38 protein-coding genes are annotated in these 57671 nt (G+C 45.7%); 19 read left to right on the forward strand and 19 right to left on the reverse strand.

Annotated elements, in window-relative coordinates; all coding sequences use genetic code 11:
• Nucleotides 1-1273: calcium-binding protein (locus QUA25_RS19320; protein ID WP_333040588.1), on the forward strand; the 1273-nt coding region annotated here is incomplete at its 5' end.
• Between the two features lie 241 nt (nt 1274-1514).
• Here the strand turns inward: QUA25_RS19320 and QUA25_RS19325 are convergent.
• The 5 genes from QUA25_RS19325 to QUA25_RS19345 all read right to left on the reverse strand — a co-directional run bounded on the left by QUA25_RS19325 (nt 1515) and on the right by QUA25_RS19345 (nt 17543).
• Nucleotides 1515-5096 (reverse strand): AAA-like domain-containing protein, encoded by a 3582-nt coding sequence (locus QUA25_RS19325; RefSeq protein WP_333040590.1) that lies wholly within the window; start codon nt 5094-5096, stop codon nt 1515-1517.
• Between the two features lie 27 nt (nt 5097-5123).
• Complete coding sequence (locus QUA25_RS19330; RefSeq protein WP_333040591.1) at nt 5124-8708, reverse strand: AAA-like domain-containing protein; 3585 nt, start codon at nt 8706-8708, stop codon at nt 5124-5126.
• 27 nt (nt 8709-8735) lie between these two features.
• Nucleotides 8736-12317 (reverse strand): WD40 domain-containing protein, encoded by a 3582-nt coding sequence (locus tag QUA25_RS19335; protein WP_333040593.1) that lies wholly within the window; start codon nt 12315-12317, stop codon nt 8736-8738.
• Nucleotides 12318-12344: 27 nt separating this feature from the next.
• Nucleotides 12345-15863 (reverse strand): WD40 domain-containing protein, encoded by a 3519-nt coding sequence (locus tag QUA25_RS19340; RefSeq protein WP_333040594.1) that lies wholly within the window; start codon nt 15861-15863, stop codon nt 12345-12347.
• 357 nt (nt 15864-16220) lie between these two features.
• The gene (locus tag QUA25_RS19345; protein WP_333040596.1) at nt 16221-17543 is read right to left on the reverse strand and encodes an AAA-like domain-containing protein; all 1323 of its coding nucleotides are present in this window, start codon (nt 17541-17543) and stop codon (nt 16221-16223) included.
• Between the two features lie 649 nt (nt 17544-18192).
• Here QUA25_RS19345 and QUA25_RS19350 point away from each other — a divergent pair.
• The 3 genes from QUA25_RS19350 (at nt 18193) to QUA25_RS19360 (ending at nt 24945) form a co-directional block, all read left to right on the forward strand.
• Nucleotides 18193-19746 (forward strand): ATP-binding protein, encoded by a 1554-nt coding sequence (locus QUA25_RS19350; protein WP_333040598.1) that lies wholly within the window; start codon nt 18193-18195, stop codon nt 19744-19746.
• Between the two features lie 105 nt (nt 19747-19851).
• Nucleotides 19852-23532, forward strand: coding sequence for a GAF domain-containing protein (locus QUA25_RS19355; protein ID WP_333040599.1), 3681 nt, complete (start codon nt 19852-19854; stop codon nt 23530-23532).
• Between the two features lie 195 nt (nt 23533-23727).
• A complete protein-coding gene (locus QUA25_RS19360; protein WP_333040649.1) occupies nt 23728-24945 on the forward strand; it encodes an adenylate/guanylate cyclase domain-containing protein in 1218 nt (405 codons plus the stop codon).
• Between the two features lie 49 nt (nt 24946-24994).
• Here the strand turns inward: QUA25_RS19360 and QUA25_RS19365 are convergent, their stop codons facing one another.
• Nucleotides 24995-26275: a recombinase family protein gene (locus QUA25_RS19365; protein ID WP_333040600.1), complete on the reverse strand. Its 1281-nt coding sequence runs from the start codon at nt 26273-26275 to the stop codon at nt 24995-24997.
• A gap of 3 nt (nt 26276-26278) precedes the next feature.
• Nucleotides 26279-26638, reverse strand: coding sequence for a VOC family protein (locus QUA25_RS19370; RefSeq protein WP_333040601.1), 360 nt, complete (start codon nt 26636-26638; stop codon nt 26279-26281).
• Nucleotides 26639-26813: 175 nt separating this feature from the next.
• On the opposite strand from QUA25_RS19370, the gene QUA25_RS19375 reads away from it, so the two are divergent.
• The 4 genes from QUA25_RS19375 (at nt 26814) to QUA25_RS19390 (ending at nt 31410) form a co-directional block, all read left to right on the forward strand.
• Complete coding sequence (locus tag QUA25_RS19375) at nt 26814-28958, forward strand: SpoIIE family protein phosphatase (RefSeq protein WP_333040602.1); 2145 nt, start codon at nt 26814-26816, stop codon at nt 28956-28958.
• A gap of 156 nt (nt 28959-29114) precedes the next feature.
• The gene (locus tag QUA25_RS19380) at nt 29115-30350 is read left to right on the forward strand and encodes an adenylate/guanylate cyclase domain-containing protein (protein WP_333040604.1); all 1236 of its coding nucleotides are present in this window, start codon (nt 29115-29117) and stop codon (nt 30348-30350) included.
• Nucleotides 30351-30381: 31 nt separating this feature from the next.
• The gene (locus tag QUA25_RS19385) at nt 30382-30990 is read left to right on the forward strand and encodes a DUF6272 family protein (protein ID WP_333040606.1); all 609 of its coding nucleotides are present in this window, start codon (nt 30382-30384) and stop codon (nt 30988-30990) included.
• 66 nt (nt 30991-31056) lie between these two features.
• Nucleotides 31057-31410, forward strand: a complete 354-nt coding sequence (locus QUA25_RS19390) for a slr1659 superfamily regulator (protein ID WP_333040608.1) — start codon at nt 31057-31059, stop codon at nt 31408-31410.
• A gap of 121 nt (nt 31411-31531) precedes the next feature.
• On the opposite strand, the gene QUA25_RS19395 is transcribed toward QUA25_RS19390, so the two are convergent.
• From QUA25_RS19395 to QUA25_RS19405, 3 genes are all read right to left on the reverse strand, one after another.
• Entirely contained in the window at nt 31532-33013 is a 1482-nt protein-coding gene (locus tag QUA25_RS19395; RefSeq protein ID WP_333040610.1) for an ATP-binding protein, read from the reverse strand.
• A gap of 129 nt (nt 33014-33142) precedes the next feature.
• Nucleotides 33143-33607, reverse strand: a complete 465-nt coding sequence (locus QUA25_RS19400) for an alpha/beta hydrolase (RefSeq protein ID WP_333040611.1) — start codon at nt 33605-33607, stop codon at nt 33143-33145.
• A 36-nt stretch (nt 33608-33643) separates the two neighbouring features.
• A complete protein-coding gene (locus QUA25_RS19405) occupies nt 33644-33973 on the reverse strand; it encodes an alpha/beta fold hydrolase (protein ID WP_333040612.1) in 330 nt (109 codons plus the stop codon).
• 158 nt (nt 33974-34131) lie between these two features.
• Between QUA25_RS19405 and QUA25_RS19410 the strand changes: the two genes are divergently transcribed.
• Nucleotides 34132-34332 (forward strand): hypothetical protein, encoded by a 201-nt coding sequence (locus QUA25_RS19410; RefSeq protein ID WP_006634481.1) that lies wholly within the window; start codon nt 34132-34134, stop codon nt 34330-34332.
• 151 nt (nt 34333-34483) lie between these two features.
• Entirely contained in the window at nt 34484-36523 is a 2040-nt protein-coding gene (locus tag QUA25_RS19415) for a BamA/TamA family outer membrane protein (RefSeq protein WP_333040615.1), read from the forward strand.
• Between the two features lie 15 nt (nt 36524-36538).
• On the opposite strand, the gene QUA25_RS19420 is transcribed toward QUA25_RS19415, so the two are convergent.
• From QUA25_RS19420 to QUA25_RS19430, 3 genes are all read right to left on the reverse strand, one after another.
• Nucleotides 36539-36775: a hypothetical protein gene (locus QUA25_RS19420; RefSeq protein WP_333040618.1), complete on the reverse strand. Its 237-nt coding sequence runs from the start codon at nt 36773-36775 to the stop codon at nt 36539-36541.
• A 64-nt stretch (nt 36776-36839) separates the two neighbouring features.
• Complete coding sequence (locus QUA25_RS19425; RefSeq protein WP_333040620.1) at nt 36840-38141, reverse strand: HEAT repeat domain-containing protein; 1302 nt, start codon at nt 38139-38141, stop codon at nt 36840-36842.
• 45 nt (nt 38142-38186) lie between these two features.
• A complete protein-coding gene (locus QUA25_RS19430) occupies nt 38187-38738 on the reverse strand; it encodes a CPBP family glutamic-type intramembrane protease (protein WP_333040622.1) in 552 nt (183 codons plus the stop codon).
• A 59-nt stretch (nt 38739-38797) separates the two neighbouring features.
• Here QUA25_RS19430 and QUA25_RS19435 point away from each other — a divergent pair, with 59 nt between their 5' ends.
• Nucleotides 38798-39112 carry an acylphosphatase gene (locus QUA25_RS19435; protein WP_333040625.1) on the forward strand — a complete coding sequence of 105 codons (315 nt, stop codon included), beginning with the start codon at nt 38798-38800 and terminating at the stop codon, nt 39110-39112.
• Between the two features lie 133 nt (nt 39113-39245).
• On the opposite strand, the gene QUA25_RS19440 is transcribed toward QUA25_RS19435, so the two are convergent.
• Nucleotides 39246-39893 carry a phosphoribosylanthranilate isomerase gene (locus tag QUA25_RS19440; protein ID WP_333040627.1) on the reverse strand — a complete coding sequence of 216 codons (648 nt, stop codon included), beginning with the start codon at nt 39891-39893 and terminating at the stop codon, nt 39246-39248.
• 133 nt (nt 39894-40026) lie between these two features.
• On the opposite strand from QUA25_RS19440, the gene psaK reads away from it, so the two are divergent.
• The 4 genes from psaK to QUA25_RS19460 all read left to right on the forward strand — a co-directional run bounded on the left by psaK (nt 40027) and on the right by QUA25_RS19460 (nt 44444).
• Nucleotides 40027-40311 (forward strand): photosystem I reaction center subunit PsaK, encoded by a 285-nt coding sequence (psaK, locus tag QUA25_RS19445; protein ID WP_333040629.1) that lies wholly within the window; start codon nt 40027-40029, stop codon nt 40309-40311.
• Between the two features lie 80 nt (nt 40312-40391).
• Nucleotides 40392-41588: a site-2 protease family protein gene (locus QUA25_RS19450; RefSeq protein ID WP_333040631.1), complete on the forward strand. Its 1197-nt coding sequence runs from the start codon at nt 40392-40394 to the stop codon at nt 41586-41588.
• Between the two features lie 81 nt (nt 41589-41669).
• Nucleotides 41670-43619, forward strand: coding sequence for an adenylate/guanylate cyclase domain-containing protein (locus tag QUA25_RS19455; RefSeq protein WP_333040632.1), 1950 nt, complete (start codon nt 41670-41672; stop codon nt 43617-43619).
• 27 nt (nt 43620-43646) lie between these two features.
• Complete coding sequence (locus QUA25_RS19460) at nt 43647-44444, forward strand: DUF928 domain-containing protein (protein WP_333040634.1); 798 nt, start codon at nt 43647-43649, stop codon at nt 44442-44444.
• Between the two features lie 202 nt (nt 44445-44646).
• Here the strand turns inward: QUA25_RS19460 and QUA25_RS19465 are convergent, their stop codons facing one another.
• Nucleotides 44647-45399: a biotin/lipoate A/B protein ligase family protein gene (locus QUA25_RS19465; protein WP_333040636.1), complete on the reverse strand. Its 753-nt coding sequence runs from the start codon at nt 45397-45399 to the stop codon at nt 44647-44649.
• Nucleotides 45400-45543: 144 nt separating this feature from the next.
• Between QUA25_RS19465 and QUA25_RS19470 the strand changes: the two genes are divergently transcribed.
• Together QUA25_RS19470 and QUA25_RS19475 are read left to right on the forward strand one after the other, a co-directional pair.
• Nucleotides 45544-45870, forward strand: a complete 327-nt coding sequence (locus tag QUA25_RS19470) for a thioredoxin domain-containing protein (protein WP_190738970.1) — start codon at nt 45544-45546, stop codon at nt 45868-45870.
• 227 nt (nt 45871-46097) lie between these two features.
• Nucleotides 46098-47315 carry an LL-diaminopimelate aminotransferase gene (locus QUA25_RS19475; RefSeq protein WP_333040639.1) on the forward strand — a complete coding sequence of 406 codons (1218 nt, stop codon included), beginning with the start codon at nt 46098-46100 and terminating at the stop codon, nt 47313-47315.
• Between the two features lie 252 nt (nt 47316-47567).
• Here QUA25_RS19475 and QUA25_RS19480 read toward each other — a convergent pair whose 3' ends face one another.
• Nucleotides 47568-47966, reverse strand: coding sequence for a hypothetical protein (locus tag QUA25_RS19480; protein WP_333040641.1), 399 nt, complete (start codon nt 47964-47966; stop codon nt 47568-47570).
• Between the two features lie 127 nt (nt 47967-48093).
• Entirely contained in the window at nt 48094-48900 is an 807-nt protein-coding gene (surE, locus tag QUA25_RS19485) for a 5'/3'-nucleotidase SurE (RefSeq protein ID WP_333040643.1), read from the reverse strand.
• A gap of 222 nt (nt 48901-49122) precedes the next feature.
• On the opposite strand from surE, the gene pheS reads away from it, so the two are divergent.
• Entirely contained in the window at nt 49123-50127 is a 1005-nt protein-coding gene (pheS, locus tag QUA25_RS19490) for a phenylalanine--tRNA ligase subunit alpha (protein ID WP_015177077.1), read from the forward strand.
• Between the two features lie 219 nt (nt 50128-50346).
• Here the strand turns inward: pheS and QUA25_RS19495 are convergent, their stop codons facing one another.
• Complete coding sequence (locus QUA25_RS19495; RefSeq protein WP_333040645.1) at nt 50347-50820, reverse strand: hypothetical protein; 474 nt, start codon at nt 50818-50820, stop codon at nt 50347-50349.
• Nucleotides 50821-51444: 624 nt separating this feature from the next.
• Nucleotides 51445-54966, reverse strand: a complete 3522-nt coding sequence (locus QUA25_RS19500) for a response regulator (RefSeq protein ID WP_333040647.1) — start codon at nt 54964-54966, stop codon at nt 51445-51447.
• A 1714-nt stretch (nt 54967-56680) separates the two neighbouring features.
• Here QUA25_RS19500 and QUA25_RS19505 point away from each other — a divergent pair.
• Nucleotides 56681-57304 carry a GNAT family N-acetyltransferase gene (locus QUA25_RS19505; protein WP_333040648.1) on the forward strand — a complete coding sequence of 208 codons (624 nt, stop codon included), beginning with the start codon at nt 56681-56683 and terminating at the stop codon, nt 57302-57304.
• Nucleotides 57305-57671: the final 367 nt, after the last annotated feature.

The following is a 57671-nucleotide window of genomic DNA, read 5'->3' on the forward strand; positions in this document are numbered from 1 at the left end:
TCAAGATGGTGATAATAACGGAAGTGCGATCGTTGATATTGGCGCTTATGAATTTAACCCTACAGTCACGCCGACTCCAACTCCCACGCCGACTCCGACTCCCACGCCGACTCCAACTCCCACTCCGACTCCCACTCCCACACCGGAACCAACTCCCACGCCCACACCGGAACCAACTCCCACGCCCACACCGGAACCGACTCCCACGCCCACACCGGAACCGACTCCCACTCCCACACCGGAACCGACTCCCACGCCCACACCGGAACCGACACCAACTCCCACGCCAACTCCAGCTTCGGATGATTGCCTACTCGATAGCCTCAACGCCCCGCAACTAGATCCTGCCACCATCACGCCCAACCCCGTCCAACAAACTATCAACGGCGGCGACACTACCGATTTCATCATGGGCGGTGTCATCAACGACTCAATTAACGGACAAGCCGGCAACGATACTCTATACGGTATGGGCGGCAATGACAACATTGACGGCGCAGCAGATAACGACTCAATCTTCGGCAATGAAGGCAGCGATTTCATCTCTGGCGACGCTGGCAACGATACCATCTACGCTGGCAAAGATAATGACACTGTTGTTGGTGGTGAGGGCGACGACTTGTTGAGGGGAGATCTCGGCAATGATACAGTTGCCGGCGGCGTTGGCAACGACAGCTTTTTCGGTGGTAAAGATGACGATATCTTGCTGGGTGAAGATGGTGACGACTACATTTTAGGCAACTTAGGAAATGACACAATTAATGCCGGAAACGGCAACGATATTGCCTTTGGCAATGAAGGTACAGACCTGATTTTTGGCGACATCGGTAACGATACGCTTTACGGCGGCAAAGAAAACGACAGTCTCGATGGCGGTGAGGGCAACGACTTACTGTTGGGCGGCAATGAAAACGATGTGCTTTGCGGCGACATCGGTAACGATACGCTTTACGGCGGCAAAGGTGATGATATTCTCAGTGGTGGCAGCGGTGCCGATTTCCTTTCCGGGGATGTTGGGGACGATACATTGACGGGAGGTTCGGGAAATGATGTGTTTTTCCTCAATCAAAGTTTGGGTAGCGACATCATTAATGATTTCCGCAGGGGAGAGGATTTAATTGGGTTGAATTCTGATTTGAGTTTTAATCAACTCAGTATTACTTCCAGCAACAATCAGACTTTGATTACTGTGACGGACACCAATCAATTGTTGGCGAAGCTTAACAATATTACCCCCGGTATTCTCACCGCTAGCGATTTCATTACTCTGTAGTTATTATACTAAATCCGGTTTGTCTCTACCCTCGATCGTTCTGCGTATCCTTCGGCGGTTGAAACCGCTACTAAACAAACGAAGTCCGCCTCCGCCGACTGAGATAAAAGGAGTATTTAAGCCGGATTTAGTATTATAGCATATTCCATAAAAAGTAGCCTAGCATGATAAATATTCTCTAATCTTCTGATGCTATAGCCACACATATTAATCTATTAATCCTAATAAAGCGAACTTGATATTATTGCGTTTTAATACGATCGCACAAATGTCTATCTTCCTCCTTCACCTCGGCATTTGTTCGCAGATAATCTCGCACGCGATCGCACGCATAAGCCAGTTCATCGAGTTTGAGAATTTGCTCAACATCCCACAAAATGACAGTGCGATCGTCTCCAACAGAAGCAATCTGTTTGCCATCGGGACTAAACGCCACCGCCCAAACATTCCCCTCATGTCGGGTTAGCGTCGTTATTTCCGTGCCGTCAATTTTCCAGAGTTTGACTGCGCCAGATGCGCCTCCCGCCACCAGCATTTGACCGTCTGAACTGAAATCAACCGCCATCATGCCTCTAGTATTTCCCTTGATGGTTTTGAGCAACGTGCCATCGATCGTCCAAAGTTTAATCGTGTCATCCATGCTCGCACTTGCCAAAGTCCGACCGTCTGGACTGACAGCCACTTCCCAAATTCCACTGCGATGACCTTTCAAAGTCTTGTTCAAGCGACCGTCCAAACTCCACAACCGAACTGTGCCATCTGCACTGACAGAAACCAGCGTGTTTCCGTCGGGGGTAAAGTCCACATCGTAAACCCTAGCCTGATGTCCTGTGAACGTTTTCAGCAAAGTGCCGTCTGACTTCCACAGTTTCACGGTTTTGTCGTCGCTGGCAGAAGCGAGGAACTGACCGTCTGGACTGACGGAGACATCCCAAACGCTCGCCCCATGTCCTGTTATGGTTTTCAGCAGCGTCCCGTCGAACTGCCAGAGTTTAATAGTTTTATCTGTACCAGCAAAAGCGAGTACAGGCGAGATATCTTCTTTGGCAAAGCTAGCAGGAGAGACGAAAGCAACCGAGTAAACGGGAGCCTTGTCTTCCGCCCAAGACTTCAGCAACGTACCGTCTTTTGCCCACACTTTGAAGCTGCCATCCGAACCGGCTGAAGCTAACATCTGACCGTCCTGGCTGAAGTCCACATCCCAAATGATGCCGCTATGTCCGTACAGGACTTTCGAGAAAGGGTTTGTCGGGTTCCACACCCGGACGGTATTGTCGTCGCTGGCGGAGACAGCGATTTGAGTGTTGGGAATAAAGATAACGCCGCGAATTCCAGATTGATGCCCTTTGAGGACTTTCAAAAGCGTCCCGTCCGGCTTCCAGAGGTTGATGGTTCCGTCTGCGCTGGCAGAAGCAATGACATCGCCTGTATCGCTGACGGCAATTTCCAACACTTCCGAACTGTGATCCCTGAGAGTAAGTAGGGGCAGTGCCCCCGTGCCTGCCCCTCCGTCGAGTTGCCAGATTTTAACCGTGTTGTCAGCGCTGGCAGAGAGAATAGCGAGACGTTTTGTGCCGTCAGTGTCTGCGAGGAAGGCGAACTTAACGTCCCAAACAGCAGCCGCGTGCCCTTCCAGAGTTCTCACCAGTTTGCCGTCCTTCGTCCATACCTTGACCGTACCGTCGGTGCTGCTAGATGCGAGCAGGTTTCCATCCGAACTGAAGGCAAGACCCCAAACCCCACCTTGATGTCCGCTTAGTGTCTCCAGCAGTTTGCCATTAAAGTCCCACAGGCGAATCGTGCTGTCTTCGCTGCCAGTGGCAATGCGATCGCCGCCCGGACTGACGGCAATGTCCCATATCGCAGCGCTGTGTCCCTGAAAGGTTTTGAGGAGCTTGCCGTGTCGATCCCACAGATAAATGTTGCCGTCCACACTGGATGTGACCAGGCGCTGGCTGTCGGGACTGAATTTGAGCCCGAAGACAGCAGCCGAGTGTTGCAGGTTGTGCAGCAGCGCACCGTCCCGCTGCCACAGCTTGACTGTTCGATCGCCGCCGCCGGTGGCGATGAGTTGGGCGTCTGGGCTGACATCAAGGCCCAGAACCACGCTGGAATGCCCCGTCAGGCGATTGACTTCTGCCGTTCCGTAGATAGCCTGTTGCAGCACTTGTCGAACTTGCGATCGCAACTGGGGGTTGGAATTAGGGAGGCCATCCAGCCTGCGTCTGGCTCTGATGGCAGTGACGAGGGCGTCTAATCGCTGTTGGGAGGCGAATTGCCCTGTGGAGGAGATGCTGAGGGCTTGAACTTCGCTGGTGGCGGCGCGGTAATATTGCCAGAGGGCGAAAATGGCGGATGCGATCGCAACTATCAGCAACCCACTCAACGCTGCAATAAACTTGCGCTGTCGCTGTGCTGTCTTTCTTTCATAAGCTACGCGCTTGCGTTCTTCTACCAGTCGTGCTTCGACTTCTTTTAATCGTTCTGCTTCCAGTGCTTGCTGCATTTCCAACTTATCTAATTCACCAGAAGCGGCTAAAAATTGATAGTCCAAATCGCTCAAACTTTTACCGGGCGCCCAGGATTGAGCGTCTTTCAGCGCTTGTCCGCGCAACAGTCGCGATTCGTCTTGTTGTTTGGCAGCGATCCAAGCATCAAATAGTTGGGAGTAAGGGCGCAGTTGCCCTAAGTGTTTTTCTACCCATTCGAGATTAAATACTTCTTGATAAATTCTGTTTTTTACCTGCAAATACCCATGTTTTTTTACCACTAAACCGGATAGCAATAGTTCGATTTGATCTCGGCTGTCATCGGTTGGGACGGGCGGGCACGGCGGCACCGCCCCTACGCCTTGTAAAACTTGCTGATAAATACCTAGCAATCGGCCAGCACGTTGTTCGTTGCGAAGGATGCGATCGCGGATTGTCTTTAAATGCTCTGGCTCATCTTGCGATTCCCATTGATTGATGATGTTTTTTCTCACCACCGATTCCACAAAAAATTCCTCGCTTCCCGGTGGTATTTTTAAATCACCCCTGTGGGCTGACCCCGCCATTTTTACTACTAATTCACATATTTTTTGCGTTAAAAATGGCTGTCCTCCAGTCCAATCTAAGATTTCTTTGAGAACTGCTTGCGAATTGGCTATGACCTTTTCTAACCCTTTCGCTAATGGTGGCGCTTCTTCTAAGCTAAATCCTGACAAATCGATCGCTTGTCCTATATTAAAAGGTGTCCGATTTTTATCGGAGATTAAATCGCTGGGTGTAGCTACGCCGAAAATCGCGAATGTAATCCGATTGTATGAGGGATTGATGGCTCTTTGGTTGTAACAATAACGAATCAAGGCGAAAAAATCATCTACCGGAAAACCTAAACTTAAAATACTATCAATCTCATCGACAAATATAATAATTCGATTCTCCGCAAATCCGGTTAATAAAATATCTTCAATAAACTGACTCAATCTTTGCAGCAGAGAAACTTCTTCTTGTTCTTGCCACCAAGTTTTTAAATTAACTTGTCCTAATAAATTAAAGCTGCGCCACAAATCGCCAACGATTCCTTTGTACCATTGTAAAGGAGTAATGTTTTCGCTACCGATGCGAGTCATGTCGAGCGTACTGCATTGAAACCCTTCTGCTTGCAATCGATGGAAGGTGCGAACGAGAAGGGAAGATTTGCCCATTTGTCGGGAGTTGAGGACGTAGCAAAACTCGCCTCGTTTTAAGGCTTCATAAAGTTCGAGATCTGCTTGTCGTTCGACGTATGTAGGCGCATCAGTTGTGAGACTGCCACCAATTTGGTAAGAGTAATCTTTCATAATTGATAGTTCATGGTTTCGGATAATTTAGCGATCGCCCACGGCATCGCACAAATGTCTATCTTCCTCCTTCACATCGGCATTAGTTTGCAGGTAATCCCGGACGCGATCGCACGCATAAGCGAGTTCATCTAGTTTGAGAATTCGCTCCACATCCCATAAAATCACAGTGCGATCGTCCCCAACAGAAGCAATCTGTTTGCCATCGGGGCTAAACGCCACCCCCCAAACGTTCCCTTCATGTCCAGTTAGCGTCGTGATTTCTGTCCCGTCGGTTTTCCAGAGTTTGAGTGCGCCAGTTGAGCCTCCCCCCACCAGCATTTGACCGTCTGGACTGAAATCAACCGCCATCATGCCTCTAGTATTTCCCTTGATGGTTTTGAGCAACGTACCATCGATCGTCCAGAGTTTAATCGTGTCATCCCTGCTGGCAGTTGCCAAAGTGCGACCGTCGGGACTGATGGCAACTTCCCAAATCGGGCTGCGATGACCTTTTAGAGTCTTGGAAAACCTACCGTCAAGATTCCACAACCGAGCAGTGCTGTCGCTACTGCCTGAAACCAGCCTCTGTCCGTCAGGGGTAAAGTCCACATCGTAAACCCTAGCTTGATGCCCTGTGAAAGTTTTCAGCAAAGTGCCGTCTTTGTTCCACAGTTTCACGGTTTTATCGTTGCTAGCAGAAGCCATTAGCCGACCATCTGGACTTGGAGAGATATCCCAAAGTCCAGCTTCATGACCTGTTATGGTTTTTAGTAGCGTCCCGTCTAACTGCCAGAATTTAATTGTTTTATCTTCACTAGCGGTAGCAAGGAAAGGTGCGATCGCCGGATTGGCAAAGTTAGTACCAGAGAGGAAAGCAACCGAGTGAACGGCAGTCTCGTTTCCGGCAAAAGACTTCAGCAACGTGCCGTCTCGCGCCCACAGTTTGAAGCTGCCATCCGAACCGGCTGAGACTAGCATTTGACCGTCCGGACTGAAATCCACATCCCAAATCGTGCCGCCATGTCCGTACAGGACTTTCGAGAAGGGGTTTGTCGGGTTCCACAGTCGGGCGGTATTGTCGTCGCTAGCAGAGACAACCATTTGACTGTTGGGAATAAAGGTCACGCCTCGAATTCCAGATTGATGACCTTTGAGGACTTTTAACAGCGTCCCGTCCGGCTTCCAGAGATTGATGGTTCCGTCGGCGCTGGCGGAAGCAATGACATCACCTGCTGTGCTGACGGCGACTTCAAACACTTCCGCACTGTGACCGCTAAGAGTAAGTAGGGGCAGTGCCCCCGTGCCTGCCCCTCCGTCGGGTTGCCAGAGTTTGACAGTGTTGTCAGCGCTGGCAGAGACAATGGTGGGACGTTTGGTGCCGCTATTGTCGGCAAGTAAAACGAACTCAACGTCCCAAACGATCGCGCTGTGACCTTCCAGGGTTCTCACCAGTTCGCCGTCTAGAGTCCAAACCTTGACTGTATTATCTGTGCTGCTAGAGGCGAGGAGGTTTCCATCCGGGCTAAAGGCAACACCCCAAACTGCACCTTGATGTCCGCTAAGGGTTTTGAGCGGTTTGCCATCGGCACTCCACAGGCGAATGGTGCTGTCTTCACTGGCGGAGGCGATGCGCTGACCGTCTGGACTCACGGCGATCGCCCAGATCGCAGCCTTGTGTCCCTGAAAGGTTTTGAGCAGTTTGCCTTCCCGACTCCACAGATAAATGTTGCCGTCCACGCTGGATGTTACCAGGCGCTGACTGTCGGGACTAAAACGAAGGGCGTAAACGCTGCTGATCGTGTGTTGGAGAGTGTGCAGCAAGGTGCCATCCCGTTGCCAGATCTTGGCTGTTTGGTCGCCGCCTCCGGTGGCGATGAGTTGACCGTCTGGGCTGGCATCAACTGCCAGAACCGGGCTGGAATGCCCCAACAGGCGATTGAATTCTGCCGTTCCATAGATGGCTTGTTGCAGGACTTGTCGAACTTGAGATGGCAACTGGGGGCTGGAATTAGCTAGGCTATCGATCCTGCGTCTGGCTTTGATGGCGCTCACGAGGGCATCTAATCGCTGTTGGGAGGCGAATTGCCCTGCAGATGAGGAGGATAGAGCTTGAATTTCGCTGATGCGGGCTTGCTGCTCGCTGGTGATGGCGTAATGATATTGCCAAAGGGCGAGAATGCCAAAGGCGATCGCAACTATTAGCGCTCCGCTGAGCGCCCCAAGAAATCTTCGCTGTCGCTTTGCCGTCTCTCGCTCTAAAACTAACCGCTTGTGTTCTTCTGTAAGTCTGGCTTCAACTTCTCTGAGCCTCGCTGCTTCGAGTGCTTGCTGCACTTCCAGCCTGTCTAATTCACCAGAAGCGGCTAAAAAGTGATAATCCAAATCGCTCAAACTTTTTCCCTGGGCCCAGTAGGAAGCGTCTTTTAACGATTGTCCGCGCAACAATCGCGATTCATCGGTTTGTTTTGAAGCGATCCAAGCGTTGAAAGCTTGGGAGTAAGGACGCAGTTGCTCTAACTGTTTTTCTACCCATTGTAGGTGAAACACTGCTTGATAAATCGGGTTGCTGACCTTTAAAAAACCTTGTTGCTTTACTACTAAGCCTGATAGCAGCAGTTCGATCTGCTCTCGACTATCATCCGCTTCAATTTCACCAGATTGTAAGAGGTTTTGATAGATACCTAAGCTACGTGCAGTGAGTTGTTCGTTGCGGAGAAGGCGATCGCGAATTGTCTTTAAATGCTCAGGCTCATCTTGCGATTCCCAGTTATTGATGATGTTTTCTCTCACCACCGATTCCACAAAAAATCCCTCGGTTCCCGGTGGTATTTTTAAATCACCACTGTGGGCTTTCCCCGCCCTTTTTACTACTAATTCACATATCTTTTGCGTTAAAAATGGCTGTCCTCCAGTCCAATCTAAGATTTCTTTGATAACTGCCTGCGGATTGGCTATGACATTTTCTAACCCTTTCGTTAATGGTTGCGCTTCTCCTAAGCTAAATCCTGACAAATCGATCGCCTGTCCGATATTAAAAGGTGTCCGATTTTTATCGGCGATTAAATCGCTGGGTGTAGCTACTCCGAAAATCGCGAAGGTAATTCGATTGTATTCTGGATTAATAGCTCGTTGATTGTAGCAGAAACGAATCAAGGCGAAAAAATCATCTACCGGAAAATCTAAACTTAAAATACTATCAATCTCATCCACAAATATAAAAATTCGCTCATCGGGAAATTTTACCAATAATATCTCTTCAATAAATTGACTCAATCTTTGCAGGAGAGAAACTTCTTCTTGTTCTTGCCACCAGGTTTTTAAATTGACTTTTCCTACAAGATGGAAACTGCGCCACAAATCCCCAACGATTCCTTTGTACCACTGTAAGGGAGTAATGTTTTCGCTACCGATGCGAGTCATGTCGATCGTACTGCACTGAAACCCTTCGGCTTGCAGTCGGTGCAGGGTGCGAACGAGAAGGGAAGATTTGCCCATTTGCCGGGAATTGAGAACGTAGCAAAACTCGCCGAGTTTTAAGGCTTGATAAAGTTCGATATCTGCTTGTCGTTCGACATAGGTAGGCGCATCAGTTGTGAGACTGCCACCAATTTGGTAAGAGTAATCTTTCATAATTGATATTTAATTGTTTCGGATAATTTAGCGATCGCCCACTCCATCGCACAAATGTCTGTCCTCCTCCTTCACATCGGCATTTTTTCGCAAATAATTTTCGACCCAATCGCATCCATACTGGAGAAAATCGAGCTGGGAAATTCGCTCTAAATTCCACACAATTGCCGTGGTATCCTGACTGGCTGAGGCGATTAACTTCCCATCAGGGCTAAATGCCACTCCGAACACTCCATCGCTATGTCTTTTTAAGGTTTCAATCTCTTGACCATCGTACCTCCAAAGTTTGACAGTGCCGTCAAAACTTGCTGAAGCGAGAGTCTTGCCATCGGGGCTAAATGCCACTCCGAATACCCCATTTTTGTGTCCCTTTAAGGCTCTAATTTCTGTACCATCCAACCGCCAAAGTCTCACCATGCTATCCATACCTGCTGAAGCGAGAGTCTTGCCGTCAGGGCTAAATGCCACTCCAGCTACCTGACGGCGATGGCTTGTTAAAGTGTGTAGAAGCTTGTAGCTGGGCTTTCCAGAAAGTAGTAAACTATCCCACTGCCAAAGTTTAACAGTGCCATCCACGCTAGCTGAGGCAATGAGCTTTCCATCAGGACTAAAGGCAACTCCGTTAATGTGATCGGTATGCCCTTTGAGAGTTGCTAATTCAGTGCCATCAATCTTCCACACTTTAACTGTTTTGTCCTCACCCACCGAGGCAAGTAATTGCCCATCTGGATGGAAATCAACGGCGAAGACTCTGCCTTGATGTCCCGTGAAAGTCTTGATTAAGGTTCCGTCGAGTCGCCACAACCGGACAGTGCTGTCATAACCACCTGTAGCAATGGTGTCGCCGTTTGGGCTGAAATCTACTCCGAAAACTTTATCAGATTGTTTTGGAAAAGTGCGAATTAAGCTACCATCAAGCCGCCAAAGTTTAACGGTATTGTCACGACTGGCGGTGGCAATTGTCTTACCATCAGGACTAAATTTTATGGTGTAAATCGATGCTTGATGTCCGTTAAGAGTCTTAAGCAAACTGTCATCAAGCTTCCAGAGTGCGATCGGGCCATCCCAACTGGATGAGGCAAAGATTTTCCCGTCAGGACTCCAAGCCAATCCAGAGACGACATCCTTGGCGACTAGCAGGGTTTTTACCAGAGTCCCGTCAAGTTTCCAAAGTTTGACTGTTCTGTCTAGACTTGCCGAGGCAAGCAAACCAGCTTGAGGGTTAAAAGCGATTTTGGTCACGGCATCGCTGTGTCCAGTTAAGGTTTTGACTAAAGTTCCATCAATGTGCCAAAGTTTGACTGTTTTATCCGCACTCGCCGAGGCAATGAGATATTCTGAAGGGCTGTTGGCGTAGCCTGCGCTGGGCGCATAGGCAACATTCATAACTCTATCCGTATGTCCGGTGAGGGTTCGGATCAGTTTACCGTCTGCATTCCAGAGTTTGATGGTTTGATCTTTAGAAGCAGATGCAATAGTTTGACTGTCCGGGCTAAAGGCAACGCTGTTAACTTCATCTGTATGTCCGGTGAGAGTTCTCAGCAGTTTACCGTCTGTACTCCAGAGTTTAATTGTTTTATCTTTAGAAGCGGAAGCAATAGTTTGACCGTCAGGAGCGATCGCGACTTGTGAAATATTATTGGTATGTCCTTTTAAGGTTTGCCATAAGGTATAATTGGGCTTGACCTTGGTTGATTTTGTACTGTTTTTACGCCAAAGTTTGACTGTTTTATCCCCAGAACCAGAAGCAATTAGATCCCCTGTGGGGTTAAATACGACTCCCCAAACTGCATTGTTGTGCCCTTGAAGCATTCCTAGTTTTGTACCGTCTTTTTCCCAAATATCGATCGTTTTATCGGCAGAAGCTGAGGCTATGAGTTCCCCATCAGGACTGAATGTTACATCATTAACCACATTGTCATGCCCCGATAAATGATTATAGTCAACTGCTCCATAAACAGCTTGATGGAGAGCTTCTTTAACTGAACGTTCGATCTCTGGGTCTACAGCACCTAACTTTTGCAGTTGTCGCTTTCCTCTGATTGCTTCTATTAATGCGTCTAATTTTTGATTTGAGGCGAATAGTGCTTCGGAAGATTTGGCGATCGCTTTGATTTCGCTGACAGCAGTTTGCCGATACTGAAAATACACCGCTACCCCCAATGCACAGGCGATCATTAATGCTATAGTTACTACAAAAAGCAAAAATCTTTGCCGCCTAGAACTTTTTTTCTCTACAGCTAACCTTTTTTGTTCTTCTGTTAGTCTGGCTTCAATTTCTTTAGCCCGTTCTGCTTCCAATCCTACCTGCATTTCTCTTCGGTCTAATTCTTCAGAAGCGCTTAAAAACTGATAATCTAAGTCACTCAAACTTTTACCCTGGGCCCAAGATTGAGCATTTTTCAAGGCCTGTCCGCGCAACAGTCGGGATTTATCGGTCTGCTTGGAAGTTATCCAAGCATCAAAGGCTTGAGAGTATGGACGCAAGGAAGCGAGATTTTTTTCTACCCATTTTTTGTTAAATACTTCTTGATAAATCTGGTTTCTTACTTGTAAAAAACCATGGTATTTTACTACCAAACCAGAAAGCAATAGTTCTACCTGTTCTCGCGAGTCATCGGTGGGTACTTCCACTCCTTGTAAGATTTTTTGATAGATGCCTAGTAGTCTTCCAGCACGTTGCTCATTTCTCAGGATGCGATCGCGGATCGTCTTTAAATGCTCTGGTTCGTCTTGAGATTCCCAATTCTGGATGATGTGCGATCGCACGACAGATTCCACAAAAAATCCTTCTGTTCCCGCTGGAATTGTCAGCACGTCACTGTGAGATTCTCGCGCCGCTATTACTATCAATTGACACAGCTTTTGGCTCAGGAATGGTTGCCCCGAAGTCCAAGCTAATATTGATTTGATAATTGCCTCGGCATTACTAACTACACTCTCTAGCCCTTGACTTAAAGGAGAGGCTTCTTCCCAGGAAAAACCGGGCAAATCTACTGCTTGTCCGATATTAAAAGGTGTCCGATTTTTATCGGCGATTAAATCGCTGGGTGTAGCCACTCCGAAAATCGCGAATGTAATCCGATTGTAGGCGGGATTAATGGCTCGTTGGTTGTAACAATAACGAATCAAGGCAAAAAAGTCATCGACGGGAAAATCTAAGCTTAAAATACTATCAATCTCATCCACAAATATAAAAATTTGATCGTTAGGGAATTTCGCTAATAATACATCTTCAATAAATTGACTCAATCTTTGCAGGAGAGAAACTTCTTCTTGTTCTTTCCACCAGGTTTTTAAGTTAAATTGCCCTAAAAGATGGAAACCACGCCATAAATCCCCAACGATTCCTTTGTACCACTGTAAAGGAGTAATGTTTTCGCTACCGATGCGAGTCATATCGATCGTGCTGCATAGAAATCCTTCGGCTTGCAGTCGGTGCAGGGTGCGAACGAGAAGGGAAGATTTTCCCATTTGCCGGGAGTTGAGGACGTAGCAAAACTCGCCTCGTTTTAAGGCTTGATAAAGTTCGATATCTGCTTGTCGTTCGACGTATGTAGGCGCATCAGTTGTGAGACTGCCACCAATGTGGTAAGAGTAATCTTTCATAATTGATATTTAATTGTTTCGGATAATTTAGCGATCGCCCACGGCTTCGCACAAATGTCTGTCCTCCTCTTTAAAATCAGCATTTGTGCGTAGATACTCTCGCACGCGATCGCATCCAGAGGCTAGTACCCGATCTAACTCTACACTCTGCTCTAAATTCCAGAGAATTACTGTTTTATCCTCAGAAGCAGAAGCAAGAGTTTTGCCATCAGAACTAAAAACTAAAGACCCCACCCGTCCGTTATGCCCAATTAAAGTCGTAATCTCATTGCCGTCACGTTGCCAAAGTTTAATCATACCGTCACTACCCCCTGTAGCGATCGTTTTATTGTCAGGACTAAAAGCCACACTCCAAATTCCAGAAATATGTCCCTTGAGAGTGTGTAGCAACTTACCATCACGACTCCAAAGTTTAGCCGTTTTGTCATCACTCGCCGAAACAATCACCTCACCATCAGGGCTAAAAGCGACACCAAAAACTAAACTATTGTGACCTTGAATGGTCTTAATTAACATCCCATCAAGCCGCCGCCAAAGCTTTACTGTCTTATCTCCACTGGTTGAAGCAATAACCTCCCCGTCAGGACTAAAAGCTACCCCCCAAACCCCAGCTTTATGTCCTCTGAGGGTAGTCAATTCGGTTCCGTCTAACCGCCAAAGTTTGACAGTCCTATCCCCACTGGAAGAAGCTATGATTTTGCCGTCAGGACTAAAAACAACTCTCCTCATATCAACTCCTCCAGGGAGAGTCTTCAATAAGGTGCCATCAGCACTCCAAAGTTTAACTGATTTGTCTGCACTAGCTACAGCAATAATGTTGTTATCAGGACTGATAGCAACACCACTAAACGCAGAGTTACGCCCCTCAAATCGCCTCAGCAACTTACCGTTTCTGTGCCAAAGGAAAACCTCGTTTCCACTTGATGAAACAACTAATCCTTGATTTTTGCTTAAAGCTACTCCCCAAACGCCAGCAGTATGTCTCCGTAGAATTGTCAGCAATGAGTTGCTTAATTTCCAGAGTTTAGCGGTGCCATCAAAAGATGTCGAGGCCAGATATTCGCCATTGCGACTAAATGAAAGATCGCTAATTGCGCTGTCATGTGCTTTTAGGGCGGTGAGCAAGGTGCCGTCAATGTTCCAGAGTTTGAGTATTTGGTTATCAGAACCAGAGGCGATAGTCTCTCCATCGGGACTAAAAGCTAATGCCTGAATTCCTGCCTCATGGGCGGCAATTGTTCTTAACAAAGTGCCGTCACGGTTCCAGAGTTTAATAGTACCGTCTCCAGTGCCCGCAGCGATCGCATTACCATCAGGACTAAAGGCAATGGATAAGACTGGAGATTGAGGTTCTGAAAGCGTTTTCAGCAAGGTGCCATCACGTCGCCAAATTTTCACAGTGCTATCTTCAGAAGCGGAGGCAATTAACTTTCCATCTGGGCTAAAAACAGCTTTCCTGACTACGCCAAGATGCCCTGTCAATGTTTTGAATAATGTGCCATTGCGCCGCCACAGTTTCACCGTACTATCTTGGGAAGCTGAGACAATCAATTCTCCATCTTGGCTAAACTTGACGCTGTAAATTGGAGCTTTATGTCCTGTGAGAGTATGTAAAGGTAGTGCTGTTTTATCTGTGCTACTGTTAAGCTGCCAGAGTTTAATTGTTAAGTCTCCACTCCCAGAAACAATAAGCTGACGATCGGGACTGATAGCAATTCCTAGAACGGGTGCTATATGTGCTTTGAAAGTGCGAATTAATCTGCCATCTTGATGCCAAATTTGCACATCCCCGTCGCTTGTCCCCACAGCGACAATCTCATCATTAGGACTAATAGCTAAGGCATTCATCCAACCACTATTGCCGGAAAAACGGTTATATTCAATTGCTCCATAAATTGCTCGGCGTAGCGCCGATTCAACCATGCCATTTGTCGGGCGATCTGTGCCTTTTAATAGTTGTAGTTCTTTTCTGGCTTTGAGGGCTTCTATTAAAGCATCTAACCGTTTATCTAAGGCAAATAAAGCTTCGGAATAGCGCGTTATGCTTTGAATTTTACCAATTTTTTCGTTGCGTTGGCTTTGAGTGGCTTGATGATATTGTGAAAAGGCGATCGCTCCCAATCCTAAAGCTAAAATTAATGCCATACTTAGTGTGACTATAAAGTGTTTTTGTCGTTTGGCATTTTTTTTCTGCTCGAACAGTCGCGCTTCAACTTCGGTTAGTCGTGCTGCTTCTAGTGCTTGTTGCACTTCGATTCTGTCTAATTCTTCACTTTGGGATAAAAACTGATAATCTAGGTCACTTAAACTTTTTCCTCGCGCCCAATTTTGAGCGTCTTTCAATGCTTGTCCCCGCAAGAGGCGCGATTTATCTTGTTGTTTAGCCGCCCACCACGCATCTAAGTTTTGCGAGTAAGGACGTAGTAATCCTAATTTGGTTTCGATCCATTCGCTGTCAAAAACTTTTTGATAAATTCGATTTTTTACTTTCAGAAAACCTTGTTTTTTTTCTACTAAGCCACTGAGTAGCAATTCTATTTGTTCTCGACTGTCATCAGTGGGCACTGGCACGCCTTGCCAAATTTTCTGGTAAATCCCCAGCCATCTACCCATGCGTTGCTCGTTTCGCAAGATGCGATCGCGGATTGTCTTTAAATGCTCAGGTTCATCTTGCGATTCCCATTTATTGATGATGTTTTCTCTCACCACCGATTCCACAAAAAATTCCTCGGTTCCCGGTAGGGTTTTTAAATTTCCGCTGTGGGATGCGCCCGCTATTCTTAACACTAATTCACAGATTTTTTGCGTTAAAAATGGCTGCCCTCCAGTCCAAGCTAAGATTTCTTTGAGAACTGCTTGCGGATTGGCTATGACCTTTTCTAACCCTTTCGCTAATGGTTGCGCTTCTTCTAAGCTAAATCCTGACAAATCGATCGCCACTCCGATATTAAAAGGTGTCCGATTTTTATCGGCGATTAAATCGCTGGGTGTAGCTACGCCGAAAATCGCGAATGTAATCCGATTGTAGGCGGGATTGATGGCTCGTTGGTTGTAACAATAACGAATCAAGGCGAAAAAATCATCTACCGGAAAATCTAAACTTAAAATACTATCAATTTCATCGACAAATATAAAAATTCGTTCGTTAGGAAATCTCGCTAATAAAATCTCTTCAATAAATTGACTCAATCTTTGGAGGAGAGAAACTTCTTCTTGTTCTTGCCACCAGGTTTTTAAATTAACTTTTCCTACAAGATTGAAACTACGCCATAAATCCCCAACGATTCCTTTATACCATTGTAAGGGAGTGATATTTTCGCTACCGATGCGGGTCATGTCGATCGTGCTGCATTGAAATCCTTCGGCTTGCAGTCGGTGCAGGGTACGGACTAAAAGAGAAGATTTACCCATTTGCCGGGAGTTAAGAACGTAACAAAATTCGCCAGCTTTTAAGGCTTCATAAAGTTCGGAATCGGCTTGTCGCACTACGTATGTAGGCGCATCACTGGCGAGACTGCCACCAATTTGGTATGTTACCTGGGTCATGCGGTTTATGGGTGGGTTTAAAGCTGAGTATGTAGGGAATCTCTTTAGCTGTTTCATTCTCCCGAAACCCGCCCGGAACTTAAGTTCGGGGCTAATAGCGAAAGTCGTCTAAAGACGACTATATATTACTATCAGGACTTACGCACATCTAATGGAATTCTGTCATTGTGAGCGAAGCGAAGCAATCTCAAACCTTATACTGCCGTTACAATGTGTAAGTCCTGACTATGTGAGTCGTCTTCAGACGACTTTCGCCATGAGGCAGGGGTTTCAACCCCTGACGGATTGTAGTTTTGAGAGCAATGTTACAGCCGTGCTTTTTAAGAGGGTTTGGGGGATCGACTGCGTAAATCGTATCTAAATAAAGTTGTGCGAACCAAAATAGAGGCGGTACAACTCGCAGCTTAGCGTACAGCGGTTGTTATCGATATGAATCAGCCCCATGCTAAATAATTTAGAAGCCACTATCGGATCTAATTCCACTCCGTGTTCCGATTTTACCACTTGTTTAAGTGTAACCCCAAGTTCGGGATACTCTTGCAATGTTGCCCAAAAACTCCGCAAATAATCTTTATAAATTCCCGCTATTGTGGGAGCTTCTTGTAGTAGCTGATCTAGGGTTACACTGTTTTGACAGAGGTGGTAAAGAGCTAACCGCACCAGATAAGGATGTCCCCCCACCATTGCCATCAGTCGATCGGCATCGGGGCTATCTGTCCAATCCAGTCCGTGACGCTGGGCTAAAGCAAGTATCTGCTCTTCTGTAAAATAGGGCAATTGCAGCGGTAAACCGACATTAAAAGGCGATTCAGTGAGCTTTAAAGGAACATAAATTTCTGTGGAGTGAAGAACGATTAACCGCAGTTTTCCCAAAGTTTCAATCCGCTTTGCTTCTTCATGCCAGCTTCGCAGGAGCGGCAAAAATTCTCGGGCAATTTTTGGATATTCAAAAATTATATTTACTTCCTTTAAAGCTAACACAAGAGGGGTACTTATTTCTGCTAATACATATTGTTGCAAATAGATGGTACAGCTTACTTTGCTACCCATGTCTTCATCCCAATAATCATCTAATAGAGGTGGTAATTCTAGGTGACGGCTGATGTTGGCACAAAACCAGCGTAAAAATTTATCGAGGTTGTCTAAAACAGCTTCCTCGGCTTGCTGAAAATCTAAACTTACAGTTCGATAGTCAAGAGAAGTCGCGCGCTCTAAAATGCGTAGCAGAAGAGAACTTTTTCCCATCTTCCTGGGAGCTTTAATCCGCAGCACACTTCCGGGTTTAGTAATCTCTCGATAGGCGAGTTCTTCAATTAGCGGGTGAGGGATATAAAATGGCGAATCCAGGGGCACGGGAGAGCCGGGAAATTCTAAAGGTGTTGCTAGGCATTTGCTGCGGGTGAATGCTTCAATTAATTCTCGTTCCTCTGTGGTCAGGGAACGTGATTCTACACAAGAGCGAAAATTTGATTTGCTAATAGATGTCTGCAAGATTTGAGAGAGAGATTGCCACAAGGATGAGGCGATGTTTCTCAGGTAATGCTCTCCGTAATGAGAGCCAGATGCGATACTTGTATAAGTCTTTCCTTCCCAAACTTGGCGGAGTATGATTTCTTGTACTGGATATAAATCTTTTTGTAATCGGACACGAGTTAGCTGTAGTACCTCATCTATCGTCATAACTGGCAATAACCATATAAGTGTATCGTTGATATTATCACTTATGATTGACTGTAAAACTCAGAGCGATCGCCGATTGGATTGCGACACGATCCTGTCGCGACATTTTTCAGGGGGTAATTGGTCACATCGGTTAATTCTCCCCCAAAGAGTACACTATCAATAAAGAATTCCCTCGCGGGGTGGGGGCGGGTGTATTTAACCTGTCTGCACTCTTCAAGAGTACAAGAGTGAACCTACCTCTACAGGCTTTGGAGAATGGTTCTCTTCGTTAAGTGAAATCCGTGATACCGGTTAAATCTGGTAATTTCCCGGTTGTCTGACGGATCGCTGAGTGCTATAACCTAATTTCAATGGGCGCTGGCGCTCCTACTGGAAACGAATCTGCGCTCAGTTTTTCTTGATCCTTGGCCAAAATGTCATGCCGGTGTCACAGTTGGTATAGAAGGCCGAATTAAAAATGTGACAGTTGACTTTGCCAAAGCTGAGTCGATTGATGTTAATTTAATTAACAGTAGTTTTAGATCGCTGCATTTACTCATCACAAGCGTTAAGTCCAAAAGCATAATTCTTCTTGTTGTGCTAGCAGGTTTTTGGATTTGCCTGTAATCCTGTGTTAAAAACTTTAGCAAATAACCTAGTTGATTTAATGCAAATGGTTCATGAAATTTTTCCTAATTATTTTATTCCTCACGGTCATTGCTACTTGTGGAAGCCTGGATTAGTCGGGCTGCACATTTTGTCCGATGGTTTGATAGCCGTCGCTTATTTTTTGATACCCATCACGCTGATTTATATTGTTAAGAAGCGGAAAGACTTGCCTTTTGACTGGGTTTTCATGCTGTTTGGCTCTTTTATTATCTGCTGCGGGATTACCCATATTATGGAAATATGGACGCTGTGGCATCCTAATTATTGGTTCTCTGGTTTTCTTAAAGCGATTACGGCGCTGATTTCGCTAAGTACAGCAGCAGTGCTGGTGGAACTAATCCCAAAAATCTTGGCTATCCCCAGTCCCAATCAATTGGCGGTGGCAAATGTAGCTTTACAAACTGAGATTGGCGAGCGCAAACAAGCTCAAGAAGCACTCTCGGAATTAATGCTAGAATTGGAAAAACGGGTGATGGAGAGGACGATCGCTTTAGAATCGACTAATGAACTTTTGCTACAGGAAAATCGCGATCGCTATTTGGCGGAAAATTCATTGCGGCACTCGGAAGCTAAACTGCTAGAACAAACTCAACAGTTAGAAACCGCTCTGCAACAACTTAAAGGCGCTCAAGCTCAACTCGTGCAAACTGAAAAAATGTCGTCTTTGGGGCAAATGGTAGCTGGAGTTGCCCACGAAATAAATAACCCTGTCAACTTTATTTATGGCAATCTGATTCCGGCTGAGGAATACATTAAAGATATTGTGGCATTGATTAAGGCTTATCAAGTTTATTACCCCACTCCTGCGCCGGAAATTGCAGACAAGATTCGCACTATCGAACTCGATTTTATTTTAAAAGACCTGCAAAAACTTTTGGGTTCGATCAAAATTGGAGCCGAGCGAATTAGGGAAATTGTTAAATCTTTACGGACTTTCTCCCGTTTAGACGAAGCCGATATGAAAAAGGTAAATATCCATGAAGGTCTTGATAGCACTTTAATGATTTTGCAGCACCGCTTGAAAGAACAACCAAACCGTCCGCCTATTCAAGTGATTAAAGAGTATGGAGATTTGCCAGAATTGGAATGCTACGCTGGGCAGCTTAACCAAGTATTTATGAATATTTGTTCTAATGCTATTGATGCTTTAGAACAGATGGCACAGCAGGGATATGCGACCAACGGCTATTGGGAAAATAATTTCTCTGACCACTTACAAAACACCTATTGCCCACTGCTAAAAATTCGCATCCGCACCCTTTTAGTTGATGGCAAGTGGGTGCAGATTCACATTGCTGATAATGGCACGGGCATAGATTATGATGCGATCGCTAAAATTTACGATCCATTTTATACGACGAAACCTATCGGTGCTGGTACCGGGCTGGGTTTGGCGATTTCTTATCAAATTATTCAAGCTCATGAAGGTTATTTGCGCTGCACTTCCGAGGTTGGGAGAGGTACTGAGTTTATCATTGAAATTCCGTTGCGATCGCAATTTGGCGATCGCCATCAAGTACAAAAGCAAGCTGTTATGAACAAGCTGGGTTGAGGCGTTAATAAATAATGCTGAATCCAGCTAAATTTTTCGGTTTCTTTTATTTTTTGTCTAACTTAGGCATTATCAAATCCATATTATCTGCCAATAACAAGTATTATGTGGGAAGCACTCAAAAATATCTTTTCCCCTACTCAGTATATGCCTCACGGTCATTGCTATCTTTGGCAAACGCCTTTAGTGTGGCTGCACGTAACTGGGGACTTTTTAATCGCGATCGCCTACTATTCAATTCCGGCGATGCTAATTTATTTTATCTTCAAGCGGCGCGATGTTCCTTTTTTAGGAATATTTGCTTTATTTGGTGCATTTATTATTCTCTGCGGGACGGGTCACTTGATAGACATTTGGACGCTTTGGCATTCCGCTTATTGGCTGTCGGGGATTGAAAAAGGAATTACTGCACTGGTTTCCTGCTACACCGCCGCCTCGATGGTAACACTATTGCCACAGTTTTTGTCCTTAAAAACCCCCCAAGAATTAGAGGCCATAAATCGCAAGTTGCAGACTGAGATTGCTGTGCGTGAAGATGCAGAATTAGCGTTACGCCACGCTTATGATGATTTAGAAATTAAAGTCCAAGAGCGCACCGCACAGTTGACAGAAATTAATGGTTATTTAGAAGCAGAAATAAGAGAAAGGATAGCTGCTGAATCCGCTTTGCGGGAACGAGAAACTAGGTTAACTGAACAACAAAATGGTTTGCTAGAATTAGCCAAAAACTCTAGTATTTACGAGGGAAATATCGGCGAGGCGTTGAGAGAAATTACGCAAATGGCAACTCGTACCCTCAATGTCGATCGGGCAAGTATTTGGTTTTATCAGGAAGATAAATCCGCACTGTGCTGTGCGGATATTTACGAACTGACTCCCAATCAACACAGCGCCGGCGCAGAACTGAAAGTTGCTGACTATCCTACCTATTTCCAAGCTTTGAAGACAGAACAGGCGATCGCAGCGGTTGATGCCAAAACCGATCCGCGCACCCGAGAATTTAGCGAATCTTATTTGAAGCCTTTAAACATCTCGGCCATGCTAGATGTTCCTATTACCCATAAAGGGCAAATTGCGGGTGTAATTTGTTTAGAACATCAGGGAACGACCAGGAATTGGACGCTCGACGAACAAAGCTTCGCTAGCTATGTGGCGCAGATCGCAGCTTTAGCAATGGAAGCTCGCGATCGCAAGCAAGCCGAGTTAAACTTGCGTTCTGTCACCGAACGCTTGCAATATTTGCTGGCGACTACCCCGGCGGTGATTTTTAGCTGCAAATTAGGGGGAAATTATGAGGTAACATTTGTCAGCGATAATGTTGTTTCAATGATTGGTTACGAAGCGCGAGAATTGGTTGATGGTTCCCTTGATTGGCATAGCCTGGTTCATCCCGAAGATCGAGAGATTGTTGCTACTTCATACGCTCAGATATTGGAAAAAGAATCGATTTCCTACGAATACCGCGAACGGCACAAAGACGGTAGTTATCGCTGGATTTACGATGAGATCAAGTTAGTCAAAGATGCTGCGGGTCTACCTGTGGAGTGCGTTGGTTATGGAGTAGATGTTACTGCTCGCAAACAGGCGGAAATAGCCTTGCAGCAACAAGTAAAAAGGGAGCGGCTCGTGAATGCTATTCAAGAGCGGATTCGCTCCTCTCTTAACCTAGAAGAAGTAATGACAATGGCTGTTGAAGAAATTCGCCAGTTTTTGTCAACTGATAGAACAGTTATTTACCGCTTTAACCCAGATTGGAGTGGATTTATAGCCGTCGAGTCGGTATCTGTCGGTACGATGCCGATTTTGGGAATTGACATTAATGACCCTTGTTTTCGAGAACACTACGTCTCTGTTTACGAGCAGGGACACCTGCGCGCGATCGACAATATTTATAGGGCAGGTCTTTCAGAGTGCCACGTTAATTTACTGAGCGAGTTGGAAATTAAAGCTAACCTCGTGGTTCCCATTTTGCAAGGTGAAAAACTATGGGGGCTACTAATTGCTCATCACTGCCGCAGTTACAGGCATTGGACCTCTTCTGAGATAGAATCTCTCCAGCAAATTTCCGTGCAGCTAGCAATTGCCATCAAGCAATCCACCCTTTTTGAACAAGCCAAAACAGAACTTGCCGAACGTAAATTAGCAGAAACAGCATTACAAAAAGCTGTCGTAGCTGCTGATACAGCTAACCGCGCCAAGAGCGAATTCCTTTCTTCTATGAGCCATGAATTGCGGACTCCTCTGAATGCCATTCTCGGATTCAGTCAGGTGATGGTGCGCGATTCATCTCTCAACAATCAACACCAACAGCACCTAGAAATTATTAATCGCGCCGGTGAACACTTGCTTGCGCTAATTAATGACATTTTAGAAATGTCCAAAATTGAAGCCGGCCGAAGTCAGCTTAATGAAAGCAGTTTTAATTTAATGCGCTTGCTAAAAACCTTAGAAGAAATGTTTCGATTAAAAGCTAAATCTAAGAAATTGCAGCTCAATTTAGAAGTGGGTGAAGGCGTACCACACTTTGTTACGGCAGATGAAGGTAAATTGCGGCAAATTTTGATCAATCTTGTAGGAAATGCGATCAAGTTTACAGAGAGGGGTAGCGTTACTTTGCGAGTAAAAAATCAGGTAAAAGAAAGTTTGGGGACTAAAACGGCAGAGTTTTCGGACACACACACAAAGCTTGATGACGCGGGTTCTGAACATTCCGAAAACTTAGGGGTTGAAACCGCAGCTATACAAAAAAAACCCGGATGGTGCACTGGTTTTAATCAGTCCGAAAGCTTGGCGGACTGTGATTGTGTAGACGCGAATCACCTTCACCCGGAATTGTTACGCCTTCAGTTTGAAATTGAAGATACTGGCCTTGGCATTGCCGCAGAAGAGATGAATAAGTTATTTGAACCCTTTGAGCAAACAAAAACAGGTCAAAAGTCTCAACAGGGGACTGGATTAGGTTTACCAATTAGCCGCAAATTTGTACAAATGATGGGAGGAGATATTACTGTCAGCAGTACACCGGAGTTGGGAAGTAAGTTTGCATTTGATATTCAAATCAGTCTTGCCACTCCCAGCGAGATTAAAATCCTTAAACCGCAGAAAAAAGTAATTAGTTTAGCCCCGAATCAACCAGAATACCGGATTTTGGTTGTTGACGATCGCGCCGATAACTGCCTAGTCATAGAGAGATTATTGTCACCACTAGGCCTCATCGTGCGAGCAGCTAGAGATGGTGAAGAAGCTATTGCTGTATGGGAGGATTGGCAACCGCACCTGATCTGGATGGATATGCAGATGCCTGTCATGGATGGCTATGAAGCCACCAGAAAAATTAAAGCTCATCCTCTCGGAAAACAAACTGTAGTAGTTGCTCTTACGGCTAGCGCTTTTGAAGAGGAACGACAAACTATTTTAGGAGCTGGCTGCGATGATTTCATGCGTAAACCCTTCGAGGCAAAGATATTATTTGCGAAAATGGAAGAACTTTTAGGAGTACGTTACATTTACGAGGAATCTGTGGATGCACCACTAGAAAATGAAAGCCACATTAGCGGAGTGACTAGCAATCAATCTATCGAGTCACAACTCGGTCAAATGCCTCTTGAGTGGGTAGAAAAGATAGCTCATGCTGCTCATGAATGTTGCGACGATAAAATTGTCAAGTTGATTGAGGAAATGCCGAGCCAGTTTGCTTTGGCAGCAGAATATTTAACTACTTTGGTGCAGGATTTCCTCTTTGACGATATTATAGATATAGCGCAGTCAGCAGTTGCGACGAGGTGAAAATACCTGTTTTTAACTAATTTCAACTTAGGACGCTATTCTCTTTAAAAAATACCTAACATTAAGCCCCAATAGCGTCTCCTTGCCATCTCTTTTTAGGAGAGAAAATAGGAATTTCTACTGTTTCGTTTTTTTTGAGGTAAAATTCTTAAGTGTTAATATCTGTTATCTTGACAAACTACCGTGAGCGATCGCATGGACAGCCATCAATATCCTACAATTCAAGCCAACATTTTAGTAGTTGATGATAAGCCCGATAATGTGCGGCTTTTATCTACAATCTTGACCGAACAAGGGTATCAGGTTCGTAAAGCGCTGAACGGGCAAAGGGCGATCGCTACAGTGCAAGAGTTTCCGCCAACTCTAATTTTGCTGGACGTGATGATGCCAGATATGAATGGATATGAGGTATGTGCAAAGTTGAAAGCTTCACCAAAAACCAGTTCCATTCCGGTAATTTTCTTAAGCGCCTTAGATGACGTTTTAGATAAGGTGAAAGCTTTTGAGGTGGGAGCAGTTGACTATATTACTAAACCTTTTCACGGTAAAGAAGTATTGGCACGAGTGGCAAATCAGTTAACAATTCAAAGTCAAAAACAGTTACTTCAAGAGCACACGAAGCAATCCCAAGAACTTGTCGAACGTTTGCAAAACGAAATTAAAGAGCGGCAGGGGGTGGAGCTAGCTTTACGGCTTGCTCAAACAAAGTCGGATCATTTATTGCTGAATATTTTACCAGCAGCGATTGTTGAAAATTTGAAAAAGGGCGAGGGTTCTCCTGCCCAGAGGTTTGATTCAGCAACAGTTCTTTTTGCCGATATTGTCGATTTTACGTCTATTGCTGCTAGAATGTTACCTCTAGAATTGGTAAATGTATTGAACCAAATTTTTTCGAGGTTTGACCAACTAACTGAAAAACACGGTTTGGAAAAAATTAAAACCATTGGAGATGCTTATATGGTAGCGGGGGGGTTGCCGGTGCCGAGGGCAGATCATGCAGAAGCGATCGCGAATATGGCCTTGGATATGCAGGAAGCGATCGCTGATTTTCAAAATGACAGAGGCGAACCATTTCAAATTCGGATTGGCATTCATACAGGGCCAGTAGTTGCTGGCGTAATTGGCACTAAAAAATTTATCTATGACTTGTGGGGAGATACTGTTAATGTTGCTTCTCGGATGGAATGTCAAGGATTACCGGGATATATTCAAGTTACTACCGCTATTTACGAACTGTTAAAAAATCGGTATTTATTTGAGGAAAGAGGTGCGATAACGATTAAAGGAAAAGGAGAGATGAGCGTCTATTGGCTAAAAGGTAAAAAAGATAATCCAGCGGTAGAAACCGATGCTTGTCAAACGAAGTCCACTCCTAGCGAACTAATAGAGTACCCAAATACCCCACTTATTTAAGAAGTTGGGCATCTAACCTACGAGCTATGGATGAACGTCTAGCTAATTCTTAAAAAATGAAAATAATTTGCAGTTTCCAATTTGTATTTTCCCGGACGATTTCAATGCGATCGATAAATTCTCGAAAGTAAAACCTGCGTTCTGATTCTGATAAATCGAGCCAAAATTGTGGAAGGGAAACAGTTTGGGCAGTTTCTCGCAAGTTTACTGGGGGTAGTTGCGCTAATTTGCTTTGCAGTTCGGCAATTTCGGTGCGGATTTTGTAGGCTCTAAACTCTGCCGTTTCGGTGTCTAAAATGCCGCTGTCAATCAGGGCCCAAAGTTGCTCTATGATTTCTTGTTTGGATGCGATCGCCCTGACAATTCCTGCTTTAATTCCATTCATATTTGGCATTTGCAACCCAGCAACAGCATCGGGTAAATCCCGACAAATACCGGCGATGGTTAATTGCAATATTTCATCGTAGGAAAGGCCGCTACATTTAGGCTGTTTTGGACAGTTAATCGGTCGCAAATAAAGGTATTCTTTTTCTTGGCGGTAGGAGGTGACTTTGGCAACTGTCATCGGCGATTGGCATTCTGCACAAATTGCTAAACCCGCGAGGGAACGTGGGGCGCTAGCGCTGCGAGGTGAAAGGCAGCGGTTACGGCGCAGTAACCTGTCTATTTGGGCTGCTTCTTCTCTGGAAATAATCGGGACGTGGGTGTTAGAAATTACTTGACCGTTTTGATATTCCAAATCGCCTCGATAGGCGGGATTTATCAGCCAGCGGCGGCCGGTACTTACAGAGATTTTTTTGTTGTATTTCTTGGCTAAATACCGCACGGAACCTCGCAAGGAACCGTAAATTAAAAAGTGTTCAAAAAAGTCTTTGACGGTGGGGGCGGTGGTTTTATCGATCGTATAACAATCTTTGCCGCGGCGGTAGCCGTAGGGAGCCTTACCCGGTGGAATCCGCGATTTGATGCGGTTGCGCGCGTGTCCTTTGCGAATACTCCGGCTGTGTTGGCTGCGCTGGATTTCTGCGAGGATTTGCAGCAAGTTTTGGCGGTTTCGCGGTTCTGTTTCTGCTTGTACGATGATTTCGATGCCGAGGTTTTCGAGTTGGGCGAGGTGCGAACACACTTGCTGTACGGTGTCGCCGAGTTCTTCAAAGCGCTGAATTAATAAGTATTTGACTGGTTCTGTTTGGCAGTCTTTGAGGAGTTGTTGCAGTTGTTGCCGCCCTCCTAAGTCTTGATAGGTGCGATCGACTTCTTGGCCCCAAATTTCCGGTGCGGGTGCTGTTTCGAGTAGCGGTTCGGTGTAAGAATAAGCGATGATTTTCATCTGTTACTCGCTGAGTTCGATGATGTTGCCGTCGGGATCTTGGGTAAATAATGCCGATCGACCTGACGCGCTCATTTGAAACGGGCAATTGTGAGCGATTAACTGCTGTTTGGCTGCCTCTAAGTTAGCAACAGAAAATGCTAGATGTCGGTTGCGTCCCCATTTGGCATGGTCTACGGCATCTGGGATAATTGTTGCAGCTAAAATTAGGTGGAGCTGGAAGTCGCCGATTTGATACCAGATTCCGGGAAATTTTAAGTCTCGATCGATTTTTTGCAGTCTTAGTACGGTGCTGTAAAAGTGTTGGGATTTTTCTAGGTTGGAGATGAGTAGGGCGCTGTGGAGGGAGTTAGTAATTTGCATTTTTTTGAGTATTTATTTTTTTATTGTAACCGCTGATGGAGGCAGATGAGCGCTGATGAACGCCGATTTTTTGATGTTGGTTGAGTTTTTGATATGATAACATTGTGAGTCGCTCTTAATATATCCATTATCAAGTCTTGTAACAAAAAACTGCCCGCTGGGAGTGTTTTTAACAATGGTTTCTCAAAAAAGTGCGATCGTCTCCAGATCGGGCAAATTCCGTCTCCGCAATGTCTTGGTAGTTCCCTTTGTTCTCCAAATTTTGGCTGCTGTTGGCTGCGTTGGCTATCTTTCTTACAGAAACGGAGAGCAGATAGTTAACGATATTGTTACTCAGTTGCGGCAGGAAGTGAGTGCGAGAGTTTACGAACGTGTTCAAACCTATCTGGAAGCTCCGCCACTGGTGAATCAGATCAATCAGGATGCTGTACCTTTGGGAGTGTTGAACTTTGACGATTTGGAGCAAGCTAGACCCTATTTTTGGAAACAAGTTCTGCAATTTAAGTCGATCGGTCACGCGGGAATTGCCAACGAAAAAGGTCAGTACCTGCGTGTGGGTTGGGTAAATCGGCTGGTTGGACTTGAACAACCTCAGCTTGCCCAGCAACTGGTTTCCGGGGGTGGCAACTTGATATATTACAACCTTGACGCTGATGGAAACCCCACAAAAATTGACAAAACTACGCCCAATTATGACGTTCGCACGCGCCCTTTTTACAGAGTTGTTGTTGAGAAGAAACAGGCAGCTTGGAGTGAAGTTTATATTAATTTTGGTTATGGTACGCTGCAAATTAATGCGAGTCTACCCTATTATAATGGCGAAGGGAAACTAATTGGCGTGCTGACTTGCCAGATGGGACTCGATCAAATTCGTCACTTTTTGCAAACCTTAAGGGTGGGTAATTCCGGTCAAGTATTTATCATTGAACCCCAGGGTGAATTAATAGCCACCTCGCTTAAAGAACAGCCTCTTTCAGTGGGAAAAGGCAAAGATACAAAGCGGATAAAAGCACAGGGAAGCAGCAACCCATTGATGCGTAAAAGTGTGGTTTATCTGCTCGATCGCTTCAAGCGTTTGGAAGACATTCATCAAACTGTTCAACTTGACTTTAAGCTAAACGGTGAGCGGCAATTTATCCAAGTTTCTCCGCTAACTGACAAGTACGGTCTCAATTGGCTGATTGTAGTAGTAGTTCCTGAAGCCGACTTTATGGCGCAAATTTATGCTAACACTCGCCAGACATTTTTGCTGTGTATTGTGGCTCTAATTGTCTCTGTTGGAGTGGGTATTTTCACCGCTAGCTGGATTACTCGCCCCCTGAATCAAATTGCTCAAGCTTCAGAATATCTAGCAGGTGGTGTTCTTAACCAGAACGTTGCTTCCAGTCTGATTTGGGAAATTGAAACCTTAAGAAATTCGTTTAACAGCATGGCGAGACAACAGCAAGAATCCTTTGAAACGCTAGAAGATAAAGTCAAAGAACGTACCTCTGAACTCGCCACAGCCACTAAACAAATTGCCACTCTCAACCAGCGCCTGAAAGCGGAAAACCTCCGCATGAGTTCCGAGCTCGATATGCTCAAACAAATGCAGCAGTTGATTCTGCCAAAACCTGCTGAACTCGCAGCGATTGAAGATTTAGATATTGCCGGATTTATGGAGCCAGCCTCGGAAGTAGGCGGTGATTACTACGACGTACTTTGTACTAACGGGGTTGTGACGATTTGCATTGGTGATGTCACCGGACACGGATTAGAAAGTGGCATTTTGATGGTGATGACTCAAGCTGCTGTCCGCACTCTTCAGGAAATGCAAGAATCCGATCCGGTGCATTTTTTAGATACCCTCAACCGCACTATTTATAAAAATGTCCAGCGCATGAACTCCGACAAAAATATGACACTTGCTTTGCTAAACTATGCGGATCGCACCATTAGTATCAGCGGTCAACATGAGGAAATTATTGTGGTCAGGAAAGGTGGTCAAACCCAGCGGATAGACACAATAAATTTAGGATTTCCGCTCGCCTTAGATGAGGATATTTCCGATTGGATTAGCCATGTTTTAGTAGACTTAGAGCCGGGGGACGGGGTGGTGCTTTATACTGACGGCATCCCCGAAGCTAGAAACATACACAGAAAATTCTACGGTATCGAAAGACTCTGTGAAGTGGTTTCTCAAAACTGGCATTTGAGCGCCGAACAAATCAAGGAAGCCACCATCGCTGATTTGCGAAAATTTATTGGAGAACAAAAGGTATTTGATGACATTACTTTGCTAGTATTGAAGCAACAGGGAAATATTGTGCATAATTTATGATTGACGGTCGTCAACCCGTTTTCTACCAGGGGTCTTGGATTTAGTGGTCAAGCATCGAAGCAGAAACAGGATTTCGAGTTCCGCGTGTGTAAGTTATAATAATTTACAGCGAGGAAGTCAAACAATTTTGCGCTTCCACATTGGGAAGTATAAATTATGAAACCACAAATAAATTTAGCACCATCTAAATCTCCAGAAGAACTCCATACGCAGCTACAGGAGTTGAGTGAAAAACTTGAGGAAGTAGAGGATGAAAAAAATAGCTATGAAACCTTAGTAGAAATTATCACGCAACACTCCACTGATCTGGAAAACCAGATCCGTCATAAAAACCGAGAGATGCAGACTTACATCGAGCAGGTAAAAAAAGTTATAGATGCAGCTATTGCTGTAAAAAACAATAGCTTTCAACCCCAGATATTGTCAGATGTGGCAGCGCGCAGTGATGCACTGGGAGAACTGGCACAGGTATTCTCGCATATGGTGCAAACGGTGAAAGCGCGGGAACAAGAATTAGAGAAACTTTTGCAGGCTTACGGACGTTTTGTTCCCGATGAATTTCTCCAATTTCTCGGCAAGCAAAGCATGGTTGATTTCCAGCTTGGAGATCACGTGAGCAAAGAGATGGCAATTATGTTTTCCGATATGCGTTCCTTCACCACGATGGCGGAGCAAATGACTCCTCAAGAAAACTTTGACTTCATCAATAACTATTTACAGCAAATTAGTCCCGAAATTCGTAAGCACAACGGTTTTATTGTCAAGTATATAGGAGATGGAGTTATGGCAGTTTTTCCTGATGGCGTGGATGATGCTATTCAGGCAGGAATTGTGAAGTTGGAACAGTTGCAGAAATACAATCAAAGCCGTAAAATAAATGGGGATCTACCGCTGAAGATTGGCATTGGTATCCATGTGGGTGATACGATGGTTGGGATTATTGGAGATGCGAATCGGATGCAAGCAGATGCGCTCTCAGATCATGTCAATCTCACCGCTCGTCTGGAAGGTTTGACTAAGTATTATGGCGTATCTTTATTAATTTCTGGAGATGTGGTACAACGTTTGAGTCAACCCGAAAAGTATCATATCCGTTTTTTAGATCGGGCTATTGTCAAAGGTAGACAAGAAGCCATTACAGTTTGTGAGGTGTTAGATGTTGAAGTAGAGCCAGTGCGATCGCTCAAAATTCAAACTTTGCCTATATTTGAGGAGGGACTCCAAGAATATTGTCAGGGAAACTTTGCTAAGGCCATAGCTTGTTTTGAACAGATAGTAGCACTAAATCCAGATGACAAGCCAAGTCAACTTTACCTAAAACGCATCCAATTGCTGTTAGAAAATAGTCTTCCTGCTAACTGGAATGGCGTGTGGAAATTCACTCAGAAGTGACATTAATACATCAATTGGAGATAAAAACATCATGACATCTGGAAGCTTAAAAACAATGACACAAATCTTTGGAGAATTCATTGAAGATTTTCCTCCTGAACACGACTCCCTAGAACTTACATTTACTCCCAGTTCTCGCCCGATCAAACAGCGCTGGCGCAACAACCGGCTTTCAGCTCATTTTGTAGCCGATTATTTGTCTAGCTTTCTACCAGTGGATGAGGAGGATGCTAGCAGTGAGAAACGGATAAAAGAAAGCAAAGGAGCTGTTAGCTATGTCGCCAACGAACTGTTAGAAAATGCGATAAAATTTAATAAGGATGATATCAATTACAAGGTCAGATTTGGTATACATTTTATTGGTGAAACCGAGGTGACGGCGGTAATTTTTGCCAGTAATAGTGTCAATCCAGAAGGGGCGAAGAAGTTGAAGGAGTTTATTGAAGAAATTCTCGATTCCGATACAAATGAACTTTATTTGCAGCAGCTTGAAAAGAATGCGGAATCTGAAAGCGATACCTCGGGATTGGGATTGCTGACGATGATTAATGACTATTCAGCTAAGATAGGTTGGAAATTCGATCGCAGGCCAGATAGTGATACCATCATTGTTACGACTGTCGTTCAAATTAGGGTCTAGTTTCTAGCATTTCAATATTTACTCTCTTGTGCGATCGCAATATATTAGTCAGGAAACCAAATCACAATGGGCATTCAAGAAATTAAAGGTGAAGATTACAGCATCCAGTACGATCCAGAATCAGTCACAGTCACTTTCCAAGGCGAACTCAGCCTGAGTGGCCCTCCAGAATATGCCCCAATAGCCGAATTGTTAGATGAGGTCGCCAATGGCGAACCGCCTACTATTACCTTGAACCTAAAACAATTGGAATTTGTTAACAGTTCTGGTATCAGTATGCTGTCTAAATTTGTCATTAGCGTCCGGAAAAAGAAAACGATTCAACTTTTGGTATTGGGTTCAAATGATATTCCTTGGCAACAGAAATCTCTCAGAAATTTAGAAAAGCTGTTGCCAACTTTGAAGCTAGAATTAGCGTAGGATATGTGTAAATTTTAACTACAGTTAAAACAGGCGGGACGCCCGTGCCACACACAGTTAACACAGGCAGGACGCCCGTGCAACAGTTAACATAGATAAATGTGGATGATTAGTAAATTGCTTAAGTTTGCTGGATCGGCAGTTCAATGATAAACTCGGTTCCCTTGCCGGGTTCCGACTCGCACCGAAGCGATCCTCGGTGATTGTCTACTAAGATTTTGTAGACAATAGACAATCCTAAACCGGTACCTTTACCGATTTCCTTGGTGGTGAAAAACTGCTCGAACATTCGCTCTTTTATCTGTGGTGTCATTCCGGGTCCCGTGTCAGCAATCCGCACTCTCACGCGATCGGGCCCAGCTAATTCTGTGGTTATCGAAATTTTGAGCGCAGCATAGGGCTGATTTTGTGATGTCTCGTCCAAAGCATCGATGGCATTGGTAATTAGATTCATAAATACTTGATTTAGCTGTCCTGAATAACACTCTACATGAGGTAATTTTCCATAATTTTTAATTACTTGAATGTCGCGACGGTCTATTTGAGAATTGAGACGGTTTCGCAAAATTAACACGGTGCTATCAATGCTGTCGTGCAAGTCGCACATGGTCATGTTACTGTTATCGGTTCGCGAAAAATTGCCCATAGATTTGACAATTTCGCGAATGCGATTGGAACCCATTTGCATGGAAGAGATAACTTTAGGCAAGTCTTCAACTAGAAAACCAAGATCTATCTCTTCGATTTTAGCTGTGATTTCTGGACAGGGATTGGGATAGCATTCTTGATAGAGACACAGCAGGTGCAACAAATCTTGAGTATAAATTGCGGCATGGCTCAAGTTCCCGTAAATAAAACTAACTGGGTTATTAATTTCGTGGACGATACTAGCCATTAACGCCCCCAGCGAAGACATTTTTTCGCTGTGGAGGAGTTGAGCTTGAGTTTGTTTTAGTTCGCGAAGTGCGCGATCGAGCTGGGCGGCTTGAGCTTCCGCTTTCGAGGTAGCAGCACAACTTTCTTGATAAAGTTCTACCTGTTTGAGGTCGATTTCAAATTGTTCTATTTCGCTTTCTTGCTGGTATTGACTCACCACGGCATCGAAAGCTTCTAGCAAGTCGCCGCCCGCTGCTTCGACAATGTACAGCAGGTGGGGATTTTCCAGCATGAGTTCGGCATCGGGAACTTGCACCAATGCTTTTATTCGATCGATATATGCGCGCACTTGCTTGTCTAAATACAGTGGCGGCTCAAAATACATTGCCTTGAGGGCGCCTGAAGGGGGACTCACTAAGTTGACGCTGCTACCAATATTAATTAAGTCGCGGTGCGATTTTTCCATAAGCTCGATCGCTTCTAACAAATTCACCCGCAGTTGGGCTCTTTCTACCCCATTCTCAGAGCAAACTAACCTCATGCAAAAAAAAGCCGTTCGTTGGGAAAGCATTCGCTGGCGGCCGCTGATGTTAATTACCGCAGCACTAATTTTTCTGGCTGTCGTAATTTCTTCCAGATTAAAATAGTTCCTCATTGCCGCCATTGGTAATATCCCCGACTCAACTAAATGTCTGTAGCTCGTGCTGACACAAGATTTAAGAGCCATAAAAATAATTGTACAAGACACTAATCAATATATTCTGTATTTCCTAATAAAGTAGTATACTAAAACACAATTATTGGCACTTGGTGGCTTATCACACTTTTTATGATTAGGCTTCTTGCACAGTTTTTCTTAATTATTCAAAAATTCACAAGTCAACTTCGCCATAATTTGAGCTTGAGTTTGCGGCAAGCCGTGATCAGCATTGGGAATAATTGCTAACTCTGCCCCCGGTATCTCGTTAGCGTAGGTTTCACAGTGCCATAGAGGAATTGTTTCGTCACTATCTGCTGCGATAACTAAGGTAGGAATTTGCAATTGGTGAATTTCTTTTTCTACTGTATCAACTGCATCTTCTGGCCGCATCCGACTCATTAAAAATGACCTGGCTACTGGTTGAGACATTAACTCCCTGCGCCACCCATAAATTTGCTGCAATTGCTCACTTTTTCCCGCTAAACTAGCAAAAGGTTTTGCCAACTGCAAGGCCCAATCAACGGCTGGGGTTTCCCACAACAGCGGCCGCAAAGCATCGTATTGACCGCAAAAAGTGTCGTCCCGAATTCCGGCTGGTGCTGCTAACACTAAACTGCTCACAGAATTAGGATATTTGAGGGAATATGCAGATGCTACTCAACCGCCAAAAGAATGTCCGATGATGCAGCATGGTTCGATATTTAGTTGTTCTACAACTTGCCACACAAAAGCAACTTCTACAGCTACGTCGTAGCGGATTTCTGGTTTGCTGGATTCTCCAAAACCCAACATATCTAAACTGATGCACCGAAACTGAGATTGCAATAACTCAATTAATGGCAGCCAGCAAGTCTTTTCTCCTAAGAAACCGTGCAGCATCAATAAGGGTCTGCCGCACCCGATGTCGAGGTAGGCGGCTGTTTGGGTGGTGCTATTGACAAATGTACTTAATATGTGCTTTAGTCCTGCAAGTGCTTGAGACTGCATGGGACTCGACTCCTGATAGGTAAGAAATCTTTGTAAACAATTGTAACAAAAAAGCAGTCCAAAGGTTAAACTTCATTACGGAGTACACAGTTAGAAATAGACCATGATATTGTCTATGATTATTAGAAAATACTACAAACTCAAAGCAGGAGAACACTTTGAACTCTACTTTAAAACAGTACCCGGCTTGCTCTCTTCGCGAAGATGTCAGTGAGTACGTAGCACACCTACAGCTTCACATGACTTTACAAGCTCGCAACTTGCTCCCTACCATTACCACCGCTAAGGATAGTCGCGAACAACTGTTGCAGCAGACTCAGGCTCATTTTGAGAAACGAGTTTCTCGACAAGCTATTTAAACAAATTTTACGATCGCCCGCGGTCGATCGAACTTTCGCACATTTCAGCATCCCAGAAACCCGGTAGCCTCAACAATACCGGGTTTCTTTTCGGCTAATTATGCAGGGGGCCCGGTTTTGGGTAATATGCGTTCGGTGTGTTTTAAATTTAATGTCTATGCGAATTTCGATTATTGCATTTTTGACTTTGGCTGCGCTGGCTGGCGGCGAATTGGCAGCGCGGGCGATCGATCCGAGTGCCGCAGCGACTGAGGCGGAGTTTAGAGAGGGAACCGCACAGGCACAGAGGGCGCAGAGGGAGGATGAGGTCATTGGTGATAACTTAACGTCAAACCGACCGTCTCTCTTGTTTGTAGCGAAGTCTAGATCCCCCCTAACCCCCCTTAATAAGGGGGGGACAAGAAATATGCTCAAAGTGGGTCTTCTTAAGGGGGATTTAGGGGGATCTAGACTTGATGACAAGCGACATTTGTTATCGCTTCCAGTCTTAAATAGTCACCAATCGGATGAGGTGAACCCAACTGTGCAGGATTTGCCGGCATCCGATGAGCTCGCAGCTTCTCCAGAAGTAGGCGCGGCGCAGCTATCTCCTAGTGAATCGCCCTCATATCGTTTCCGGTTGCATCACAATAATAAAATTGAGTCAACAGTTAACACTCAACCATTGAGTTTTTCCACCCGGAGTCAACAGTCAACAGCCAACAGTCAACAGTCAACAGTCATTCCGGTGCAACCGGAATTGATATCACTCAAGTCCAGCCACAATAAAGATTTTACATCGTTAAAAACTCCGGCGACGATCGTGGCAAACCCCGAAATCCCCGAAGCAGTAAACAGCAACGCCCGACAGCTAGGCGGTACTCTACAAATCAGTCAAGCAGGCAACGCTGAGGGCGTTTACGTTGCAGAGGTGAAAATTCGCTTTGTCAATTCCAGAGGCGAAGCTGTTGATAAAAAAGGGAATCCGGTTGAGGGCAGAATTTCGGAAGATTTTATCCGAGGTGAGCTCAAACTCAAGGCGGGGGATAACTATAGCCGGGAAGTTGTACGATCGGACTTGCAGCAGTTGCAGCAATTGGGATTGTTTGACAAGGTTACGGTTTCGATCGAAGAAGTTGGCACGGATGTTAATGTAATCTACAACGTTCAAGAGCGATCGGCTCGATCTTTTAGCGTAAGTGCCAGTCTTAGTGATGATGTTGGCGTTGCTGTTCCTCTTTCATATACCGATCGAACTTTTGGCACAACGCCACAGCGGCTAGCGGTGGATCTTCAGCCCAGCCTCCGAGGTATCCAGTACGATGTCCAGTTTGTCAGCCCTTACGTTGCCGCCGAAGACCGTTTGGGATACAGTGTGAGAGCTTTTGGCGATCGCAGAATATCGGAAATTTTCAACAAAGATATTGATTTGCCCAACGGGAACCGAGTTCGGGAAATTCGGATGGGGGGAAATCTGAGGTTTACCAGACCTTTGGGCGATTGGCAATCGACTTTGGGACTGAACTATACAAACATCAGTACGCGCGATCGCAACTTAAATATCGCCCGCCGCGACGAACTCGGCAATCCTCTCACATTCAGCGGCAGCGGCGTTGACGAGTTATACACTGTTTCTTTTGGCGCAATGCGCGATCGGCGGGACAATCCCTTCAACCCCACCAGTGGATCGATTCTCAGCCTCAGCACCGAGCAGTCGATACCTCTGGGACGAGGTAACATTGTGAGCAACAGGCTGTTAGCAAATTATATACACTATGTACCACTAACTTTCCTGGGCATCAGCGAGTCCGAAGCCTTGCCCGAAATGCTGGCTTTTAACTTGCAAGCGGGTACGGTAATCGGGGATTTGCCACCAACGGAAGCTTTTCGCCTCGGTGGCCGCAATTCCGTGCGGGGTTACGATAGCGGGGATATTGGCAGTGGCCGGAGTTATTTTTTAGCTTCCGGCGAATATCGGTTCCCTGTGGGTCAGGATGTGGGCGGCGTAATATTTGTTGATTTTGCGTCGGATTTAGGAACAGGAGATAGCGTACTCGGAAAACCGGCGGTAGTCAGGGACAAACCGGGGACTGGGGCAGGTGTTGGGGTGGGTGTGAGGGTGCGATCGTCCTTTGGATTAATTCGCTTAGATATGGCTGTTAGCGACTCCGGCGACCTCAAATTTATACTCGGTACAAAGCAACGTTTTTAAGAATAGTGCAACAGATCAGTTAGACAACAATCTTAAACAGATTTTGCGCGACTCAATTGCCGCCAAAGCCGTTGGCAGGGTATCATCAAACCTACCGGCCTCGGCTGGCGGGGTGTCGGTAATTGCTGCTAAGGATTGGGCGAGTTGTCGATCGAATAATTGAGTTTGATTTCTTTCCTTAGCCCAACCTCCAAAGTTTGTGTTAGTAATCGAAATTGAGTGAAATATAGCACCTCGGTAAGGACACAACAATGTTGTATCCCTACTGTGTGGTAGACAATTGACAATTGCTATATTTATTTGTGATCGTAAATGCTTAACGCTTTGGTTTCTTCAGATCAACAGTTTTCGGCTTAGCCGGCGGAGTGCGCGGATAAAACTTAAACTTATTGAGCGCAGCACTTGCCGATTTAGCCACACCGCTATCTATATCTCGCAAAGCTTTTTGTAGCAGCGGAATCACTTTTTCAGACTTAATCATTGCTAGTGCTTCCACAGCAGCTTGGCGCACCTCCGGGTGAATATCTTGAGCTAATTTTCCCAAGGTTTCTATTGCTCGCTGACCTTCGGCTCTCAGAGCATTAGCAGCAGCCATTTTACCTAAAGCAGACGCTGCAAACTTGCGGGTTTCTTTATCCTGACTTTGAACACATCCCATCAACTGCGGTAGGGAATAGCTTGTTGCTTGTCTGGTAATTGGAAGCTGTGGTTCTACTGCTGGTTGATGTAAATCAATTGGTTGTGGTTCCGAAAAATCTGTGTAATTTAACTCTTCTTGAACTTCTGTTTGATTTAACTCACTTGACTGGTCCTGCCAAACTTCTTCTTGTGGTAAATATTCTCCAAATTCTGTGGGATTTAACTGACTGAACTGATCCTCGGGGACTTCTTGTTGCTGTACATTACTCTCGTACTGCTCTTGCAAAGACCTGATAGTAGCTTGCATCTGAGCTTCGTGATCTCTCAACTGCTCGTGAGCCGCTTGCAACTGACTCTCGTATTGCTCTTGCAAAGCCTCCATATTTAACTGCATCTCAACCTCGCGGTTCTCATATTCCTCGGCAATTTGCCTCAAGCGAATTTCGTGTTCATTTTGCAGGTTTTGCAAATGTTGCTCCATCTGAGCTTGATAATTTATATGCAATTCGTCAGCAACTCTGAGTAAATGATGTTCGTGTTCTGCTTGCAAAGATTGGATATTTTGCTGCATCCTAGCATTGTTAGCGACTTCTAATTCCTCGCTGATTTGTCGCCGCAGCTCGTACTCGTCTACGTTGGCAACTGGTTGGATCTGACTGTCGCGTTCTGCCAAAACTTGTTGGAGCTGATTTTCATATTGAGCCGCAACTTGTTTGATCTGGTTTTCGTATTGGGTAGTAACTTGTCTGAGTAAATTTTCGTGTTCGATAGTAGCTTTTCTAAGCTGATTTTCGCGTTCTTGTTGCTGAGATTCGACAGCTTGTCGCACCCGAGACATCTGAGCTAATTCTATTTCTTCACTAATTCTGCTAGTTTGCTGCAAGTATTCTTGTTTTTGCTTGTTTAAGCGCTTTTCCACTAACCAGTAAGCAACTGCTACCCCTGCCAAAAAACCTAAGATCGCTCCTATGATACCCACAACTGAGATCCTCCCGACAAAATAGTGATGCTGGACTTTTTACATTTAACCATACAGCCTCCTGTAACCGCCCAGTAGCAACAGCCAGCCTGTCACTGCCAGCCAGTGAACCGCCACCGCAGGCCAGATAGAACCGCTTTGCAGGTATGCGAGGGAGCACGCAACTCCCAAAATTGCCGCCAGTAGCAAAAACACTGGATTCATAAAGGTCGATCGACCAACCGGGTAAAAAGTTAGCGCGTTCAGCGGGTGGTAAACTACAAAAACCGCCAAACTCGCACATCCCCAAAGCCACAGCATTAACCCAGAAGCCTTCTCGAACGGGTGCGGCAGCATTAACACCCGGAACAATAATTCCTCGGTGATGCCTGGACTTAACAAACAGCCAAGAAGCACTCCCACAATTGTACGCCGAGAGGTTTGCACGTCTACTTTTAAAAATCCCGACCAAAAACCCACGGAAAGAGCGATCGAAGTGTAAACCAGCGCGAGCATAGCTGCAACCAGCCAATCAGTGAAATCGGGAATAGTTGAAAAAGCCAGGGTGATACGGCGTATCAGGAATCCCGGCAGCGAGAGCGCACTAAAATTTAACATAATCAAACTGATCCTTAAAATTTTCAAACAGATGTTAGCAGTAAGTTGAGCCGTTTATTATGCAAAACCAATCATTGCCGCCCGTCAGAGTCCGCGTTTTTGTTTCCGGATTAGTTCAAGGAGTAGGATACCGATATTCAACGAGGAATCAAGCAAAGTATTTCGGCCTGGGCGGCTGGGTAAGAAATCTCCCTGACGGCCGCGTCGAGGCTGTCTTTGAAGGCTCCAAAAAAGCTGTGGAAGAAATGATTAGTTGGTGCCGCCGCGGCCCCACCGGTGCTACGGTTAGTGAGTTGGTTTTGGAATACGAAGACCCGGAGGGCGATCCCCTTGGCGATAGCTCCGCTTCACGCACTTTTGAGATCCGCCGATAAAACAATAAAGGAAATAAACTGCGGTTGAAACCGCTACTATACAAACGAAGTCTGCCTAGTCTACGGCAGGCTTCGCCCAAGCAGACTAAAGAATAAATCCGATAAAAAGCGCGAATTTGGTATTGCCAATTTATCAATGATGAGCAAGTTGACTTAAATTAGCAAACAACTGAGCAACTTTGGTCAAATCTTTATCTCCCGGCGCTATTTCTACGCCGCTAGAAAGATCAACACCGCTGAAGTTATTGCCGATCGCGCTATCAATTGCATTTAAAATATTATCGGGTGTTAAACCGCCTGCCAGCAGCCAAGGACACTGCGGTCTAAACTCTGATAACATCATCCAGTCGATCGTTTTACCAGTACCGCCCAATTGCTGTGGATGGTAAGCATCCAGTAGTAAAGTATCGACACGAACAGCATAAACAGCAGCGCTGGCTAAAGTTTCAGGAGTCTTAACTCTTAGGGCTTTTATAATTTCAATTCCCGGCAAAAACTCCCGCAGTCGATCGCAATATTCCGCTGTTTCATCTCCATGCAACTGCACCCCGCTTAAATTTGACTCTGCTGCTACTTGACAGATATTTTCTATTGTGGTGTTGGCAAAAACGCCGATGCGATCGACATTTTCCGGCAACTGCTCGACAATCAAGCGAATTGTTTCTGGGGTGACATAGCGGGGGGAAGCCGGCACGCAGATAAACCCCAAAGCTTGGGCTCCCAAGCGGGCGATCGCAATTCCTTGGTCTAATTTAGTGATTCCGCAAATTTTAACCCGCACTCTTCCTCCTCGGTTCCGCAGTTGTATCAAAATATCAACGAATTGTTAACTATTAAAACAAATCTTAGTTTAATGCAAACCGCTTTTTATAATCTTGGAAATCAATTTATCTGTGAAATCAGGAGATAAGAACATGATCACCTCATCTTTGCTGTTAGCCGTACAATCTACCGCTCCCTCAACACCCGAGTGGTCGCCACTGGTAGGACTGACAATGATTTTATGTAATTTGCTGGCGATCACGATCGGCTACTACGGCATCTCCAAGCAAAACCGAGGCAAGGGCCCAGCTTTACCCGTTGCACTCCCTGGAATGTTCAAAGGCTTCGGCGTACCAGAATTGCTGGCAACAGCCAGCTTCGGCCACTTGCTCGGAGCCGGAGTAATCTTGGGCTTGGGTAACGCCGGAGTTCTGTAAAAATCAGGGGAAAGGCAAAGGCAAGGAGTAGAAAAGATATAATAGAAACTCTTTCTTGCTCTCCTTTCCCAGGAAACTTCATGCAGACAGGTTGGCGAATCGGCTCTTTATTTGGCATCCCCCTAGTTATAGATTATTCGTGGTTTATAATTTTAGCTTTAGCAACCCGCGAATACGCCAGCAGTTACCGCCTGTGGGGGCCTGCGCTCTCCTGGAGTGCGGGGTTAGCAATAGCTCTGCTACTGTTTGCTTCCGTGCTCTTGCACGAACTCGGACACAGCTTGGCCGCGATATCGCAAGGCATTAAAGTTAATTCTATTACCTTATTCTTATTTGGCGGAGTAGCTTCGATCGACTCGGAATCAAAAACTCCCGGTCAAGCTTTTCAAGTAGCTATTGCGGGCCCTCTCGTGAGCTTTGCGCTGTTTTTAATCCTCGGTTTGGGTTCTCAAGTTCTTCCCCCGAAAAGTTTGCTGGCAATTGTCACCGAAAGGGTAGCACTAATCAATCTCGTTTTGGGATTATTTAACTTAATTCCCGGTCTGCCTTTGGATGGAGGACAAGTTTTAAAAGCAGCAATTTGGAAAATCACCGGCTCTCGATTTGCCGGCGTTCGCTGGGCGGCAAAAACAGGACAAGTTTTAGGTTGGCTGGCTGTTGCTTTGGGTCTGAGTTTATGCTTTTTAGCGCGCGAGTACGGCGGCTTGTGGATTGCGCTAATCGGCTGGTTTGGCATTCGCAATGCCACTGCTTATAGCCAAGTTACTTCGCTGCAAGAAGCCCTGCTCAAAATTAAAGCCAGCGATACGATGAGTCGCGAGTTTCGAGTTGTAGATGCAGATTTGACTCTGCGAGAATTTGCAGATCGATATTTGTTAGAAGTCAATCCGTTTCCATTTTACATTGCTGCGACCAACGGCCGGGATTTGGGCTTAGTGTCGATCGACGATATCCGCTTCACAGAACGCAGTCAATGGCAAGTTCAGACTTTGCACAACATTTTGAAACCCTTGGGAAAAACCCCCACAGTCTCGGAAAAAGCATCCCTCGCAGAAGTAATTAACAGCATGGAAGCCCGTCAACTCCCCCGAATCATCGTCCTCTCGCCGATTGGTTCAGTAGCGGGGACGATCGATCGGGGCGACGTGGTTAAAGTTTTAGCAAAATACCTCAAACCGCAGATTTCAATGGCCGACATCAAGCGCAGCAAAGAAGAAAACAGCTATCCGCAGGGATTGCAGTTAAGTGCGATCGCCAAAACCGCACAGGAAAATTAAAAATTGGGCATCGGTAAGGGGCATTAGTGATAAGTTAAGATGTAGCAAACTTTGTCAATGAGGGTTAAAGCAAAAAATTTTATGCCCAAATTCTTTAATAGAATTTATCATAAATTGGCGGAGAGACGTTGGAAAAACTTAACTTATTTCTTCCCCTTCCCTGACTTGCAACCTCTTGCTATTATCTGGATTGTCGTGACCGGAACTCTATTGGGAGTGCGGCATTTAGGCGGGTTGCAGCCACTAGAATTAAATGCTTACGACCTCATGGTGCAGTTGCGGCCAGCTCCGGGCCCTGACCCCAGGTTGCTGATAGTGACCATCACCGATCAGGATATTAATACTATTGAAAAATGGCCAATTTCCGATCGCACTTTAGCAAAAGCGATCGCAGAAATAGCGCGTCTTGAACCCACAGCTATTGGCATAGATATCCTTCGCACGAATCCCTACGAACCTGGGAATGCAGAATTAGTCACTCAATGGAAAAACCCCAAAGTAATCCCCATTACCTTCATCGGCAGCTCTGAGTCCGAGCGAGTGCCACCACCTCCCAATATACCAGACAAGCGAGTAGGATTCAACGATGTAGTAGTCGATCCAGACCGTATAGTGCGTCGAAATTTGATGTTGAGGGGCGATGGCAAAAAAACAGTGTATTCATTTTCGATGCGACTAGCTTTTGCCTATTTTAAAAGCCAAAAAATAGCTCATCAAAAAACCGAAAAAAACGAACTTAAGGTAGATAAAACAGTATTTTCAAAGTTGCGCTCGGACTCAGGAGGTTATCAGAACATAGATGCCGAAGGCTATCAAGTCCTGCTCAATTACCGATCTGCTGAAAATATAGCAAAGAGCGTAACACTAACTCAAGTTTTGGAGGGAAAAGTTGATCCTAAATTGGTGCAGGGTAAAATAGTGCTAGTAGGCGTTACAGCCCTAAGTGTCAAAGATTTCTTTTTTACCCCTTACAGCGCTACTGCAAGGGGAAACCAGCCGATGCCTGGGGTATTAATTCATGCAACTGCCACCAGCCAAATCCTTAGCGCAGTTTTAGATGGGAAAGGGCTATTTTGGTATTGGGACGAATGGCAAGAAATCCTCTGGATTGTGGTTTGGAGTGCAGTAGGCGGCTGTTTAGCTTGGCGACTAGAAAAATCGCTGAATTTGATCGCGATCGCGATCGCAGCTTGCGGCTCATTATTCGGATTCACCTTTTTCCTCTTCATGCAACAGGGGTGGATACCTCTAATAGCTCCAGCCCTGGCCCTTTTAATCACCGCAGGAGTCGCAGTCACCTATAAATACGAGCAGTCGAGGCAACAGCAAGGGATTGTGATGAAATTATTAGGACAACAAACTTCACCGGCGATCGCCAATGCCCTGTGGAAAGAGCGCGTCCATCTGCTCGAATCAGGGTTATTGCCAGGGCAAAAAGTTACTGCTACGATCATCCTCACCGACTTGCAGGGTTTTAGTACAATCTCCGAAAAACTAGCGCCAGAAGTCGTAATGAGTTGGTTAAATGAGTATTTATCAGCAATGGCTCAAGAAGTCCAAGCACATCAAGGCGTGATTAATAAATTTACCGGAGATGGAATGCTGGCAGTATTTGGCGTACCCATTCCCCGCACCACTCCAGAAGAAATTGCAGAAGATGCTCGCCTTGCCGTATCTTGCGCTTTAGCCATCAGTTCCCGCTTGCCAGAAATGAATAAAAATTGGCTCGATCGCGGTTTACCGGCCGTAAAAATGCGAGTAGGCATCTTTACAGGGCCTGTTATGGTGGGTAGTCTGGGAGGCACAACCCGTTTAGAATATGGAGTGATCGGCGACAGCGTAAATATTGCCTCTCGCCTGGAAAGCTGCGAAAAGGATCGGCACGAGGACACTTGCCGGATATTGATTGCAGAAGAAACCTTACTGCATCTGGCAGACCAATTTGAAGTAGAATCTTGGGGAGCTTTACCGTTAAGAGGGCGGGAACAAAAAGTTAATGTCTACCGCATTTTGGGAATAAAACAGAAATAAAAAGACACAATTTCTCCCTAAAAAACCATGAAGCCCATGAAAAAAATTACTAAGTTTATCCTGAATCTGACATCAGTTGGATCAATAGTATTAATCGCCACACTTAACGCTTCCCTATTTCCAGTTGTGGGACAGGATATTGATTTTGATATAGACGGCGGGCCAAAACGCACTGTACCGGGAGGGCCCCGCTTCGTTCAGCCCCGTGAAGATATAGACGATCGCCCCCCCACTCAACCGAGACGGCCTGTGCGCGGTGGCTGCGCGAGCATTAGTCAGCTAGGTCTCACAGCCTTAATGCCTAAAAATAAGATCGCACGGACTGTTTCCGAGTATCCAACTTTCTTTTTCTACTTGCCTCAAACAGAGGCAGAATTAGCCGAATTTATCCTACAAGATCAAAGCGGCAACCAGATTTATAAACAGGATGTCACAATTAGCAATTTATCAGGGGTGATCGGCGTTAATATCCCCGCTAACCAAAATGTGCCACCCTTGGAAGTAGGCAAAAGTTACCGTTGGAATTTGACAGTGATTTGCGACTCTCAAGACAGATCGAGCGATCAAATCGAAAGCGGTACTGTACGGCGAGTGGAAATCAGTGCAGATATCCGCCGTCAATTAGATCAGGCAGATCCGCGCCAGAAAACCGTTATTTATGCTAAAAATGGGATTTGGCTAGATGCCCTCAGCACCCTAGCTGCCGCTCGCCGCGATCGGCCTAATGATGCAGAATTAACTGCTGATTGGGAAAGCTTGCTGGATTCTGTGAAATTGGGCGAAGTTGCCAAAGAGCCGATCGTTCCAACTCAGCCACAACCATAAGCTGTACTGCATTTAAATTTAACTTTTATGGTGGCGTTACAGCAACGGGCCAGAAAAGTTTTAATACAATAAGTGTACCAGTTTTTAACTTGTATTAGTAACAGCCAATAAGGCAGTCCCCCAACAAAAAATTATTATTGTATAACAGCCAAGATGGCTGTTCAGAAAAGGCTGCCGGAAAGCCCGCCGCCAAATAGACAGATTAAATGTCAAACAGCTTATTACTTGTTAATTTCAAAATATCCTGCCATTCCCGATCCGAAAGTGCCTGCACTTTCAAATCAATTGCAAAACACCGACAAGCCGCCGCACTCACAACATCAATTACAGTTGCAATCAAATCATCTCCCACTTCAGATAGAGGTAATTGTACAGGAACTAATTCCTCCCCAAAAACTTTAGAAAATAATTTAACATCCGGCTGCAAACGCATCGAACCGTGCTGCAAAATAGCATCACCCCGTCGCAATTGCGCGCTACCAATTAACTTGCAACCATCAAGTGTAATTAAATCCGCACCTGTGGCAGTACCAAAACAATTCGGATTGTGAATATAACCCCTTCCAGCTTCCCCGTATTGCAAATCCAAACCCATCGCCCTCCAACCCTCAATCAAAAACTCGCAAATAGTCTGATAAGCTTTCATACGGCTGCTTCCAAATCCCGACGCCACAACTGCATAAGTTAAATCCCCTTGGTGCAGCACGGCGCGCCCGCCGCTGGGCCTCCTCACCAACTCCACAGGCATTCCCTGCCAAGACAAATGCTGCCAAAACTCCGGCCACCTGCGCTGGTGGTAGCCCAAGGAAATCGCCACCGGTTGCCAAGTGTAAAATCGCAGAGTTGGCGGATGTTTGCCCGCTAGATGCTGTTCCAGCAGCCATTGGTCGATCGCCATCTGCACGCTACCAGACACCGACAACAGTGGAATTAAACGCCATACAGAATTAGCCATCCGTTCCCAGTCCTGAGTTTGCACTCAATAATTCACAGAATGTTTTAAAATTAGTAACAGTTTTTTGGGCCTGTCTTCTAAGTTGGTGCAAGTTTCACGCCCGCCGGTGCTTTAGAAATAAATAGAAAAAATAATCGCAGAACCATGAGCAACAGTGTAATTGTCATTAACGACGAAAAATTTGAAACAGAAGTCCTGAAAGCAGAGCAACCAGTGCTTGCCTATTTTTGGGCTACTTGGTGCGGGCCTTGCAAACTGATCGCGCCTTCGGTAGACTGGGTGGCGGCCAACTACAGCGATCGGCTGAAAGTGGTTAAAATGGAAATTGACCCCAATCCTAATACTGTCAAGCAGTATAAAGTAGAAGGAGTCCCAGCTCTCAGGCTGTTTAAAAATGCCGAAGTAGTGCTTTCTCACGAGGGAGCGATTACTAAACAAACTTTGGTCGGTTTGCTGGACGCTCACTTATAAAGTTTGGAAATGATTCGGGAGTTTCCAACTCCCAACTTAGAATTATAATAAGCACAAATATTTTTGTTAACACCTCTCTTTTCTCCTCGATCTTCCTCTCGGGCTCAGCGCCCTCTGCGCTCTCTGCGGTTAGGAAAAAAAACACAAACCCAATAAAAATGCAATATAAAAAATAATTTAGCTAATATAAAAATATTCCTTAAAAATCCCCCAAAAATACAGAAAATATGCAATTTGCTAAACGTTTAGATCCACTGCAATTTAATGTATTTGCCGATATGGATCGGGCAAAAGCTCAAGCTAGAGCAGCGGGGCAGAATGTGATTGACTTGTCTCTGGGTTCTTCGGATCTGCCGGCGGCTGCTCACATTACAGATGCGATCGCACATTCTCTGTCCGACACCAGCACTCACGGCTATTTGCTATTTAACGGCACAAGAGATTTTCGGGAAGCAGCAGCTATTTGGTACGAGCAAAAATTTGGGATTGCAGTCAATCCAGAAACAGAAGTGCTGCCGTTAATTGGTTCCCAAGAAGGCACGGCGCATATGCCTTTAGCTGTACTCAACCCGGGAGATTTTGCTTTGTTGCTCGATCCGGGCTATCCTTCCCACGCAGGCGGTGTGCATTTAGCTGGTGGTCAAATTTATCCGATGCCGATATTAGCAGAAAATGCGTTTTTGCCGATATTTGAAGATATTCCGGCAGCAGTGCTGGCTCAGTCGAAGATGATGGTTTTGAGCTATCCTCATAATCCTACAACTGCGATCGCCCCGGTTGCTTTTTTTGAGAAAGCTGTGGATTTTTGTCGGGAACATCAACTTGTTTTAGTTCACGATTTCCCTTATGTGGATTTGGTGTTTGACGATCGCAATTCTCTCATAGAGGCAGAGCCTGGTAACGAGGAAGAATATCGAAAATTGATGGCGCCGTCAATATTTCAGGCGGATCGAGATAAGAGTGTGGCGATCGAGTTTTTTACACTATCCAAATCCTACAGTATGGGAGGTTTTCGAGTCGGATACGCGATCGGCAATTCCGAACTAATTGCAGCCCTGCGACAGGTAAAAGCCGCAGTGGACTTCAACCAATACCGAGGGATTTTGAATGGAGCGATCTCCGCATTAACAGGTCCTCAAGATACCGTCAGAACCAGCGTAGAAACCTTCAGAAAACGGCGAGATGCCTTTGTAAACGCGCTACAGGGCATCGGCTGGCAAGTGCCTGTACCCCCTGCCACCATGTACGTCTGGGCGAAACTGCCGGAACCTTGGGCCCACGATTCCGTGAAATTTTGCACTCAGCTAGTACAGAATACAGGAGTCGCAGCTTCCCCCGGTGCCGGTTTCGGGAAATCAGGAGAAGGCTACGTGCGATTTGCCTTAGTCGAGTCGCCAGCAATTTTGGAAGCAGCAGTTAGAAAAATTGCTGAGTTTCTAAATTGAGCGATGTGATATTTGTCAACTTAACCCGAAACACCCTTGTGAGACTTACGCCCACCAAACTTGAGCTTTGAGGCAGGGGTTAAAACCCCTGCCGGACTGGGGTTTTGACGTTTTTGGGCACAGGATGAAGCGCAAGGCGTCTAAGTGCTTACCCCTAGCTCAAGAGGGATGCAATTGCTAAAATAGTGTGATTTCTACCTAAAGGAATAGATATTTGCACGCAGTATCTGTCAGAATTTCTTTTAAGAAATGTTAACGTGAGACATCTTCGGAATTACCAGTTCCGCTCACCCACTCTAAAAATCCTTGCAGTGAATTCTGTGGGGGTAGCGATTGTTCCGTAGCGGCGAGCGCACACCCGAAAAACACCACACTGCCCAAAATGGCAATCAGCGGAAAAGGCTTACTCAGTCCAAAGTCCCGCTGAAGGCGAGCTAACGGTCTGCTCTCGCGCCTGAGCATTTTTCCTACCGTCAGTTGTTTGAGACTAAAAGGATCGCGCACAAAATGACCGCTCCAGCTAATTACCATATGAGAATGACAGTGGGGACAAGTGAATAGTCCACTGACCATCCCAACTGGGCCGACGACGCTGGAACGGTTGCAGATCGGGCAAGTGACAGAATGAGTGTTATAGGTGGGAGCGTTCATAACTGTTTTTCTTGAGTAAAAAAAACTAACAAGTAATTGGGAGCCTGTGTTAACGCTTAAGGTATAGACCTTGAGAGGCACTTTTCCTTAATTCCTAGTTTACCGCTCTGATCGGGTCGATCGGATCTCACTGCTTGGGAAAACCTTCAACTTGCCAATCCCGCAACGAGTGCAAGTCTGGAGCACAGGTGAGATTATATTGCAAGGGAGTTACGGTTATTCTGTTGTCGCGAATAGCTTGTACGTCTGTAGGAATATCATGCGGCACCGCCGAATCAGCGATTTCTTCTACATCTTCTAACAATTCCCCAGCCAGCCAATAATAAGTTTTGCCGCGCGGATCTGTGCGCTTTTGAAATATGTCGAAATAGCGGCGAATGCCTTGACGGGCGATCGCAACTCCGGTAATTTCTGCTTGTGTGACTGCTGGTATGTTGACATTCAACAGCATCGGTTTGGCCATTGGCTGTTTTTCCAACTGTGCCAGCAAAGTGACAGCGAAATCTACCGCCGGCCCAAATTCCTGCGAAGTAAAGCTGGCGAGGCTAAAAGCAATGCTGGGAATGCCTTCCATAATTCCTTCCATTGCTGCCGAAACCGTACCCGAACAGATGATATCCGTGCCTAAATTGGGCCCGTGGTTGATACCGGAAAGAACAAAATCCGGCGGTTTGTCAAGTAAAGCCCACAAAGCAAGTTTCACGCAGTCGGCGGGAGTACCCGAACAGGCCCAAGCTTGAACTGCGGGCTCAAAAATAGATTCGACAATTTCAGCGCGGATGGGTTGGTGCAGGGTAAGGCCGTGGCCGGTAGCGGAGCGCTCTCTGTCGGGACAAACTACGCTCACGTCGTGGCCAGCGTCGGCGAGAGCGTTGGCGAGGCTGCGGATGCCTTGTGCAAAGATGCCGTCGTCGTTGCTAATTAAAAGTTTCATTGAAATTTTTATAGGCCTTATAACAATACTAAACTAGATTCAACTACGGCGATCGCTCTAATATCCAATTACCTATTACAAATTATCCGTAACTGCCGAAAAGCTAAAATCTAAAATCTAAAATCTAAAATCAACAAGCTGTAGAGCCAAAATTGCGCTAAACTCAACTTGGCCCAAAACTGCCATCAATCTAAAATCTAAAATCTAAAATCTAAAATCAAAATGACTGTCCAGCTAAGCGACATTGAAACTCAACTAGAAACCCTCGGTCAAGAGTCCAAAAGTGCGATCGCCACTGCCAATACCCTCGAACAACTCGAACAGTTGCGCGTCGGCTACCTCGGCAAAAAAGGCCAACTCTCTCAAATTTTAGGCATGATGGGCAAACTGTCGCCAGACCAGCGACCCAAAGTAGGTGCGATCGCCAATACAGTTAAAGAAGCCCTGCAAGCCGATTTAGAAGACAAGCGCGCCGCCCTCCAAACCGCCCAAATCCAAGCCAAATTAGCCTCAGAAACCATCGATGTCACGATGCCGGGGATTTTTCGCCCCCAAGGCCGCGTTCACCCCTTAAACGCCGTCATAGACCGCGCTCTCGATATCTTTGTCGGCCTCGGATACACCGTCGCCAACGGCCCGGAAATGGAAACAGATTATTACAACTTCGAGGCGCTCAACACCCCGCCCGACCACCCAGCGCGGGATATGCAAGATACATTTTACCTACCAGGCGGCGACTTGCTGCGGACTCAGACATCATCAGTGCAAATTCGCTACATGGAACAGCACAAACCGCCGATTCGGATTGTCTCTCCCGGCCGCGTTTACCGCCGCGATACTGTTGATGCTACTCACGCGGCAGTTTTCCACCAAATTGAACTTTTAGCAATTGATGAAGGTCTGACATTTACTGACTTGAAAGGCACAATTAAAGAGTTTTTGCGGCAAATGTTCGGGCAAGATTTGCCTATCCGTTTCCGCACCAGTTACTTTCCGTTTACGGAACCTTCTGCCGAAGTTGATTTGCAGTGGAACGGCAAATGGCTGGAAGTTTTGGGCTGCGGAACGGTCGATCCGAATGTTCTTAAAGGAGTCGGTTTAGATCCAGAAAAATATACTGGGTTTGCGGCCGGTTTTGGTGTCGAGCGGTTCGCAATGGTACTTTATGAAATCGACGACATTCGCCGGGTTTATGCTAGCGATTTGCGCTTTTTGCGACAATTTTAAACAAGGGCTTGGGGTCGCTTACACGAGCCGTCTAGAAGTCTTGGTCAATGTACATCAATCTTTCAGTTTGAAGTAAGTAAGTACAAATAAACATTACTTGGGGAGAGGGCGGGTTCTGCAACGATCGACTCGCCCTTACTGTAAATAAGCCCTAAAGCCGTCCCTACAAGCCCCTGCAAGATATTATTGTTTTTTTGCGCTTACCTACTTATTTATTGTCTACTTGCCAAAAACACCCTTGATGCTGTCAACAGCGCTCTCGACAGCATTCTTGGTATTATCTACTGCTTTCTGAGTCCGAGCTGAATCTTCCGATGCTCTTTTCTCAATTGTGGCCGCATCTTTCTTAGCTTTGCGCTCTACTACACTACCATCATCCGATGCTCGATCGACTTTAGCAGCATTTGTCTTGGCAGTTTCCTTAACCTTCTCTTCTGTATCTCGGATGAAGTTCTTGGCTCGTCCAGCATCTTTGCTGGCTTTTTCTTGAACCACATCGCCCGCATCTGGGTCTGCTGCCATCGAGTTTACAGCAGGAGATGCCATTGCTGCGGTGTTAGAGAAGAACGCACCAGACCAGACGAAGGCCATCGCACAGACGCAAAGCACAGTTGCAGCGATCGAGCGCCCTAAAGTCGAAAGTCGTTTCGTAAAATAATTCAGTTTCATAGAATACAAAATGAGAGATGACATTCTATTTTTACTCGATCAGAGCGATCAGCGTAACCGTTCTCTAGATAGAGGTTATCCAGCGACGATCGGTTAAAAAAGTTCCCTCTTTTGATAGATTCAAGCCAGGACTGTCAGTCAATGGTAGAGTTGAGATTTGAGATTTGAGATTTGAGATTTGACTCTACAAGCGTAATTGGGACTCTTGAACTTTGATGGATAGATTGTAGATTTTAGATTTTAGATTAAACACTTGATATCAAATCTGTTAGGAGAAAGATTCTTCCTATATCTCTGCTCTACATCTGCGTGAATCAGCGTCAATCCCTTGTTACCTGCGGTTAATAAATTGTCTTTTTTTAACCGCATATACAGGCAGATAAACCCAGATAAACATAGATGAATTATATCAATTCCTGTTGCACTGGAATTATTGTTGACTGTTGACTATTGACGGGCGGGTCTAAAAACTGAATGGTTGAGGGTTAACTGTTGACTCGATTTTATTATTCCGATGCAACCGGAAACGATATCACAGAGTGACCATCGCTTTGGACTACATACATATTTTGCGGCTCATCTACTTATTTAGGAATAGGTTGTTCCCGAAATTGTGCGTGGGGTATCAACATATAATACTTATCATGACTAATCACAATTTAGTAAAAAAGTCAATACAGTTTCATCAATTCCCTTTAGTTTCAAAGGCTTATATTTAACAATGCGATTTTCCTCAACATAATCTGCCACCGCCGCCGAAATTAGCACCGTGTTTGGTTCCGTGACCTCTTGCAAGCGGGCGGCAATATTCACGCTCGGCCCGATCGCAGTATAATCCGATCGATCGGGGCCGCCAAACATCCCCACCACCGCAGTACCCTGGTGAATTCCGCAGCGAAACCGCACCGGAGGCACGCCATTTTCCCCAACAATTCCCTGCTCCAACCAGCCCTGGTTAAGCTCCTTCAGAGATAGCACCATTTGCCTTGCAGCAGCGATAGCGCGGCGTACTTGCTCGTTAGGCGTTAGTTCCTCCGGCGCGCCAAAGAAAGCCATTACCGCATCTCCAACAAACTTGTCCACCGTACCGCCACTGTCAAAAATAGCCTTAGTCATTGCCGCCAAATATTCATTCAACAGCTCAGCTACCCGGCGCGAGCGCAGCGTATTTGCCATTTGAGTAAAACCGACAATATCGCTAAACAAAATAGTAATCAATCGCGGTTCCGGGCGCAAATCCAATGCCAAATCTCCAGCCGCAGCGGCCTTCACCATCGCCGGCGGTAAAAATCGGCGCAGCACCGACTCAGTTAAATAACTGTTCAACTGCTGCACTCGGCGCTCGTTTTGTTTGAGGGCGATCAAATTCCGCACTTCCGCCAACAATTCTCGATCGTTAAAAGGCTTGGACAAATAAGCATCCGCACCCCGTTCTACTCCTTCAATTCGAGTATCTTCGTCGGCTTTAGCAGTCAGCAAAATTGCCGGAGTTCCCTGCAATTCCTCATCCTCTCGAATCATCTTAATCAAATCCAAACCCGAGACCAAAGGCATCATCAAATCCGTTATAATTAAATTAGGACGGCGTTTTTTAGCCACGGCAAATCCTTCTTCTCCGTTGCGGGCGAGCAAAACTGCAAAACCGGAATCTCGCAGAATAGCCGACACATAAAAGCGTAAATCGGGATTGTCGTCAACCACCAAAACCGTTCCCACTGCTGTTTCAGATCTGATCGGCTCGATCGCCTCAAAGTTGTGATTTTCAGCCTCATTTTCGGACAAATCTGCCTCCACATCGGCCAGTTCCACCGCAGCTTTGGATGAGTGAAACTCTGCGGGTATTTCTAGTACCTGTTCCGGGGGCAAGTGAGTCGAACCGAAGTGCAGCCAAACGGTAAAAGTAGTACCTTCCCCGTAAACTGACTCAACTGAAACTTGACCGCCGTGGAGTTCGACCAATTCTTTGACAAGTGCCAAACCTAAACCGCTGCCTTCGTAGGAACGGCTAGCAGAACCTTCGGCTTGGTGAAAGCGCTCGAATAAATAGGGAATTTGTTCGGTGCGAATGCCGATACCGGTGTCTTTTACTTGCAACAAGCAGTGAGCGCCAGCCGATTCAACTTTCAGGGTGATAGTTCCGCCTTCTGGGGTGAATTTAACAGCATTTGATAGCAGGTTGTAAATAACTTTGTCAAATCTTTCCAGATCCAAATAAAGTAAAGGACATTCTTGCAGTTGGGTAATTAAGTGCAGTCCTTTTTTCTCACAGTAGGCGCGGAACGACTCTGCGGTAGAGTAACAGAAACCGACTAAATCGCAGGGGCGGAAACTCGGCTGCATCCGTCCGGCATCGAGCCGCTGCAAGTCCAGCAGTTGATTTACCAAGCGCAGGAGGCGGCGGGAATTACGCAAAGCGATTACGGCTTGTTCGTAGGGCAAGTCTTCTTGGCGCCTGCAAGCTGATTCTAGAGGGCCGATAGTTAGAGTTAGAGGGGTGCGGAACTCGTGGGAGATATTTTGGAAAAATTCGGTTTTGAGCCGATCGGCTTCCAGAAGCCGTTCTGCCTGCTGTCTGGTAGTCTGGTAGAGGCGCGACTGCTGCACGGCTAGAGCCGCTTGAGTTGCGACTATTTGAGCCAGGTCAATATCTGAGATGTTCCAGCGGCGGATGCTGCGATTTTGGCGCAGGGAAATGCTGCCGATGATTTTGCCTTCTGAGAGTAAGGGAACGACTAACAGGGCGCGGGCTGGCGATCGAACTTGGAGTTCTGTAACATTTAACTCGGGGTGTTCCTCGAGATCTTCGATCGCCACCGGCTCTTTTGATACCATAACTTGCAGCAACACCGGATTGCCCCGAATCGGCACCAAAGACTGTGGCAAAGAAGGATGGGCAAAAACCCAGGCGCGAGTGTTAGCAGCACCATCGCCAGAAGCCGTATCGTAGCCCAGAGGGTTCGCAACTACCTCTGGATCAATAAAACCCTGTTCTACAGCCACGGTATCTCTATTTGTGTCGTATAGCCCCACGCATTGGACGTATTCATCATCTTCTGTCCACAGAGATAGGGCGCAGCCGTCAACTTGCAAAGCTTGGCCGAGTTGTTGAGTAATGGCTGCAAAAATATTTTGGGGATCGAGACTCGATCGAATTGCCGTAGTAATAGTATTGACTAAGGCCTCGCGCTTGGCCAGCGCCCGCACCTGTTCGTAAGCCCGGGCTTGAGAAAGCGCCAAAGCCGCTTGGTCTGCCACCGTAATTACCAACTGTACCTCGTGGTCTTGCCACTGGCGCCGTCGATCAAACTGGTGCAGCGCCAAGACTGCCATCAGTTCGATTTTGTAAAACAGCGGTACGATCAAGCTCGATCGAATATTCGCAGCTTCGTAAGCCTGCTGTCGTTGTTGATTATCCGAGTTTAAAACTCGATCGTCAGTTTGGGCATCTTGAATCACTTCCACATCCAAAGTTTCCCAAACCAAATCCGGCAGCAAATCCGGGGAAAGTTCGGCAGCAGAAGCATCTCTGGGCATCGCTTCCTCATCGCCCCCCAACCCTTGAGTTTCTCCCTTCTGGTAAACGAACCACTCATCGGCAACTCGGCCGTCTTGGAACGGCCGCAGCAGACAGCAACTCACCTCAAACATCTGCCCGACAGTTTCCACAATTCTTTGCAGCATTTGCTGGTAATTGGGAGCCGAGCGGATAGTATTGGTAACGGCATAAAGCAGCGATTCTTGGCTCAAAGCACGGCGCAGTTCATTGGTGCGCGTTTTCAGAAGATTGTGAGTCTCAACAGCTTGACTGACAAGATTTATCAGCTCTTGAGCATCCCAAGGCTTGGTAACGTATTTGAATACTTTGCCAGCGTTAATAGCTTCCACTAAATCTTCAACATCCGTATAGCCAGTTAAAATAATTCGGATCACGTCGGGGTACTGAGCCGCCGTCAAGCTGAGAAACTCCGTACCGCTCATTTTTGGCATTCGCTGGTCGGAGATAATCACCGCAACTTCTCCCTCTTTTGCCAAAATTTCGAGAGCAGCGGGACCAGATTCGGCTCTGAGCACTTTGTAGTCTCGATGAAAGGTGCGGTAAAGCAAGTCGAGGTTATCCGGTTCGTCATCGACGATCAGAATTTTTAGCTTAGGATTTTCTTGGGAATTCATGCACCGTTCTCCTGTGCCCCGGGGCTGTTCGATTTAATAAGTCTGATTAAAGGAAGAATTCGCCGATTTAAATTGCTGAAGTCATACCATTTTCGATTTTCGATTTTCGATTGCGAATGACTGATGACATAAGGATTGGGATTTTGCCTAGAGTGCCATTATTTTGGGAAAATGGTATCACAATAATTCGTGGATATGAAGTTGTTGTGAGTGTGCGAGGCAAGCATCAACCTTGATTTTTGATGTCTGGGTTTTCAATTCGGAATTCTTCTGAGCCACAGTTATCTGTCGTGCACCCCAATTTTATTATTTAATGATATTCATATAAACTCGTCTCCCGATAAGTTTTTTTTACCCCTTACCTTTATGCAGCAATAGAGCAAACACAAATCTGGCCATTTTAACTGCCGTCTGGATATCTCAGAATACATAGGAATAACCGTCCTGATTGTGAGTTGATTTGCCAAATTTATGTTTGCTCCTAGCTCCTGGGAATATTGTATTTGGTATGTGAAAGCTGCCCGCAGCAAGATACAATAGACAACCAACATCTTCGCCTGTGTTTTTTTCCCACAAGTAACAGCAACTTTAACAGTCAGCCAAGGATAACGACCACCATCGGGCCCTGAGCCCCTGACTGATATTGGGGGGTGGCTGACAGACCACAGAGGTGTCTGTGGGAGTGACGCAATTGCTGTACCATTTTAGTTAGACTTGCACTTTTTTCCCCGATCTCGGCATTTTTTGTGCGTCCTGCAGACCTTCGACAAGCCAATTACTGCGGCGAAACACCGCAAGCTTGAGCATCCATCTGTTAATCTTAGCTAGGGATGTACTCTGTGGAAACCGATCAGTCGATTTTAGATTTTAGATTTTAGATTTTAGATTTACTCCACAGATGAATCGGGGAGCTTGAACTAGGGTCTAAAATTTTGAGCTGTCCCCGACGAGTGTCGGTGGCTTGTATCGGTTTTTGGGCAGGGTCAATCAGCTCGATCGAGGTTTTGAAGGTCTCGCTCGCGCGCAGCAGAGTATCGAACCGACGGGGAAAACCCTTGCAGACTGTTTCCAGGCATCCAAATTTAAATTGGACGTTGGAAAAGTACCCAGTAGCTCAACAGGTAAGACCGGTTCGATGGGGGATGGGCGATGGATAGCCCAGAACTGCTGAAAGCTGGGGTGCCAAGCCGGGGGGGCGGCGGGGAACATCCGACGCGCGATCGTGCCCGGTGTTAGTATGGTCAGTCGTTGAGTTTTTCAACTACCGCTTGACGGATAAATTATATTCGATCGGGTATTTCCGTAAGCAGAGAGCGGTAGGATGCCGGGAACCTGACGTTAAAACCTTTGTGATTGTTTTTAATACCTTGCCCGCTAAGCTGTCGCGCATTTAATTTGTAAGCTACTGTTTACTTAAACTCTTGTGATGCCGGCCGAAAGCCAGGGATCAAGCTTCAATTTAAAGGTCAAATAGCTTATCCACAAATCTAGTATTAGGGGATGAGTTTTATTTTGTCATAACTAGAGTATTAAATGCTAATAATTTTCCATTTACCTCAAATGATACTTAAAGTCAAGCAAAAAAAAATGTAATTTAATCGGGTAATAAACTATGCCTATAAGTTACGTTATAAGATCAGTATAACATCAGTGAATTTTCTAAGAGGGTAGCTTAGAAACCCGCGTAAAAAAATTACTATAGTGGCCTGGCATTGTGAATCCTTCATTTTTTTCCTCACCATCTCACCAACAACAACCTCCCGGACTTTCTGGTTTTTCTATCCGGGTGGCTGCGCCCAACGACTTAACGCAGCTAGCTGATATTTTAGCCATGAGCTTTCACTCCCGCGAGGGGTTTGTAGAATGGGTGTATCCAGTGTTGCGTTTGGGCATTTACGAAGATTTAAAAAATCGACTGCGTTCTAAGGCAGAACATTACATTTGTCTGGTTGCTGAGCTAGTCTCGCGCGAGGAGGGAACGCAGAATTATCGATCGCACCGAGCTCAGCGCATAACAGGAACAGTAGAAATGGCTCTGCGTTCTCGCTTTCCTTGGCAAAGCCCTAATTCTGACTATCCTTATTTGTCGAATTTAGCCGTTCACCCGGAGTATCGGCGGCAGGGGGTTGCTCAACAATTGCTCAGCCACTGCGAGGAGACAGCTAGAGAATGGGGATTTTCTGAGATTTACCTCCACGTTCTGGAAAATAATCACGCGGCGCGACAGTTATACTATCAGGCCGGCTATCGCTTGCAACAGGTGGATTGGAATTGGACTGGTTGGCTGTTCGGCCAGCCGCGTCGGCTATTTTTACGCAAGCAGATTTCGCTATCCTAAGCTAAGTATTTGAATTTATTATGGGGAATTGGGGCTTCGCCAAGAAAAAGGAAAAAATAGCTATCCGTGTATCTCTTCTTTCCTTCTATTGTGAATAAATGGAATGGGAATGGGGAATTAGTGATGAATTTTAGTTTGCTCTTAAGCTCGATCGCACAACACACTAAAATTAGTGGGTAGTAAACACTTGAGCTACCAACCATTGTGTACCTTGAAACACCTTAAAAAAACCATACAAACTTATATAAACTCCGGTAGCGTCGTCAGGCGTAAAAATAGTCAAGAATTACGGATTATTCAACAGGAATTAATATAATTAATCTGCGTTAATCTGTGTTTACTAGCGGTAAAAAAATATATTTTATTC

The sequence above is a fragment of the Microcoleus sp. Pol17C6 genome (genome assembly GCF_036701145.1).
Lineage (GTDB): Bacteria > Cyanobacteriota > Cyanobacteriia > Cyanobacteriales > Microcoleaceae > Microcoleus.

What these genes read in the sequence shown, in the direction of transcription:
- QUA25_RS19325 (WP_333040590.1), bottom strand. Translation starts at nt 5,096, where the DNA reads ATGAAAGATTACTCTTACCAAATTGGTGGCAGTCTCACAACTGATGCG.
- QUA25_RS19330 (WP_333040591.1), bottom strand. Translation starts at nt 8,708, where the DNA reads ATGAAAGATTACTCTTACCAAATTGGTGGCAGTCTCACAACTGATGCG.
- QUA25_RS19335 (WP_333040593.1), bottom strand. Translation starts at nt 12,317, where the DNA reads ATGAAAGATTACTCTTACCACATTGGTGGCAGTCTCACAACTGATGCG.
- QUA25_RS19340 (WP_333040594.1), bottom strand. Translation starts at nt 15,863, where the DNA reads ATGACCCAGGTAACATACCAAATTGGTGGCAGTCTCGCCAGTGATGCG.
- QUA25_RS19345 (WP_333040596.1), bottom strand. Translation starts at nt 17,543, where the DNA reads ATGACGATAGATGAGGTACTACAGCTAACTCGTGTCCGATTACAAAAA.
- QUA25_RS19350 (WP_333040598.1), top strand. Translation starts at nt 18,193, where the DNA reads ATGCAAATGGTTCATGAAATTTTTCCTAATTATTTTATTCCTCACGGT.
- QUA25_RS19355 (WP_333040599.1), top strand. Translation starts at nt 19,852, where the DNA reads ATGTGGGAAGCACTCAAAAATATCTTTTCCCCTACTCAGTATATGCCT.
- QUA25_RS19360 (WP_333040649.1), top strand. Translation starts at nt 23,728, where the DNA reads ATGGACAGCCATCAATATCCTACAATTCAAGCCAACATTTTAGTAGTT.
- QUA25_RS19365 (WP_333040600.1), bottom strand. Translation starts at nt 26,275, where the DNA reads ATGAAAATCATCGCTTATTCTTACACCGAACCGCTACTCGAAACAGCA.
- QUA25_RS19370 (WP_333040601.1), bottom strand. Translation starts at nt 26,638, where the DNA reads ATGCAAATTACTAACTCCCTCCACAGCGCCCTACTCATCTCCAACCTA.
- QUA25_RS19375 (WP_333040602.1), top strand. Translation starts at nt 26,814, where the DNA reads ATGGTTTCTCAAAAAAGTGCGATCGTCTCCAGATCGGGCAAATTCCGT.
- QUA25_RS19380 (WP_333040604.1), top strand. Translation starts at nt 29,115, where the DNA reads ATGAAACCACAAATAAATTTAGCACCATCTAAATCTCCAGAAGAACTC.
- QUA25_RS19385 (WP_333040606.1), top strand. Translation starts at nt 30,382, where the DNA reads ATGACATCTGGAAGCTTAAAAACAATGACACAAATCTTTGGAGAATTC.
- QUA25_RS19390 (WP_333040608.1), top strand. Translation starts at nt 31,057, where the DNA reads ATGGGCATTCAAGAAATTAAAGGTGAAGATTACAGCATCCAGTACGAT.
- QUA25_RS19395 (WP_333040610.1), bottom strand. Translation starts at nt 33,013, where the DNA reads ATGGCTCTTAAATCTTGTGTCAGCACGAGCTACAGACATTTAGTTGAG.
- QUA25_RS19405 (WP_333040612.1), bottom strand. Translation starts at nt 33,973, where the DNA reads ATGCAGTCTCAAGCACTTGCAGGACTAAAGCACATATTAAGTACATTT.
- QUA25_RS19415 (WP_333040615.1), top strand. Translation starts at nt 34,484, where the DNA reads ATGTCTATGCGAATTTCGATTATTGCATTTTTGACTTTGGCTGCGCTG.
- QUA25_RS19430 (WP_333040622.1), bottom strand. Translation starts at nt 38,738, where the DNA reads ATGTTAAATTTTAGTGCGCTCTCGCTGCCGGGATTCCTGATACGCCGT.
- QUA25_RS19435 (WP_333040625.1), top strand. Translation starts at nt 38,798, where the DNA reads ATGCAAAACCAATCATTGCCGCCCGTCAGAGTCCGCGTTTTTGTTTCC.
- psaK (WP_333040629.1), top strand. Translation starts at nt 40,027, where the DNA reads ATGATCACCTCATCTTTGCTGTTAGCCGTACAATCTACCGCTCCCTCA.
- QUA25_RS19450 (WP_333040631.1), top strand. Translation starts at nt 40,392, where the DNA reads ATGCAGACAGGTTGGCGAATCGGCTCTTTATTTGGCATCCCCCTAGTT.
- QUA25_RS19455 (WP_333040632.1), top strand. Translation starts at nt 41,670, where the DNA reads ATGCCCAAATTCTTTAATAGAATTTATCATAAATTGGCGGAGAGACGT.
- QUA25_RS19460 (WP_333040634.1), top strand. Translation starts at nt 43,647, where the DNA reads ATGAAGCCCATGAAAAAAATTACTAAGTTTATCCTGAATCTGACATCA.
- QUA25_RS19465 (WP_333040636.1), bottom strand. Translation starts at nt 45,399, where the DNA reads ATGGCTAATTCTGTATGGCGTTTAATTCCACTGTTGTCGGTGTCTGGT.
- QUA25_RS19470 (WP_190738970.1), top strand. Translation starts at nt 45,544, where the DNA reads ATGAGCAACAGTGTAATTGTCATTAACGACGAAAAATTTGAAACAGAA.
- QUA25_RS19475 (WP_333040639.1), top strand. Translation starts at nt 46,098, where the DNA reads ATGCAATTTGCTAAACGTTTAGATCCACTGCAATTTAATGTATTTGCC.
- QUA25_RS19480 (WP_333040641.1), bottom strand. Translation starts at nt 47,966, where the DNA reads ATGAACGCTCCCACCTATAACACTCATTCTGTCACTTGCCCGATCTGC.
- surE (WP_333040643.1), bottom strand. Translation starts at nt 48,900, where the DNA reads ATGAAACTTTTAATTAGCAACGACGACGGCATCTTTGCACAAGGCATC.
- pheS (WP_015177077.1), top strand. Translation starts at nt 49,123, where the DNA reads ATGACTGTCCAGCTAAGCGACATTGAAACTCAACTAGAAACCCTCGGT.
- QUA25_RS19495 (WP_333040645.1), bottom strand. Translation starts at nt 50,820, where the DNA reads ATGTCATCTCTCATTTTGTATTCTATGAAACTGAATTATTTTACGAAA.
- QUA25_RS19500 (WP_333040647.1), bottom strand. Translation starts at nt 54,966, where the DNA reads ATGAATTCCCAAGAAAATCCTAAGCTAAAAATTCTGATCGTCGATGAC.